Origin of the sequence: Achromobacter sp., assembly GCF_050285585.1 — a bacterium.
Lineage (GTDB): Bacteria > Pseudomonadota > Gammaproteobacteria > Burkholderiales > Burkholderiaceae_B > Achromobacter.
The window spans coordinates 1-56740 of sequence record NZ_JBLZXF010000007.1 but is presented as its reverse complement, the minus strand read 5'-3'; the positions used below and the strand labels follow the sequence as shown (position 1 = coordinate 56740).

General features: G+C 67.9%; 51 protein-coding genes and 1 pseudogene (1 of these 52 cut by a window edge). 14 read left to right on the top strand and 38 right to left on the bottom strand.

Annotated elements, in window-relative coordinates; all coding sequences use genetic code 11:
* The 9 genes from uvrC to ACN6PJ_RS12065 all read right to left on the bottom strand — a co-directional run.
* Positions 1-985, bottom strand: partial view of an excinuclease ABC subunit UvrC gene (gene uvrC / locus ACN6PJ_RS12105; RefSeq protein WP_427996112.1) — the 5' portion only. 842 nt of this gene lie to the left of the window's left edge; 985 of the gene's 1827 nt are visible here — the first part of the coding sequence; the start codon lies at positions 983-985; its stop codon lies off the left edge, out of view.
* Positions 948-2006, bottom strand: coding sequence for a beta-N-acetylhexosaminidase (gene nagZ, locus ACN6PJ_RS12100; RefSeq protein WP_427996111.1), 1059 nt, complete (start codon positions 2004-2006; stop codon positions 948-950). Before nagZ ends, uvrC begins: the two co-directional genes overlap by 38 nt.
* Before the next feature lie 58 nt (positions 2007-2064).
* Entirely contained in the window at positions 2065-2496 is a 432-nt protein-coding gene (gene acpS / locus ACN6PJ_RS12095) for a holo-ACP synthase (RefSeq protein WP_427996110.1), read from the bottom strand.
* A 44-nt stretch (positions 2497-2540) separates the two neighbouring features.
* Positions 2541-3281: a pyridoxine 5'-phosphate synthase gene (pdxJ, locus tag ACN6PJ_RS12090; RefSeq protein WP_427996109.1), complete on the bottom strand. Its 741-nt coding sequence runs from the start codon at positions 3279-3281 to the stop codon at positions 2541-2543.
* A complete protein-coding gene (locus tag ACN6PJ_RS12085; protein WP_427996108.1) occupies positions 3278-4765 on the bottom strand; it encodes an efflux transporter outer membrane subunit in 1488 nt (495 codons plus the stop codon). Before ACN6PJ_RS12085 ends, pdxJ begins: the two co-directional genes overlap by 4 nt.
* The gene (locus ACN6PJ_RS12080) at positions 4762-7989 is read right to left on the bottom strand and encodes an efflux RND transporter permease subunit (protein ID WP_427996107.1); all 3228 of its coding nucleotides are present in this window, start codon (positions 7987-7989) and stop codon (positions 4762-4764) included. Before ACN6PJ_RS12080 ends, ACN6PJ_RS12085 begins: the two co-directional genes overlap by 4 nt.
* Positions 7990-8051: 62 nt before the next feature.
* The gene (locus tag ACN6PJ_RS12075) at positions 8052-9320 is read right to left on the bottom strand and encodes an efflux RND transporter periplasmic adaptor subunit (protein ID WP_427996106.1); all 1269 of its coding nucleotides are present in this window, start codon (positions 9318-9320) and stop codon (positions 8052-8054) included.
* Between the two features lie 215 nt (positions 9321-9535).
* Positions 9536-10729, bottom strand: a complete 1194-nt coding sequence (locus tag ACN6PJ_RS12070) for a DUF3734 domain-containing protein (protein WP_427996105.1) — start codon at positions 10727-10729, stop codon at positions 9536-9538.
* 28 nt (positions 10730-10757) lie between these two features.
* Positions 10758-11357 carry a DUF4136 domain-containing protein gene (locus ACN6PJ_RS12065; RefSeq protein ID WP_427996104.1) on the bottom strand — a complete coding sequence of 200 codons (600 nt, stop codon included), beginning with the start codon at positions 11355-11357 and terminating at the stop codon, positions 10758-10760.
* 164 nt (positions 11358-11521) lie between these two features.
* Between ACN6PJ_RS12065 and ACN6PJ_RS12060 the strand changes: the two genes are divergently transcribed.
* Positions 11522-12316: a TOBE domain-containing protein gene (locus ACN6PJ_RS12060; protein WP_427996103.1), complete on the top strand. Its 795-nt coding sequence runs from the start codon at positions 11522-11524 to the stop codon at positions 12314-12316.
* 61 nt (positions 12317-12377) lie between these two features.
* On the opposite strand, the gene ACN6PJ_RS12055 is transcribed toward ACN6PJ_RS12060, so the two are convergent.
* The 8 genes from ACN6PJ_RS12055 to ACN6PJ_RS12020 all read right to left on the bottom strand — a co-directional run bounded on the left by ACN6PJ_RS12055 (position 12378) and on the right by ACN6PJ_RS12020 (position 18093).
* Complete coding sequence (locus ACN6PJ_RS12055; RefSeq protein WP_427996102.1) at positions 12378-13064, bottom strand: ATP-binding cassette domain-containing protein; 687 nt, start codon at positions 13062-13064, stop codon at positions 12378-12380.
* The gene (gene modB / locus ACN6PJ_RS12050) at positions 13061-13747 is read right to left on the bottom strand and encodes a molybdate ABC transporter permease subunit (protein WP_427996101.1); all 687 of its coding nucleotides are present in this window, start codon (positions 13745-13747) and stop codon (positions 13061-13063) included. Before modB ends, ACN6PJ_RS12055 begins: the two co-directional genes overlap by 4 nt.
* A 23-nt stretch (positions 13748-13770) precedes the next feature.
* The gene (gene modA / locus ACN6PJ_RS12045) at positions 13771-14529 is read right to left on the bottom strand and encodes a molybdate ABC transporter substrate-binding protein (RefSeq protein ID WP_427996100.1); all 759 of its coding nucleotides are present in this window, start codon (positions 14527-14529) and stop codon (positions 13771-13773) included.
* A gap of 116 nt (positions 14530-14645) precedes the next feature.
* A complete protein-coding gene (gene speD, locus ACN6PJ_RS12040) occupies positions 14646-14996 on the bottom strand; it encodes an adenosylmethionine decarboxylase (protein WP_427996099.1) in 351 nt (116 codons plus the stop codon).
* Positions 14993-15148 (bottom strand): hypothetical protein, encoded by a 156-nt coding sequence (locus ACN6PJ_RS12035; RefSeq protein WP_427996098.1) that lies wholly within the window; start codon positions 15146-15148, stop codon positions 14993-14995. The genes speD and ACN6PJ_RS12035 overlap by 4 nt, the downstream gene beginning before the upstream one ends.
* 4 nt (positions 15149-15152) lie before the next feature.
* Positions 15153-16622, bottom strand: a complete 1470-nt coding sequence (locus tag ACN6PJ_RS12030; RefSeq protein WP_427996097.1) for a DUF4178 domain-containing protein — start codon at positions 16620-16622, stop codon at positions 15153-15155.
* Between the two features lie 15 nt (positions 16623-16637).
* Positions 16638-17663: an SPFH domain-containing protein gene (locus ACN6PJ_RS12025; protein WP_427996096.1), complete on the bottom strand. Its 1026-nt coding sequence runs from the start codon at positions 17661-17663 to the stop codon at positions 16638-16640.
* A 43-nt stretch (positions 17664-17706) separates the two neighbouring features.
* On the bottom strand, positions 17707-18093 hold the full coding sequence (locus ACN6PJ_RS12020; protein WP_427996301.1) for a DUF350 domain-containing protein: 387 nt from the start codon (positions 18091-18093) through the stop codon (positions 17707-17709).
* Between the two features lie 89 nt (positions 18094-18182).
* Between ACN6PJ_RS12020 and ACN6PJ_RS12015 the strand changes: the two genes are divergently transcribed.
* From ACN6PJ_RS12015 to ACN6PJ_RS12005, 3 genes are all read left to right on the top strand, one after another.
* Complete coding sequence (locus ACN6PJ_RS12015) at positions 18183-19694, top strand: polyamine aminopropyltransferase (RefSeq protein ID WP_427996095.1); 1512 nt, start codon at positions 18183-18185, stop codon at positions 19692-19694.
* Positions 19694-21334, top strand: a complete 1641-nt coding sequence (locus tag ACN6PJ_RS12010) for an FAD-dependent oxidoreductase (protein WP_427996094.1) — start codon at positions 19694-19696, stop codon at positions 21332-21334. The genes ACN6PJ_RS12015 and ACN6PJ_RS12010 overlap by 1 nt, the downstream gene beginning before the upstream one ends.
* Before the next feature lie 81 nt (positions 21335-21415).
* Positions 21416-22663, top strand: coding sequence for an NAD(P)/FAD-dependent oxidoreductase (locus tag ACN6PJ_RS12005; RefSeq protein ID WP_427996093.1), 1248 nt, complete (start codon positions 21416-21418; stop codon positions 22661-22663).
* Between the two features lie 37 nt (positions 22664-22700).
* Here ACN6PJ_RS12005 and ACN6PJ_RS12000 read toward each other — a convergent pair whose 3' ends face one another.
* From ACN6PJ_RS12000 to ACN6PJ_RS11990, 3 genes are all read right to left on the bottom strand, one after another.
* Positions 22701-23495, bottom strand: coding sequence for an ABC transporter ATP-binding protein (locus ACN6PJ_RS12000; protein WP_427996092.1), 795 nt, complete (start codon positions 23493-23495; stop codon positions 22701-22703).
* A gap of 30 nt (positions 23496-23525) precedes the next feature.
* The gene (locus ACN6PJ_RS11995) at positions 23526-24410 is read right to left on the bottom strand and encodes an ABC transporter permease (protein ID WP_427996091.1); all 885 of its coding nucleotides are present in this window, start codon (positions 24408-24410) and stop codon (positions 23526-23528) included.
* Between the two features lie 378 nt (positions 24411-24788).
* The gene (locus tag ACN6PJ_RS11990) at positions 24789-25760 is read right to left on the bottom strand and encodes an ABC transporter substrate-binding protein (RefSeq protein WP_043547493.1); all 972 of its coding nucleotides are present in this window, start codon (positions 25758-25760) and stop codon (positions 24789-24791) included.
* 194 nt (positions 25761-25954) lie between these two features.
* On the opposite strand from ACN6PJ_RS11990, the gene ACN6PJ_RS11985 reads away from it, so the two are divergent.
* Positions 25955-26911, top strand: a complete 957-nt coding sequence (locus tag ACN6PJ_RS11985) for an aldo/keto reductase (protein WP_427996090.1) — start codon at positions 25955-25957, stop codon at positions 26909-26911.
* A gap of 15 nt (positions 26912-26926) precedes the next feature.
* Here the strand turns inward: ACN6PJ_RS11985 and ACN6PJ_RS11980 are convergent, their stop codons facing one another.
* From ACN6PJ_RS11980 to ACN6PJ_RS11915, 14 genes are all read right to left on the bottom strand, one after another.
* Positions 26927-29404 (bottom strand): TonB-dependent siderophore receptor, encoded by a 2478-nt coding sequence (locus ACN6PJ_RS11980; RefSeq protein WP_427996089.1) that lies wholly within the window; start codon positions 29402-29404, stop codon positions 26927-26929.
* Positions 29405-29519: 115 nt separating this feature from the next.
* The gene (locus ACN6PJ_RS11975) at positions 29520-30488 is read right to left on the bottom strand and encodes a FecR domain-containing protein (RefSeq protein WP_427996088.1); all 969 of its coding nucleotides are present in this window, start codon (positions 30486-30488) and stop codon (positions 29520-29522) included.
* The gene (locus tag ACN6PJ_RS11970; protein ID WP_427996087.1) at positions 30485-30985 is read right to left on the bottom strand and encodes a sigma-70 family RNA polymerase sigma factor; all 501 of its coding nucleotides are present in this window, start codon (positions 30983-30985) and stop codon (positions 30485-30487) included. The genes ACN6PJ_RS11975 and ACN6PJ_RS11970 overlap by 4 nt, the downstream gene beginning before the upstream one ends.
* Before the next feature lie 78 nt (positions 30986-31063).
* On the bottom strand, positions 31064-32035 hold the full coding sequence (locus ACN6PJ_RS11965; RefSeq protein WP_427996086.1) for a Bug family tripartite tricarboxylate transporter substrate binding protein: 972 nt from the start codon (positions 32033-32035) through the stop codon (positions 31064-31066).
* A 207-nt stretch (positions 32036-32242) separates the two neighbouring features.
* Positions 32243-33784, bottom strand: coding sequence for a malonate--CoA ligase (locus tag ACN6PJ_RS11960; RefSeq protein WP_427996085.1), 1542 nt, complete (start codon positions 33782-33784; stop codon positions 32243-32245).
* Between the two features lie 5 nt (positions 33785-33789).
* Positions 33790-34581, bottom strand: coding sequence for an enoyl-CoA hydratase/isomerase family protein (locus tag ACN6PJ_RS11955; protein ID WP_427996084.1), 792 nt, complete (start codon positions 34579-34581; stop codon positions 33790-33792).
* Positions 34582-34626: 45 nt separating this feature from the next.
* Positions 34627-35943 carry a malonyl-CoA decarboxylase domain-containing protein gene (locus ACN6PJ_RS11950; protein ID WP_427996083.1) on the bottom strand — a complete coding sequence of 439 codons (1317 nt, stop codon included), beginning with the start codon at positions 35941-35943 and terminating at the stop codon, positions 34627-34629.
* Positions 35894-36646 carry a GntR family transcriptional regulator gene (locus ACN6PJ_RS11945; protein WP_427996082.1) on the bottom strand — a complete coding sequence of 251 codons (753 nt, stop codon included), beginning with the start codon at positions 36644-36646 and terminating at the stop codon, positions 35894-35896. The genes ACN6PJ_RS11950 and ACN6PJ_RS11945 overlap by 50 nt, the downstream gene beginning before the upstream one ends.
* A 152-nt stretch (positions 36647-36798) precedes the next feature.
* Positions 36799-37569 (bottom strand): spermidine synthase, encoded by a 771-nt coding sequence (locus ACN6PJ_RS11940; RefSeq protein WP_427996081.1) that lies wholly within the window; start codon positions 37567-37569, stop codon positions 36799-36801.
* 34 nt (positions 37570-37603) lie between these two features.
* The gene (locus tag ACN6PJ_RS11935) at positions 37604-38632 is read right to left on the bottom strand and encodes an acyl-CoA dehydrogenase family protein (RefSeq protein ID WP_427996080.1); all 1029 of its coding nucleotides are present in this window, start codon (positions 38630-38632) and stop codon (positions 37604-37606) included.
* A 6-nt stretch (positions 38633-38638) separates the two neighbouring features.
* A complete protein-coding gene (locus ACN6PJ_RS11930; RefSeq protein ID WP_427996079.1) occupies positions 38639-39826 on the bottom strand; it encodes an acyl-CoA dehydrogenase family protein in 1188 nt (395 codons plus the stop codon).
* Between the two features lie 4 nt (positions 39827-39830).
* On the bottom strand, positions 39831-40799 hold the full coding sequence (locus ACN6PJ_RS11925; protein ID WP_427996078.1) for a Bug family tripartite tricarboxylate transporter substrate binding protein: 969 nt from the start codon (positions 40797-40799) through the stop codon (positions 39831-39833).
* A 36-nt stretch (positions 40800-40835) separates the two neighbouring features.
* Entirely contained in the window at positions 40836-42920 is a 2085-nt protein-coding gene (locus ACN6PJ_RS11920) for an acetate--CoA ligase family protein (protein ID WP_427996077.1), read from the bottom strand.
* Complete coding sequence (locus ACN6PJ_RS11915; RefSeq protein ID WP_427996076.1) at positions 42917-43720, bottom strand: enoyl-CoA hydratase; 804 nt, start codon at positions 43718-43720, stop codon at positions 42917-42919. The genes ACN6PJ_RS11920 and ACN6PJ_RS11915 overlap by 4 nt, the downstream gene beginning before the upstream one ends.
* Before the next feature lie 148 nt (positions 43721-43868).
* Here ACN6PJ_RS11915 and ACN6PJ_RS11910 point away from each other — a divergent pair, with 148 nt between their 5' ends.
* A complete protein-coding gene (locus ACN6PJ_RS11910) occupies positions 43869-44603 on the top strand; it encodes an IclR family transcriptional regulator (RefSeq protein ID WP_427996075.1) in 735 nt (244 codons plus the stop codon).
* Between the two features lie 92 nt (positions 44604-44695).
* Here the strand turns inward: ACN6PJ_RS11910 and bktB are convergent, their stop codons facing one another.
* From bktB to ACN6PJ_RS11895, 3 genes are read right to left on the bottom strand one after another with little or no spacing between them, the layout of a single operon-like run.
* Positions 44696-45877 carry a beta-ketothiolase BktB gene (bktB, locus tag ACN6PJ_RS11905; RefSeq protein WP_427996074.1) on the bottom strand — a complete coding sequence of 394 codons (1182 nt, stop codon included), beginning with the start codon at positions 45875-45877 and terminating at the stop codon, positions 44696-44698.
* A gap of 60 nt (positions 45878-45937) precedes the next feature.
* Positions 45938-46732, bottom strand: coding sequence for a crotonase/enoyl-CoA hydratase family protein (locus ACN6PJ_RS11900; protein WP_427996073.1), 795 nt, complete (start codon positions 46730-46732; stop codon positions 45938-45940).
* 51 nt (positions 46733-46783) lie between these two features.
* A complete protein-coding gene (locus ACN6PJ_RS11895; protein ID WP_427996072.1) occupies positions 46784-47752 on the bottom strand; it encodes a Bug family tripartite tricarboxylate transporter substrate binding protein in 969 nt (322 codons plus the stop codon).
* A gap of 246 nt (positions 47753-47998) precedes the next feature.
* Between ACN6PJ_RS11895 and ACN6PJ_RS11890 the strand changes: the two genes are divergently transcribed.
* From ACN6PJ_RS11890 to ACN6PJ_RS11870, 5 genes are all read left to right on the top strand, one after another.
* Positions 47999-49147 (top strand): acyl-CoA dehydrogenase family protein, encoded by a 1149-nt coding sequence (locus tag ACN6PJ_RS11890; protein ID WP_427996071.1) that lies wholly within the window; start codon positions 47999-48001, stop codon positions 49145-49147.
* A gap of 11 nt (positions 49148-49158) precedes the next feature.
* Entirely contained in the window at positions 49159-50163 is a 1005-nt protein-coding gene (locus tag ACN6PJ_RS11885) for an acyl-CoA dehydrogenase family protein (protein WP_427996070.1), read from the top strand.
* Positions 50160-51371, top strand: a complete 1212-nt coding sequence (locus ACN6PJ_RS11880) for a CaiB/BaiF CoA transferase family protein (protein ID WP_427996069.1) — start codon at positions 50160-50162, stop codon at positions 51369-51371. The genes ACN6PJ_RS11885 and ACN6PJ_RS11880 overlap by 4 nt, the downstream gene beginning before the upstream one ends.
* A gap of 78 nt (positions 51372-51449) precedes the next feature.
* Positions 51450-52355, top strand: a complete 906-nt coding sequence (locus tag ACN6PJ_RS11875; protein WP_427996068.1) for a LysR family transcriptional regulator — start codon at positions 51450-51452, stop codon at positions 52353-52355.
* Between the two features lie 129 nt (positions 52356-52484).
* Positions 52485-52925 carry a CBS domain-containing protein gene (locus ACN6PJ_RS11870; RefSeq protein WP_427996067.1) on the top strand — a complete coding sequence of 147 codons (441 nt, stop codon included), beginning with the start codon at positions 52485-52487 and terminating at the stop codon, positions 52923-52925.
* A gap of 45 nt (positions 52926-52970) precedes the next feature.
* On the opposite strand, the gene ACN6PJ_RS11865 is transcribed toward ACN6PJ_RS11870, so the two are convergent.
* Entirely contained in the window at positions 52971-53735 is a 765-nt protein-coding gene (locus ACN6PJ_RS11865; protein ID WP_427996066.1) for a TSUP family transporter, read from the bottom strand.
* A 237-nt stretch (positions 53736-53972) separates the two neighbouring features.
* Here ACN6PJ_RS11865 and ACN6PJ_RS11860 point away from each other — a divergent pair, with 237 nt between their 5' ends.
* The 3 genes and pseudogenes from ACN6PJ_RS11860 to ACN6PJ_RS11850 form a co-directional block, all read left to right on the top strand.
* Complete coding sequence (locus ACN6PJ_RS11860; protein WP_427996065.1) at positions 53973-54857, top strand: FxLYD domain-containing protein; 885 nt, start codon at positions 53973-53975, stop codon at positions 54855-54857.
* Positions 54847-55746, top strand: a complete 900-nt coding sequence (locus ACN6PJ_RS11855; RefSeq protein ID WP_427996064.1) for an FxLYD domain-containing protein — start codon at positions 54847-54849, stop codon at positions 55744-55746. The genes ACN6PJ_RS11860 and ACN6PJ_RS11855 overlap by 11 nt, the downstream gene beginning before the upstream one ends.
* 185 nt (positions 55747-55931) lie before the next feature.
* A pseudogene (locus ACN6PJ_RS11850) lies at positions 55932-56740 on the top strand (bifunctional aconitate hydratase 2/2-methylisocitrate dehydratase); the annotation flags it as partial.

The window sequence follows — 56740 nt, the reverse complement described above, 5'->3', positions numbered from 1 at the left end:
CCAGCAGGTCGATCAGGCCGGCGTCCGGCAAGGCGTGCGAACAGACCAGCACGGGCGGCAAGGCGTTGTCGGCATAGTGCTGGGCCACGAAGGCCTCGAGCACCTGCGCCGCCGCCTCGCCCTCGGCGTGCGACGGAAAGAACGGCTTGTCGCCCAGGTGGCGGCCGCCGCGCACCATGGCAAGGTTCACGCAGACCTTGCCGCCGGCAATCGCCACCGCGATGATGTCGGTGTCCTCGCCGCTGACGTTCTCCATGGTCTGCTGGTGCAGCACGCGCGCCAGCGAGCCCATCTGGTCGCGCAGGGCGGCGGCCTCCTCGAAGCGCAGTTCGCTGGAAGCCTGCAGCATCCTGCTCTCGATCTCGCCCATCACTTCCTTCGCTTCCCCGTTCAGGAAGCGCACCGCGCGCTGCACGTCGCGTTCGTACTCGGCGGCCTCGATGGCGCCCACGCAAGGCGCCGAGCAGCGGCCGATCTGGTGCAGCAGACAGGGCCGCGAACGGTTGGCGAAGACCGTGTCCTCGCAGGTGCGCAGGCGGAAGACCTTCTGCAGGATCTGGATGGTTTCGCGCACGGCCCAGGCGTTGGGGAACGGGCCGAAATACTGGCCGCGCTTATTGGTGGCGCCGCGGTAGTAGGCAATGCGCGGCCAGGCATGGCCGGTGATCAGCAGGTAGGGATAGGACTTGTCGTCGCGAAACAGGATGTTGTAGCGCGGCTTCAGGCTCTTGATGAGATTGTTTTCCAGGATCAGCGCTTCGGCCTCGGAGCGCGTCACCGTCACCTCCAGCCGCGCCACCTTCGCGACCATCTGGGCGATGCGGGGGCTGGACAGGTTCTTCTGGAAATACGACGAGACGCGCTTTTTCAGGTCGCGCGCCTTGCCGACATACATGACTTCCCCGGCCGCATCCAGGTGCCGGTAAACGCCCGGCAGGTGCGGCAAGTCAGCCAGGAACGATTTGAGATTGAAGTCGTCGGGCATTCTGGTAACGGGTTTCGGCCTGCAAGGTATCCCAGTCCGGCGCTGCGAAGCGCGGCATCAGGCGGCGGATCCGGGCCACGGATTCGGCTGGATGCTCGAACTCCAGGCGCGACAGCAGATCGTCGGCCAGGTCCGGGCGGTTGCATACCAGCACCATATCGCATCCGGCGCCGAGCGCGGCATTGGCGCGCGCCAGGATGTCGCCGGCCACCGAAGCCCCTTCCATCGTCAGGTCGTCCGAGAACACCACGCCGTCGTAGCCCAGGCGCTTGCGCAGGATGTCGCGCACCCAGCGCTTGGAAAAGCCGGCCGGGTGGCGGTCGACCTTGGGATAGATCACGTGCGCGGGCATCACGGACGGCAGGATGGCGTCTCCCAGCCAGCCGTACGGCGCGCCGTCTTCCTCCAGGATACGCTCGAGCGGGCGCTCGTCCACGGGAATCTCGTGGTGCGAATCCGCCTCCACGAAACCGTGGCCCGGGAAATGCTTGCCGCAAGCCGACATCCCGGCCAGCTGCAGGCCCTGGATGAGCGCGCGCGACAGCATCGCGACCACGCGCGGATCGCGGTGGAACGCGCGGTTGCCGATCACCTTGCTGACGCCGTAGTCCAGGTCCAGCACCGGCGTGAAGCTCATGTCCACCCCGCAGGCGCGCAGTTCGGCGGCCAGCACGTAGCCGGCCTCGGTCGCCAGGCGCATCGCCAAGAGCGGATCCCGCTCCCACAGCGCGCCCAGTTCGCGCATCGCGGGCAGCGGAGTGAAACCATCTTCGCGGAAGCGCTGCACGCGGCCGCCTTCGTGGTCCACCAGGATCAGCAGCGGCTCCTTGCGGGCCTTGTGGATCTGGCGCGTCAGGGCGGTAAGCTGGCGGCGGTTCTGGAAATTGCGCGCGAAAAGGATCACCCCGCCCACCAGCGGGTGGCGCAGGCGCTTCTTTTCTTCCTTCGTCAGCGCGTATCCCGCCACATCGACCATTACGGGGCCGGGCGGCAGGACCGCCCTGGATTTCTTCTTGGCCATGTCAGGCTGTCCTTCTGTCTAAGTCTGGCAAGCCGCCCGCGGACACTGGGCCCGGCGTTCAGGGCTTGCGTTCGACCACCACGTAGGCGGCGGCCATGTCGGATTCGTCGGTTATGGAAACGTGGGCCGCGCCGAAGCGCTCGGCATACCAGTCCAGCAGCTCGGGCGCGATCACCAGCACGGGCCGGCCGCCGGGCGCGTTCAACGTCTGCACGCGCCGCCAGGTCATGGGCATGCGCATCCCCAGCCCGATCGCCTTCGAGAACGCTTCCTTGGCGGCGAAGCGCGTCGCCAGGAACCGCAGGCCCCGCGCCGGATCGCGGGCGCGGCGGGCATGGAACTTCTGCAGTTCGTCCACGCCCAGGATCTTTTCGGCGAAGCGGTCGCCGTGGCGCGCCAGCGCGCGTTCGATGCGGTCGATGCGCAGCAGGTCCATGCCGATGCCGGCGATGGCCCCTGCTGGGGTAGCGGCGCGGGGAGTGTCAGACATGGGCGTGGGCGCGCGGCTCGCGGCGGAAACGGGTCGGCGGGCGGTCACAGACCGCGCAGCGCCTGCAGGCGGGCCTGCACCATCAGCGCCTTCATGTCGCGCACGGCCTTCTCCCAGCCGTCGAACACCGCCTGCGCCACGATGGCATGGCCGATATTGAGCTCGGAAATCCCGTCCAGCGCGGCCACCGGCGTGACGTTGCCGTAGTGCAGGCCATGACCGGCGTTCACGCGCAGGCCATGGCGCAACCCTTCGGCCACCGCCACGCGCAGGCGCTGCAGCTCGGCCTCGGCGGCCTCGCCTTCCGCTTCCGCGTAGGCGCCCGTGTGCAGTTCGATCACCGGCGCGCCGGCCTTGGCCGCCGCAGCGATCTGCGCCGGGTCGGGATCGATGAAGAGCGACACGCGGATGCCGGCTTCCGCCAGCAGGGCCACCGCGTCCGACACGGGGCCCATGGCGCCCGCCACTTCCAGCCCGCCTTCGGTCGTGAGCTCGGTGCGCTTTTCCGGCACCAGGCAGACGTCGTTGGGCTTGACCGCGCAGGCGATCTCCAGCATTTCCGGCGTGACCGCGCATTCGAGGTTCATGCGGGTGCGCAGCTGCGGACGGATCGCGTAGACGTCCGCGTCCTGGATGTGGCGGCGGTCTTCGCGCAGATGCAGCGTGATCAGGTCGGCGCCGGCGTCTTCCGCGCGCAACGCGGCCGCGACCGGATCCGGGTAGGCGGTGTGGCGTTGTTGCCGCAGCGTGGCGACGTGATCGATGTTTACACCAAGTTCTATCATTGCACTTTCGTTGTTTCTTCCCAGCCGCCGCCCAGGGCCTTGTAGAGCTCCACGCGGTTGATCAGCGCCGCGAGGCCGGTCTGGACCAGCGCGAGCTGGGCATTGAAAAAGTCCACCTGCGCGGTCTGCACCTGCAGGTAGCTGTCGATACCATTGGTATAACGCAGATTCGACAGCTCCAGGGTGCGCGCGGACGCGTCCTGCAGCGCGCGCTGGGCGTCAAGCTGCGCCCCGTACGTGGCTTCGCCCGCCAGCGCATCCGACACTTCCCGGAACGCCTGCTGGATGGATTGCTCATACTGCGCCACGGCGATATTGTCGCGCGCCTTGGCCAGGTTCAGCCCTTCGCGGATGCTGCCGCCGGCGAACAGCGGCGTGGTGATCGAGGGCGAGAAACTCCAGTAGCCCTGGCCACCCTTGAACAGATCGCCCAACGAGGGGCTGGCCACGCCCAGCAGGCCGGTCAGCGAGATCGTCGGGAAGAACGCCGCGCGCGCCGCGCCGATGTTGGCGTTGGCGGCCTTCAGCTGGTTCTCCGCGGCGATGATGTCCGGGCGGCGCTCCAGCAGGTCGGAGGGCAGGCCGGCCGGCACGGTGGCCAGGAGCTGGTCGCGGCCGAAAGTGGCCGGCGCGGGCAGGTCTTGCGGCAGCGGGGTGCCGACCAGCAGCACCAGGGCGTTCGTGGCCTGGGCCTGGGCGCGGGCCAGTTGCGCCAGGTCGGACGACGCCGAGTCCAGCAGCGACTTGGACTGGTTCAGATCCAGCTCGGAGGCCACGCCGCCATCGAAGCGGCGCTTGACGAGGTTGTAGGACTCCTGGCGCGAGGCCAGGGTGCGCTGCGTCAGGTCGAGCTGGACCTCGGCGGCGCGCAGATTGAAATACGACTGCGCCACCGCGCCCACCAGCGTGATGTGCACGCTTTTTTGCGCCTGCTCCGTCGACAGGTACTGCTGGTACGCCGCCTCGGACAGGTTGCGCAGGCGGCCGAACAGGTCGATCTCGAACGTGGTCAGGCCGATGCCGGCCTGATAGGAGCTGCTGATGGAGCCGGCGCCGGGCGACCGCATGTTGGCGGGCAGGTGCTGGCGCTGGCCCTGGATGCCGGCGCCGATGCTGGGCCATTGCGCGCCACGCTGGATGCCGTACTGGGCGCGCGCCTCTTCGACGCGCTGCACCGCCACCCGCAGGTCGCGGTTGTTCTCCAGCGACAGCGCGATCAGGCTCTGCAGGCGCGGATCGCGGAAGAACTCGCGCCAGCCCAGTTCGGCCGCGGGCGTGCCGTCCTGCGGCATGACGCCGGTGGAGGGCTGCATGCCCAGCGACGTGGGCTTGGCGTAGCCGCCGTACTGCACCTTCGGCTGGTCGGGCCACAAGCCCGACACCGGCGCGTCGGGACGCTTGTAATCGGGCGCCAGCGAGCAGCCGGCCAACGCCACCGCCACGAAGGCGGACAAGGCGGTCTGTCTGAACTTCAGGGCTTTCATTCCTTGCCCTCCTGGCCACCGTTGGGTTGTGCGGGATGTTGCGCGGCTTCCGGCGCCGTCTCGGCGGCGGCCTTCTTGGCGGCCTGCTCTTCCTCGAAGGCGCGCAGTTCGGCGCCCAGCAGGCGGGGCCGCGTCTTGAACAGGCCCAGCACGACGACGAAGAAGGTCGGCACGAAAATCACCGCGAACGGCGTGGCGGCCAGCATGCCGCCCAGCACGCCCAGGCCCACCGCCTTCTGGCTGGCGGCGCCCGCGCCGGTCGCCATGGCCAGCGGCACCACGCCCAGGATGAAGGCCAGCGAGGTCATCAGGATCGGCCGGAACCGCAGCCTGGCGGCCTCCACCGCGGACTCGTACAGGCCCATGCCGCGGGCGTACTGGTCCTTGGCGAATTCCACGATCAGGATGGCGTTCTTGGCCGCCAGCCCGATCACGGTCACCATGCCCACCTGGAAGTACACGTCGTTCGACATGCCCAGCGCGCTGATCAGCGCCACGGCGCCCAGCATGCCCAGCGGCACCACCAGCATCACCGAGATCGGGATCGCCCAGCTTTCATACAGGGCCGCGAGCACCAGGAACACGACCAGCAGCGACAGGCCCATCAGGATGGGAGCCTGGTTGCCGGCCTGGCGCTCCTGGTAGGAAAGGCCGTTCCATTCGTAGCCGAAACCTTGGGGCAGTTGCCCCACCAGCCGTTCCATCTCGGCCATGGCTTCGCCGGTGGTGTAGCCCGCCGCGGCGTCGCCGCTGATGCGCATGGACTCGTAGCTGTTGTAGCGCACCACCTGCACGGGGCCCTGCTTCCATTCGGCCTTCACGAAGGTGGACAGCGGCACCATGCCGCCCTGGGCATTGCGCGCGTTGAGCTGCAGCACGTCGTTGAGCTGCATGCGGTACGGCGCGTCCGCCTGCACCCAGATGTTCTGCATCCGGCCCAGGTTGGGGAACTTGCTCAGGTAGGCGGAGCCGACGGCGGTGGAGATCAGCGAGGCGGCCTCGTTGAAGTCCACACCCAGCGCGGCCGCCTTGTCGCGGTCGATCGTCAGGCTCAGCTGCGCGCCGGCGCCTAGGCCGGTGATCCGGACCTGGGACAGCACGGGGCTCTTCATGGCCATGCCCATCAGTTCGCCGGTGGCGGCCGCCAGCGCTTCGGAGCCGGCGGCGCCGCGATCCTGCAGGCGGAAGTCGAAGCCGGTGGCGTTGCCCAGCGACGAGATGGCGGGCGGCACCAGGGTGAACACCTGCGCGTCGTGGATCCCCATCAACTGCTTCTCGAAGGCGTTGAACGCGATCGCCCCCGCGGAATCCTTGCGCGCCTTGCGCTCGCTGAAGTCCTTGAGCGTCACGAAAGCGATGGCGGCGTTCAGGCCGTTGCCGTTGAAGCTGTAGCCCTGCACCGCGATGACGTTTTCGACCGCGGACACGCCCGAGAAGTACTTCTCGACCTGTTCGATGACCTCGACCGTCCTGTTCGCCGTGGCGCCCGTGGGCAATTCGATGTTGCTGACCACGTAGCCCTGGTCTTCCTCGGGCAGGAACGACGACGGCAGGCGCAGGTACAGCCAGCCCAGGAGCACGACCAGCAGCAGGAACGCCAGCATCATGCGGCCGCCCTTGTGCAGGATGCGCGACACCCAGTTCTGGTAGCCGTGGGTGGTGGCGTCGAACTTGCGGTTGAACCAGCCGAAGAAGCCTTTCTTCTCGTCGTGGTGCCCCTTGGGCACCGGCTTGAGGATGGTGGCGCACAGCGCCGGCGTGAAGGTCAGGGCCAGCAGCGCCGAGAAGAAGATCGACACGGCCATAGCCACGGAGAACTGGCGGTAGATCACGCCCACGGAACCGCTCATGAAGGCCAGCGGCAGGAACACGGTCACCAGCACCAGCGTGATACCGACGATGGCGCCGCTGATCTGCGGCATGGCCTTCTTGGTGGCCTCCTTGGGCGGCAGCCCCTCGGTCGCCATGATCCGCTCGACGTTCTCGACCACCACGATGGCGTCGTCCACCAGGATCCCGATGGCCAGCACCATGGCGAACATGGTCAGTACGTTGATGGAGAAGCCCAGCGCCAGCATGACCGCGAAGGCCCCCAGCATGGCCACCGGCACCACCAGCGCCGGGATCAGGGTGTACCGCACGTTCTGCAGGAACAGGTACATGACCAGGAACACCAGGACCATGGCCTCGACCAGGGTATGGACCACCTGCTCGATGGACACCTTCACGTAGGGAGCGGTGTCGTAGGGAATGGAATAGGTGATATTGCCCGGGAAGTACTTGGACAGCTCTTCCATCTGCTGGCGCACGCCCTGCGCGGTCGCCAGCGCGTTCGCGTCCGGCGACAGCACGATGGCGAACGCCGCCGTCGGCTTGCCGTTCAGGCGGGCCCCGAACTGGTAGTTGTCCGCGCCGACTTCGATGCGGGCCACGTCGCGCAGCAGCACCTTGGAGCCGTCGGTGTTGGCGCGCAGGACGATCTTGCCGAAGCCTTCCACCGTGCTGAGCTGGCCGTTGGCCGTGACGGTGGCGGTGATGCGCTGCGAATCCGGGTTGGGCGGCGCGCCGATGCTGCCGCCGGAAATCACCACGTTCTGGCTGGCGATCGCCTGGTTCACCTGCGACATGCTCAGGTTGAAGCCCACCAGCTTGGCCGGATCGACCCAGACGCGCATGGCGCGCGGCGCGGCGAACAGCTGGAACTGGCCCACGCCGGGCACGCGCGACACCGGGTTCTTGATGTTGCGGGTGATGTAGTCGGCCAGCGCGGTCTGGTCCAGCGTGCCGTCCGTGGACGACACCGCCGCCACCATCAGGAAGCCGGTACTGGTCTGCTCGTATTGCAGGCCCTGCTGCTGCACGGCGGTAGGCAGCTGCGCGACCACGTTGGAGACGCGGTTCTGCACGTCCACCTGCGCCAGGTCGGGATTGGTGCCCGGCGCGAAGGTCGCGGTGATGGTCGAGGTGCCGTAGGAATCGCTGACCGACTCGTAGTAGATCAGGCCCTTGGCGCCGTTGAGCTGGTCTTCGATGATACTGGTGACCTGCTCGGCCACTTCGTTGGCCGAGGCCCCGGGATAGGTAGCGGTGATCGTGATGGCGGGCGGCGCCACGTCCGGGTACTGCGAAACCGGCATGTTCGGGATGGCCAGGATCCCGGCCAGCAGGATGAACAGGGCGACTACCCAGGCGAAAATCGGTCTATCAATGAAAAATTGCGGCATGTGGGCTGACTCTGAAAGCGATGCTCACGAAAGAGGAACGCGGCGCAAGCGCCGCGTGCCGCTTAAGATTTCTGGCCTGCGGCCTTGTCCTGCTGCGCAGGCTCGGCCGGCTTGGCGCCAGGCTGCGGGGCGGGCTCCGCCGGCTTGGCGCCCGGCTGCGCCGCGGGCTGGGCGCCGGGCGCTGCCGCCCCGCCCTTCTTGGCCCATTGGCTGACCTGCACCGGCGCGCCGGGGCGGATCTTCTGGAAGCCTTCCACGACCACCACGTCGCCGGCCTTCAGGCCGCTGGTGACGACCCATTCGTTCTTGATGGCGCCGCCGGTGGTCACGGGCACCTGCTCGATCTTGTTGTCCTTGACCAGCATCAGGCTCTGCATGCCGTCCGCGGTGCGCTGCAGCGCCTGCTGCGGCACCATCAGGGCCTTGTCGTCCACGCCCTGCTCCAGGCGCACCCGCACGTACATGCCGGGCAACAGGATGCCATCGGGATTGGGCACCTCGGCGCGCAGGTTCACCTGGCCGGTGGACGGATCGACCGTGATGCCCGTGAACAGCAGCTTGCCGGGCTGGCCGTACTCGGTGCCGTCTTCCAGGACGATCGTGGCGCGCGCCGTGTCCTTGCCGACCTGCTGCAGCTGGCCGCTGGCGAACGCGCGGCGCAGGGACGCCAGTTCCGCCGTGGACTGGGTGAAGTCCACGTAGATCGGATCCAGTTGCTGCACGATGGCCATCTGCGTGGCGGAAGCGGCCTCGACCAGCGCGCCCTCGGTGACCAGCGGCTTGCCGATGCGGCCCGTGATGGGGGACGTGACGTCGGTGTAGCCCAGGTTGATCGCGGCGTTGTCCTGCGCGGCCTTGGCGGCGGCGACCGAAGCGTCCGCCTGGCGGTACGAGGCCACGGCGTTGTCGTATTCCTGCTTGCTGACGGCGTTGGCCTTGACCAGCGGCGCATAGCGGTCGGCCAGCAGCTTGGCGCTGAACAGATTGGCCTGCGCCTGCTTGAGCTGCGCCGTCGCCTGATCGTAGGCCGCCTTGTAAGGCGCCGGGTCGATCTTGAAGAGCAGCTGGTTTTCCTTGACGTCGCCGCCCTGCTCGAAGGTGATCTTCTGCACGATGCCGGTGACCCGCGAACGGATCTGGGCATCCCGGACGGCATCGACGCGGCCAGGCAATTCCGAGACGATGGGTGCGCGCTGCGGCTGGATCGTGACGACGCTGACCTGGGGCATGCCGGGGTTCATCTGCGGCTTTTCACCGCAACCCGCCAATATCAGCGCGAGGACTCCACCGGAGATAGCCAGCCCCGAAACACGTTTAGGCGAAAACCGCATTGAAACCCCCGCGTAGCGTTGTAAACCGTAGTCGCGTCAAGCAATCGCAGTATTTAACCGCGACTTTTGCCCGCGATCAAAATAAAAGCATGCGTTATCAAGGCACGTGAATAGCCCGTTAATGTAACTCAGTTATTGGGGAAATCACTGACTTTTGCGGCTTCAAACCCTGCGCGGGGGCGGATTTTGTGCATGGAATCAACAGTCGGCACGCCTCAACCGCGCGTGCCGTTGCGGTGGATGTCGTGGGTCACGAAGCAGCTGTCTTGCGTGGGGCGCGCCAGAATGCCGGGCTTGGCCAGCGTATGGCGTATGTCGGCCAGCCCGGACTCCCAGTGTTCCCGCATGGCCTCGGTGCCGAACTCGTAGTCCTTGGAATAGCGCTCGCGGTGCTTGGACTCGTAGATGAGGTTGACGATGTTGGTGGCGGGCGTGTGCGACAGCCTGCGGATGTCGGCGAGATCGGCCGCATTGCGCTCGGCCTCCGGCAGGCGCTCCAGCAGGCGCTGCAGGCCGTGCCGCAGCTTCAGCACGCGCCGCAACTGGTCGGTTACCAGACGGGTCCTGCTGGAATACTGGATGTCCTTCTGCCGCTCGGCCACCTCTTCGAGCGAGGTCGGCAAACCGCCGCGCGCCGGCCACAGGTCCACCTGGAACGCCAGCGTGTCGCGCATGTTGTCCGTGGTCAGCACCTGCGCCAGCGGCGTGTTGGACACGATGCCGCCGTCCCAGTAGTGCTCGCCGCCGATCTCGACGGACGGAAAGCCCGGCGGCAAGGCGCCCGAGGCCATGATGTGCTCGGGGCCCAGGGTATCCTTCAGGCTGTCGAAATACGCGAAGTTGCCGCTGCGCACGTTCACGACGCCAAAGCTGGCGCGCACGGCCCCGCTATTGAGCAGATCGAAATCGACGAACTGGCGCAAGGTCGAGGCCAGGGGCGTCGTGTCGTAGAAGCTGGTGGAGGCCGCCCCCCTGCCATGCACCAGGTAGGGCGGCGGAAAACGCGGTTTGAAAAAGCCCGGCTGCCCGGCAAACAGGGCCTGCAACGCCGACACCTGCCCGTTCAGCACAGGTGAACCGAAACCGAAAGGCAGGCCCGCGAACATGTCCTGCACCGTATCGCCCCAGGGCATGGGCGCGAACGCCGCCGGCCGGCAGATGCTTTCCCAGAAGCCGCGCAGCCGCTCCACGCGCTCGTCCTCGGGGGAACCGGCAATGATGGCGGCGTTGATCGAGCCGATGGAAATGCCCGAGATCCAATTGGGCCGGATGCCGGCCTCGTGCAGGCCCTGGTACACCCCGGCCTGATAGGCTCCGAGCGCGCCGCCGCCCTGTAGCACCAGGGCGACGACTTCATAGGACGGCGTATCGCCGGTATCTTGCGACGGAGCCTTGCGGCGTACGCTCATGCGACCTTCCTTCAGATATGGGCGGAACCTACGGTTTGCGCTTGTCCGGCAATTGCGGCGCGGCGACGCCCGCCCGGAACGGATACTTGGCGAAAATCCGGGCAACCACCTTCTCCGCGCGCTGTTCGGAGCCCGCGAGGTCCTGATCCTGGTCCTGGACCTCGCCCACCGCCACGCCTTCCCACACCAGCTGCTTGCGGCGCGCGTCGACCAGGTCGATGTTCAGGGTGCCCTCGGTGTATTGATAGACGTCGTCGCCCCAGCCATAGCCGGGCCAGCCGCCATAGAACCCGGCGCGGTAGCCGTAGTATGGACCCATCGGCGGCGCCGGGGTGACCTGCACCTTCTGCTGCAGCTTGGCGCCGAAATTGACCAGCAGGTCAGGATTGGAGGCGCTGTAGACATAGCCGCGCATCTCCATCTGGCCGCGCGTGGCGGTCTTCAGCCTCTCGGTCAGCAGGGTGCTGTAGCCCGCCCGGTCCGTGCCCAGGGGCGACATGAATCCAAAGCTGCGGTACTGGGCGAAGTCGGCCTGGTGGTCGTAGTCGCCCTTCACCGTGGGGCCCGACGCGCACGCCGCCAGCAACCCAGTCATGGAACCCGCCGCCAGCAGTTTCAACGCTTTCATGTTGTTTTCTCCGAGAGCCCAAGGCGTAACCATAGTGCCGCGAAGCCTGCGAAATATCAACAGAATCTCATTCTCATCATAGCGGCCGCCTCCGCCGGCGCCGCTCCCGTCCAGTAAACTTGGCCGTTGTCCCATACCCTGGCCTGACGACAGGCCCGATACCGATGTTGGAACTCGACGGCTCGATTTGGTTTCGTTCCGGCGCCCAGACCTGGGGCGGAAAAAACCGCATAGACCTGCTCGCGCAGATCGACGCCACCGGCTCGATCACGAACGCCGCGCGCGCCGTGGGCATGAGCTACAAGGGAGCGTGGGACGCCATCGACGCCATGAACAACCTGGCCGGCGAACCGCTGGTGATCCGCGCGGCAGGCGGCAAGGGCGGCGGCGGCACCCAATTGACCGACCGCGCCCGCCGCCTGATCGCGACCTTCCGCGCGCTCGAGGCCGAGCACCGCAAATTCATGGAAAACCTGACCCGCGCCGGCGTGGATCCCGGCGGCGATATCGACCTGATGAAGCGCTTCATGCTCAAAACCAGCGCGCGCAACAAACTCCTGGGCACCGTCATCCGAATCCGCGAGGGCGCCGTCAACGACGAGATCGTGCTGCGCATCGCGGGCGGCCTGGCCATTACCGCGACCATCACGCGCGAAAGCACGCAAGAGCTGGGGCTGGCCGTGGGCAAGGAGGCGATCGCGCTGGTCAAGGCCTCGGCCGTCATCGTCGGCGCGCCCGGGCCCGGCCTGCGCCTGTCGGCGCGCAACCAGTTGCCGGGCACGATCACCGCGCTGCGTCCCGGCGCCGTGAACAGCGAAATCCTGATCGGCCTGGAAGGCGGCGCCACCTTGGCCGCCATCGTGACGAACGAAAGCGCGAACGATCTCGGCCTGGACGTCGGCGCCGAAGCCGTCGCGATATTCAAGGCGTCCAGCGTGATTCTGGGGGTCCTGGAGTAGGATGGGTGCAGCGCGAGAGTCCTTGAGCAAGAACTCGAATGTCGAACGCGCGTAACCCATCCTACACCCCCACGTCCGCGTCGTAACGGCGCACCCTGCCCTCGCGCACCTCGAACACCTCGTCCGCCAGCGCATCCACGTCGGCCGGGTCATGCGTGATCACCAGCATCGGCACGTCCAGCTGCCGCTGGAGCGCGTTGAGCTCCAGGCGCATCTTGCCCCGCAGCTGCGCGTCCAGCGCCGAGAACGGTTCATCCAGCAACAGGATGTCGGGCTGCAGCATGAGCGCGCGCGCCAGGGCCACCCGCTGCTTCTGGCCGCCCGAGATTTCGCTCGGGTAGCTGCCCACGATGGCGCGCAGCTCGAAGGCGTCGACCCAGCGCTGCGCCCGGGGAGAGACCTCGCGCCGGGGCGGATTGCGCCAACCTCGGCGCAGGCCGAACGCGATGTTCTGCGCCACGGTCAGGTGGGGAAACAGGGCGTAGTCCTGGAACAGGTAGGCGACGCGGCGAGACTGCGCGGGCAGGCATATGCCCGCCTTGGAGTCGTACAGCACGCGCCCATTGATTTCGATGCGCCCCGCGTCCGGCCGCAGCAGCCCGGCCACGGCCCGCAGAGTCAGGCTCTTGCCCGCGCCGGACGGACCGAACAGCGCGATACGCTTGGCCGACGACTCGAAAGCCACGTCCAGGTCGAAGCGCTGCCCGCCCGACGTCATCTGCTTGCGCACATGGATGTTCACGCTCATCGCCGCCCTCCATCGCGCCGGCCGCCGGTGACGGGCACCAGCCTTCCGGCCAGCAGCAGGACCACGACGCAGGTCGCCGAAGTCACCAGCACCAGCAGGTTGGCCGTGGCGTCGTCGCCCGCCTGCACGGCCTCGTAGATGGCGACCGACAGGGTCTGGGTGCGCCCGGGCAGGTTGCCGGCGATCATCAGGGTGGCGCCGAATTCGCCCAGCGCCCGCGCGAAGGCGAGCAGCACGCCCGCGGCGATGCCGCGCGCGGCCAGGGGCAGCGTCACCCGGAAGAAGACCCCCGCCTCGCAGACTCCAAGCACGCGGGCCGCGCTCTCCAGTTGCGCGTCGACGTTCTCGAATGCGGCACGGGCCGACTTGAACACGAGCGGAAACGCCACCACGGACGCCGCGATCACCGCCCCCTGCCAGGTAAAGACCAGTTCGATCCCCCAGCCGGCCAGCGTCTCGCCGATGACGCCGCGGCGGCCCAGCAGCACCAGCAGGTAATACCCCAGCACGGTGGGCGGAAGCACCAGCGGCAAGGTGAGGATGGCGTCGAGCAGATCGCGGCCGGGCCAGCGCCAGCGCGAAAGCGCATAGGCCGCGGCCGTGCCGGACACGGTAGCCAACAGCGTCGCCCAGCCCGCCACTTTCAGCGAAAGCAGCAGCGGGACCCAAACCGGATCACTCATCAATGCCTACGATTCAACGGAGCTCAGGGCTTCTGGAAACCATACCGCGACAGTATCGCCTGGCCGGCGGGAGACAGCACGTAGGCAACGAAACTTTCGGCTTCCCTGGCGGCCGCCTCGCGCGTGGTCACCGCGATGGGATAGGTCACCGGCGTCTGGGACGGCACGCGCACGGCCACCTTGACCTTGTCGCCCATGATGGCCGCGTCGGTGGCGAACACAAAGCCCGCGTCCACCTCGCCGCGCGCCACGTAGTCCAGGCTCTGGCGCACGTTCTGGGCCAGCACGCTCTTGGCCTGCACCGCATCCCACAGGCCGGCGGCCTGCAAGGCGCCCTGCGTATAGCGGCCCACCGGCACGGATGCCGGATTGCCGTAGGCGATGCGTTTGACGTCGTCGCGCGTCAGGTCCTTCAGCGCGGCGATGTCCGCCTTGCTGTCCGCGGGAACGATCAGCACGACCTGGTTGGCGGCGAAGTCCACGCGGGAAGCGGGTTTGACGGCCTTCTCCTCGACGGCCTTGTCCATCGCCTTCTGGTCGGCCGACGCGAAGACGTCGGCGGGCGCGCCCTTGACGATCTGCTGCAGCAGCACGTCCGAGGCGCCGAAGTTCAGGACCACCTTGGTGCCGGCATGCTCCTGCTCGTAGCCGCGCGCCACTTCCTTGAATGCGTTGGTCAGGCTGGCGGCGGCCGAGACCACCAGGTCGCCGGCATGGGCGCCCGAGGCCCAGGTGGCGGCCAGGGCCATGGAAAGCGCCACGATCTGACGTTTGCGGAACATGATTTTCTCCCTGCGGAATGGATATGCCGGCATCGAAATATATATAAGTATATAACGCCAGTCAATCCGATCCGCCGGGGAGGATTGCGCCAGATCAAGGAAACGTGCGGCGGCCTTCAGCCGCGCGCCACCGTGGTGACGCGCACCGATTCCGGAGCGAGCCGGTCCCGCAGGTGCGAGAGCGCGAGCTCCGGGCGGGCCGCGCCGCACATGAAGATGTCCAGGGCCGCGTAGCAGTGCTCGGGCCAGGAATGGATGCTGATGTGGGATTCGCTCAGCATGACGACGCCGGTCACCCCTGCCCCGGCGCCGAAATGATGGAAATGGGCGCTCAGCACGTGCGCGCCCGCGGCTTGCGCCGCCTCGATCAGCTGGCGCTCCAGCGCCAGCGGGTCCGTCAGGAGGTCCGCCCGCACGCCGCGGAAATCCGCCAGCACGTGACGGCCGGGAGTGGCGTGCACCGTCACTTGTGGAATCCGCCCGACGACCACCCCGAACTGCCGGAGCTGCCGCCCCAGCTGCTGCCGCCGCCGCTGGTGTAGCCGCCGCCGGTCGAACTCGCGCCCGTCGTGGCCAGCACGACCACCACGGCATAGATGGCGTACAGGATCTTGCCCATCTCGCTATTCGTCCTTGCCCGAAAATTTGTCCGCCAGCGTGGCGGGAAACCAGAGGAACGCCATGCCGATCAGGATCGGGATGAAGCGTCCGCTGAAAATATTGCCCAGGTTCAGGAAACCCAGCGCGATCATCGCCGTCCAGGCCCACTTGCGGTAGCCCCCGCCCCCGCCGCTGCGGGGCATGGCCTTCTGCTTGGCGAGTTCGGGATCGCCGAACCATTCGGCCAGCTGCGCGGGCGCCACGGGGCCGGAGGCGGACCAGCCCAGTTCCGACTCGCTCAATTCGCGCGTCAGCTTCAGGTTGCCGGCCTTGTAGTCCGTGATCCTGGTGCTGTCGCCCACCTTCACCCGCCAGTTGAAGGCGCCCAGCGCCAATTCGACCCGCGAGGTGTAGTCGTACAGCTTGTGGTACAGCTTGGAACGCCAGCGCACGCTGGTCGCGTTGTTGTGGCTGGGCCAGGTATCGCAGACCTGCGCGCGCTCCCAGCCCTCGTCGGTTTCCACCAGCCAGATGAAACCCTTGGCCGGGTTGAACAACAGGTACTCGATCCAGTCCGAGGGCTCATCGGGATCCGGGTCGGCGCATTTCATCAGCCCGATGAGGGTGTAGGCGGCCCCGTCGATCCTGGCCTGCGCGCCCAGCGGCAGCGTGGTCTTGATCGCCTTGACCTTGCGGGCCTTTTCGATCACTTCGGCGGTGGGGCCCGAACAATCGACCGCGGCCGCGCACGAAGGGCAGACCACCTGAGTGGCCATGGCGGCCACGAAACTTATCGGGCCGCCGCAATTCGGGCAGTCCAGCGCCTTGATCTGGCCTCGGAAACGGCCGGCCGTTTCCTCGACCTGTTCGTTGGTGCGCAGCGAGCCGGCCTGCATGGCGGACAGGTCGAAGGCCTTGCCGATGTAGAGCTCCGGATCGGGGCCATCGGAAAAATCCAGCGTCAGGAACGCGTCCAGGCTGCGGAAGTCCGCTACCTTCGCCTGCCAGCCCTCGCCCGGCACGAACGGCAGTTCGCCTTGCGCGCCGCCCGCCTGGCAGGCCCGCACGTCGGAGGCCGTGAAGCGCTGGCCGTCCAGCTTCATTTCGTCGCCCGGCGCGATGTCCTCGAACGCCGGCATGCCCTGCGCGCCCTTCACCTTGCGCCGCCGGGTCACGGCGTACTGGCCCGACGCGTCCGACAGCCAGCCGTCGGAGCCATCCTCGAACCACAGGTACCACTCGTTCCAGAAACCTTCCCCGTACCGCAGCTGAATGCGGCCGATCACGTCGAAGCGCTTGCCATCGTGCTTGCCCGCCGCGCCCAGGCACAGGGGCGAGTAGTCTTCCAGGACGTCCGCCATCTCGCCGATGCGCTTGACCGACTCGGCATCCTTCAGCAACGTGCTGCGGCAGGCGCCGCAAACGGCCATCACGGAGGCGGTGGACGTGAACTTGACGGGGGCGCCGCACTGCGGGCACAGAACCTGTTGCATTGGGGCCTGCTGGCGCTAGTTGGTCAGTTTCTTCAGCACTTCGGCCTTGGCCGAATCGTAGTCCGCCGCGGTGATCAGCCCCTTGTCCAGCAGATCCTTGAGCTGCTGCAGGCGCTGCACCGGATCCGCATTCGCCGCGGCGGCCGGCGCCTGCTGCGGCGCCTGTTGCGGCGGCTGCCCCTGGGCCGCGCCCAGGCCCTGCGCCATGGTCTGGCCCAGCGCGGCGCCCGCCGCCAGGCCCGCGCCGATGCCGGCGATGCCGCCCTCGTTCTGCGCCGCCAGCGGGATCGATGTCGCGGTCTGGTACTGGGTGAACTTGCCCAGGTCGCCGGCCATGCCCATGGAGATCCGGGTATCCAGCGCCTTTTGCAGTTCTTCCGGCAGCGAGACGTTTTCCACCGTGAAGTTGTCCAGCCTGACGCCGTAGCGGTCGAACACCGGCGCCAGCTGCTCGCCGATGCTTTGCGACATCAGCCCCTGGTTGCCGGCGATGTCGAGGAACGGCACCTTCGAGCCGCCCAGCGCCGTGGTCATGGCCGCGACCACCATGTTGCGCAGCTGCGCCTCCAGGTCGTCCACGGTGTATTCGTCGCGCGTGCCGCTGATCTCGCGGTAGAACTTGCCGGGATCGGAGATCTGGTACGAATACACGCCGAACGCGCGCAGGCGCACCATGCCGAACTCGCTGTCGCGCAACGTGACCGGCTGCGCCGTGCCCCAGCGCCGGCCCAGCTGCAGGCGCGTGCTGAAGAAGATCACGTCCGATTTGAAGGGAGACTCGAACAGCTTGTCCCAGTTCTTCAGGTAGGTCAGGATCGGCAGGGTCTGCGTCGTCAGTTTGTACATGCCGGGGCCGAACACGTCAGCCACCTTGCCCTCGTTGACGAAAACCGCCATCTGCGATTCGCGCACCGTCAGGCTGGCGCCGTACTGGATTTCGAAGTCCTGCATCGGATGGCGCCAGGCGAGCACGCCGTCGCGATCCTCGTTCCATTGCAGGATGTCGATGAACTGCTTGCGGATGAATGAACCGAGACTCATGGAATGTCCTCCTGTAGGGTCGGAGTCGGCGCGCCTGGCGGGATCAGGTCAGGCAGGCGGCGTTGACGATGCCGGCGGCGATCGAGATCGAACCGATCAGTCCGCCCATGGCGATATTGTTTTCCTCGATCGCGTCGTTCATGCCGCGGATGCACCGCGCCACCACCACGTACACGACAATCTGGACCAGCATGGCGGCGACGCCCCAGACCAGGAACATGACGAAGCTCGCATGCACCGCGATGCTGGAGCAAAGCGTGAAGCTGAAGCCCACCAGCGCGCCGCCGTACGAGAGCACGGCGGCGATATTGCCTTCGCGGATGAGTTCGAATTCCCGATAGCGCGTGACGGCCGTATAGACCGCGGTGAAGATGCCCAGCATGGCGAGCGCCGATGCCATATAAATCAGATAGGTCACCGCCGGATGCATTGCTTCTCCCATTGCCAGCCTCCCAATTGCGCGCAGTATATACGCGGGCTTCGATATACTGCGAACGCATTTTTCGTGTCGGACACCTCATGCGCGACCGCGTTCTCATCCTCTCGGTACTGATCGTCGCCTCCTGCGGCCTGGGCTATGAGCTCATCAGCAGCGCGCTCGCCAGCTATTTGCTTGGGGATTCGATACTCCAATTCTCTTCCGTCATCGGTTGCTACCTCTTCGCCATGGGCATCGGCTCATGGTTGTCAAAATATGTAAGAGACGAAGACGTTTTGAATCGGTTTATCGACGTGGAGCTGCTGGTCGCGCTGCTGGGCGGCGTTTCCGCGGCGGTGCTGTTCCTCGTCTTCGCCTGGCTGTCCGCGCCGTTTCGCGCCGCCCTGTACGTCGGCGTCTTCATCATCGGCCTGATGGTCGGCATGGAGATTCCGCTGGTGATGCGCGTGTTCAACCAGCGCAAGACCGAATTCCGGGAAATCGTCAGCCGCGTGCTGACCTTCGACTACCTGGGCGCGCTCGCCGTCTCGCTGGTGTTTCCCCTGCTGCTCGCGCCCAAGCTGGGGCTGCTGCGCACCGGTTTCCTGTTCGGCATGCTGAATGCGAGCGTGGCGCTGTGGACCACCTGGCTGTTCCGCGCCGAGGTCCGCCGGCCTGGCGAGCGGGCCGTCCGGGCCTGCGTGGTGATCGGGCTGCTGGGCCTGGGCTTCCTGTATTCCGGCAGCATGACGGCGTGGGCCGAGAAAGGCCTGTACGGCGATGAAGTCGTGCATGCCGAGACCACGCCGTACCAGCGCCTGGTCGTCACGCGCTGGCACGACGACCTGCGCCTGTACATCAATGGCAACCTGCAATTCTCGTCGCGCGACGAGCACCGCTACCACGAGTCCCTGGTGCACCCCGGCCTGCAGGCCCTGCCCTGGGCGCGCAACGTGCTGGTGCTTGGCGGCGGCGACGGACTGGCCGTGCGCGAGATCCTCAAGTACAGGCACGTCGAGCGCGTGACGCTGGTGGACCTGGACCCCGCCATGACGGGCCTGTTCTCGCGCTCCGAGCCGCTGACCCGGCTGAACGGAGGATCCCTGAAGGACCCGCGGGTCACGGTCATCAACGACGACGCCGGCCGCTGGCTGGAGACGCACGCCGAGGTCTACGATTTCATCGTGGTGGACTTTCCCGACCCGTCCAATTTCGGCCTGGGCCGCCTGTACTCGGTGCCCGTCTACCACCTGATGGCGCGCCACCTGGCCGAGAACGGCTACCTCGTCGTCCAGTCCACCTCGCCCTATTTCGCGCCGCGTTCGTTCTGGAGCGTGGACGCCACCCTGAAGGAGGCCGGCCTGAACACCTGGCCGTATCACGTCTACGTGCCCTCCTTCGGCGACTGGGGCTTCATCCTGGCCGGCAAGCGCAAGGACTACACGCCTCCCGAGAAGATCACGGTGGCCGCGCGCTACCTGGATCCCGTCACGACGCGCGAGCTATTCCATTTCCCCGCCGACATGCCGGCCCTCGCGATGCCGCCCAACCGCTTGAATGAGCAGTCGCTCGTGCGCTACTTCGACGAGGACTGGCGCCAGGTCATCCGCTGATGCGCCGCCGCAGCTTCCTGTTGGGCGCGGCCACGGCCGCGGCCGCCGGCGCCGCCGGCTACTGGCGTTCGCGCATCGTCGAGACCACGGCCGACATCCATTACCCCGGCATGCAGGCCGGCCACGCCCTGCGCGACGGCGCGTCGTTGCCGCAGCCCGCGGCAAGCCGCCGGCATGGCGTGGCTATCCTGGGCGCGGGGATCGCGGGCCTGTCCTGCGCCTGGAAGCTGGCGCGCGAAGGACATACGGACTTCGTCGTGGTGCAAGGCCCGGAGTTCGCCGGCAACGCGGCCGCCGGCCGGCGCGACGGCCTGGACTACCCGCTGGGCGCCCACTACCTGCCCCTGCCGTCCCTGGCGTCCTCGCACGTGCGCGAGATGCTGTCCGACTTCGGCATCATCGAAAGTGGCGCGGGCGAGGTCCGCCCGTACTACGACGAGGCCGTGATCGCGCATTCGCCCCAGGAGCGGCTGCTGCGCGACGGCCGCTGGGAAGACGGCCTGCTGCCCATGGCCGGCCTGCCCGAGGCGCATGTCGCCCAGCACCGCCGCTTTCTCGCGTGGGTCGAGCGCCTGCGCGCCGAAACCGGCAGCGACGGCCGCAAGGTCTTCAGCATCCCGCTGGCGCTGTCGTCCCGCGATCCGGCCTGGCGCGCGCTGGACGCCATCACGTTCAAGCATTGGCTGGAGCGCGAAGGCTATTCCTCGCCGGCGCTGCACTGGTACCTGGACTACTGCTGCCGCGACGACTACGGCGCGCGCTACGACGTGGTTTCGGCCTGGGCCGGCCTGCACTATTTCGCCAGCCGCGACGGACACGCCGCCAATGCCGGGGAAGGCGCCGTGCTGACCTGGCCCGGCGGCCTTTCCGTGCTGGCCGACCGCATGCGCGGCGCCATCACGCGCAAGCTGGGCCACGCCGACTGGCTGATCGCCGGCACCGCCGTCCGCATCCAGGAAACTCGCGCCGGCCCCCTGGTTACCTGTCTTGCTCCCGGCCCCGTTGCGGCCGCCTACACCGTGCAGACCCGCCGCACGGTTTGCGCGATGCCGCTGTTCGTCGCGCAGCGCATCCTGCCCGACATCCGCGACTATGGCTACGATCCGGCCGTGCACACGTCTGCGCACGCGCCCTGGATGGTGTCGAACTTCCTCATGGACGGCTATCCGACGGAAGCCCCCGGCGAGCCGCTGTCCTGGGACAACGTGGTCTATGGCGGACAGGGTTTGGGTTATGTCGTGTCGACGCACCAGCTGCTGCGCGTGGCCCCGTCGCCGCGCAGCGTCTTCACGGCCTATCACGCGCTCAGCGCGCAGACGCCGCAAGCCGCGCGGGAATGGCTGGCGGCGGCCAGCCCCGAAGCGCTGCGCGCGCAAGCCGCCGCGGACCTGATCGCCGCGTACGGCAAGGAATTCTGGCGGCACGCGCGCGCGCTGGAGATCACGGTGCGCGGCCACGCCATGGCCACGCCGCTGTGCGGCTACCTGTCCAACGCCGGCCTGGCCGCCCTGCGCGTAGCGGATGGCCCGGTGCTGTTCGCGCATGCCGACCTGTCCGGCTATTCCGTGTTCGAGGAAGCCGCGTGGTGGGGCGTCGTGGCGGCGGGCAGGATCCTCGGCCAGGCTCCGCCGCAAGCCTGACGCGAAGGCGCGCCGCTGCAATACAATTCGGCGTCCCCGCCGGCGACACGGCGGCTTTTGGCGGAATTCGGGTGGAAGCCTATGGGAAAGCAGGTCATCGTCCTCGGCGCGGGCATCGTGGGAGTATGCAGCGCGCTTGAGCTGTTGCGCCGGGGCATGACGGTCACCCTGGTCGACCGGCAGGAACCCGGACGCGAGACCTCGCTGGGCAATGCGGGCGTGATCGCCCGCAGCTCGCTCATGCCCTTCAACCACCCCGGCCTGTGGGCCCAGTTGCCCAAGCTCCTGAAAAACGACACGGTCCAGTTCCGCTACCGCTGGAACTACCTGGCGAAGAATGCGGGCTGGGCGGCGCGCTTTCTCCTCAACGCGCGGGCTCCGGTCTTCAAGGAAACCGTGGCGGCCCTGGACGGGCTGATCCGCCTGTCCGCGCCCGAGCACCTGCGTTTGCTGGGCGAGGCCGGCGCCCTGCGCCGGCTGCGCGATACGGGCTGGATGCTGCTGTACCGGTCGGAACAGGCGTGGAACGGCAGCGAGTTGGCCCGCAGAACGTATGCGCAATACCAGGTGCCGACCCAGGCCCTGAACGCGGCGGAGCTCGCCGAGCTCGAACCCGCCCTCTCGCCCATCTTCCCCCGGGCGCTGTGGATCCAGGGCTCGTATTCCGTCGATGATCCGCATGAAGTCACCGCGGCCTATGCCGATCTGTTCCGCCGCCGTGGCGGCGCCTTCACGCAAATGACTGCCCGCGCCATCCGCCGCGACGGCCAGCGCTGGACGGTCCTCGGAGCGGACGGTTGCGCGTCGCTGTCCGCGGACAGGCTGGTCGTGGCCCTGGGCCCCTGGTCCAAAGACATCCTGAAAACCGCAGGCATCGGCTTGCCCCTGGCATTCGAGAGGGGCTATCACATGCATTACAGCGGCTTGGAAGGCGCAAACCTGTCGCGCCCCGTCCACGATACGGGCGGCGGCTACGTGCTCTCGCCCATGGCCCGGGGCCTGCGCCTGACCACCGGCGTGGAGCTGGATGCGTGCGAGGCGCCAGCCCGCCCGGAGCAGCTCGACCTGGCGGAGGCCCGCGCCCGCGAGGCCTTCCCGCTGGACCGGCGCCTGGATCGGAACGCCTGGCTGGGCCGCCGGCCGACCCTGCCCGACAGCCGCCCGATGATAGGCGAGGCGCCGCGGCATCCGGGCCTGTGGCTGGCGCTGGGCCACCAGCACATCGGCTTCAGCACCGCGCCGGGCACCGCCCGGATCCTGGGCGAACTCATGAGCGAGGAAGGCGCCGCGGCGCGGTACCGCGCGTTCCGGCCCGGGCGTTATCTCTGACGGCGCGCCTCGCGCAGATTACCTGCGGGAGAGCGCGCTAGCCCAGCAGCAATGCGTCATCGGAAATCTTCTCGCCGCGGACGCGCTCGAACATGGCGAGCAGGTCGGGCACGTCCATGCCGCGGCGCTCGTCGCCCGAGACGTCCAGCACCACCTGCCCCTGGTGCAGCATGACCGTGCGGTCGCCCACGTCCAGGGCCTGGCGCATGCTGTGGGTCACCATCATGGTGGTGAGCTTGCTTTCCGACACGATGCGGGCCGTCAATTGCAGCACGAAATCCGCCGTGCGCGGATCCAGCGCCGCCGTGTGCTCGTCCAGCAACAGAATGCGCGACGGCTGCAAGGCCGCCATCAGCAGGCTGACCGCCTGCCGCTGGCCGCCCGACAGCAGGCCGATACGGTCCGCGAGGCGGTTCTCCAGGCCCAGGCCCAGCGTGGCCAGGCGTTCGCGGAACCCTTCCCGCATCGACGCCTTGACGGCGCGGCTATAGCCGCGGCTGGCGCCGCGCATCTGCGCCAGCGCCATGTTTTCCTCGATGGTCAGGTCTTCGCAGGTGCCGGCCATCGGATCCTGGAACACCCGGGCCACGCTGCCCGCGCGCGCCCAGACGGGCTGGCGCGTGACGTCCACGCCGTTGATGTCGATGCGGCCGGAGTCGACCGACAGGTCGCCCGACACCGCGTTGAGGAACGTGGACTTGCCGGCGCCGTTGGAACCGATGACGGTCACGAACTGGCCCGACGGAATTTCCAGCGACAGGCCGCGCAGGGCCCGCGTCTCGATGGGCGTCCCCGCGTTGAAGGTGATTTTCAAATCTTTGGCAGACAACATTTCAGTACTCCATTGTGCGGTCGCGGGGCCTTACCTTTTGCCAACCAGGCGGCGCTTGAGCATGGGGATGACGAGCGCGATCGTGACCAGCACGGCGGTGACCAGGTTCAGGTCCTGGGCCTTCAGGCCGATGAAGTCGCTGTTGAGGGCCAGAGCGATGAAAAAGCGGTAGACGATGGCGCCGATGATGACGGCCAGCGTCGCCAGCACCAGCTTGCGCGACGGCAGAATGCTTTCGCCCACGATCACGGCGGCCAGGCCGATCACGATGGTGCCGATGCCCATGGAAATATCCGAGCCGCCCTGCGTCTGCGCGAACAGCGCGCCCGCCAGGGCCACCAGCGCGTTGGACAGCGCCATGCCGCCGAGGATCATACGGCCGGTGTTCACGCCCTGGGCGCGCGCCATGCGGCCGTTGGAGCCGGTGGCGCGCACGGCCAGCCCGGTCTGCGTGGCGAAGAACCAATCCAGCGCGAGCTTGGCCAGCACGACGATGACGGCGAGGATCAGCGGACGGGCGACGTAGTCCGACAGCCACTCCGGCTGCAGGATGGTAAAGACGGTGGGTTCGGTGATCAACGGGACGTTGGGCTTGCCCATGATGCGCAGGTTGACCGAATACAGGGCGATCATCATCAGGATACTGGCCAGCAGATCCATGATCTTCAGCTTCACGTTCAGCCAGCCGGTGACCAGGCCGGCGGCGGCTCCGGCGAACGTGGCGATGACGGTCGCCACGAATGGGTCGGTGCCCGAGGCGATCAAAGTCGCACAGACGGCCCCGCCCAGCGGAAAACTGCCGTCAACGGTCAGGTCCGGGAAGCGCAGCAGGCGGAAGGAAATGAACACGCCCAAGGCCACCAGGCTGAAGATCAGGCCGATCTCCAGCGCGCCCAACAACGAAAACAATGACATGGGTCAAATCCAGATAAGGTAAGAAACGAGCATATTAAAGAGTTGAAACGTCCGATTTCTTGCGTTTAGGGGTCAGTTTTACCCCAGCTTTCGCAATAAACGTTTCCCAACCCGTGATTTTCTCTCGTTTCCTGCCAAAGCCTTCCCGCGCCGGGCGGCAAAAGCGCCGGCGGGAGTCCGCAGGACCGTTCAGGGAGCAAAAACGCCGGGCGCCGCGCCGCTCTGGGCGGGCCGCCAGGCCATTCAAGACCAGCACATCGCGCCGGGCCGCGGGCATCTTGTGAACGCTGCCGCCCTGGAGGACCTTGGGTAAGGCAAAAACTCAAGAAAAACCCCGCTCACGCCGGGTAGGCATGGCGGGGCGGGTACGGTACCGAGTTACTTCACGACCACCGCGGCGGACTTGATCACCGCGTCGGGCAGCGTCACGCCCTGCTTGGCGGCGGCGCCCGGGTTCACGTAGAGCTCAAGCTTGGAGCTGGTTTCCGAGGGGATGGCGCCGGGCTTCTCGCCCTTGAGGATGCGCACCACGATCTTGCCCGTCTGCACGCCCAGGTCGCGGTAGTTGATGCCCAGGGCGGCGATGCCGCCGCGCTTGACACTGTCGGTGTCGGACGCGATCAGCGGGATCTTGGCGTCGTTGCCGACCTTGACCAGCGACTCATACGCCGACACGACGTTGTTGTCCGTGTTGGTGTAGATGACGTCGACCTTGCCGATCAGGCTGCGGGCCGCGGAGGCCACGTCCACGGAGCGCGGCGCGGCGGCTTCGACCAGGCTCATGCCCGATTTGGGCAGGATTTCCTGCAGCTTCTTCACGACCACGACCGAGTTGGCCTCGCCCGGGTTGTAGACCATGCCCACGCGCTTGGCGTTGGGAACGATTTTCTTGATGAGCTCCACCTGCTTGTCCAGCGCCAGCAGGTCCGACACGCCGGTCACGTTGGTGCCCGAGGCGTCCATGCTGGAGACCAGCTGGGCGGCGACCGGATCGGTGACGGCGGAATAGACCACCGGCACGTCCTTGGTGGCGGCAACCACCGCCTGCGCCGACGGCGTGGCGATCGCGACGATGGCGTCGGGCCTGTCGCCCACGAACTTGCGGGCGATCTGCGCGGCGGTGCCGTTGTTGCCCTGGGCGCTCTGGTATTGCCACTTCAGGTTCTTGCCCGGCTCGTAGCCGGCTTGCTTGAGGGCGTCTTGCACCCCGTCACGCACGGCGTCCAGCGCCGGGTGCTCGACGATGGCGGTGACCGCCACCGACTTCTGCTGCGCGGCCACGGGCGCGGCGATAGCCATCGCCAATGCCATGGCGCCAACCGTCAGAAAATGTTTTTTTCCGATCAGCATAGGTAAGCTCCTTGAACCCTTGGTTTTTGTCCATTGATTATGGCGCTGCCGGCGGCTCCCTGCCGGCCGGCCAGGCCATAAAGCCGTATAGTCTAACTTGCCGCCCGACAAAATGACTTGGGGGGAATCCCTGTGACGGCGCATGCCGTCCGCCCCCCTTCTCGCAGCCCCACGCAGCTTCCAGAGGCCTCATTATGATCAAACGCGCATTGGGCCGTTCCGGCCTGCAGGTTCCCCCGCTCACCTTCGGCGGCAATGTCTTCGGCTGGACCGTCGACGAAGCCGGCACGTATTCCCTGCTGGACGCCCTGGTGGACGCGGGCCTGAATTTCATCGACACCGCCGACGTGTATTCCCGGTGGGTGAAGGGCAACCAGGGAGGCGAGTCCGAGACGCTGATCGGCAAATGGCTGAAGCGTTCCGGCAAGCGCGACCAAGTGCTCATCGCCACCAAGGTCGGCATGGAGATGGGCCCCGACGCCAAGGGGCTGGCGCCCGCCTATATCCGGCGGTCCCTGGAAGCATCGCTCGCCCGCCTCCAGACCGACTACGTGGACCTGTACCAATCGCACCAGGACGATCCCGACACGCCGCTGACCGACACCCTGGCCGAATACGCCAAGCACATCGAATCCGGCAAGGTGCGCGCCATCGGCGCCTCCAACTACACCGCGGTGCGGCTGTCCGAGGCGCTGATCACGAGCGAGCGGCACAGCCTGCCGCGCTACGAGAGCATCCAGCCCGAATACAACCTGTACCGCCGCGAGCCCTTCGAATCCGGGCTGCAAAGCCTGGTGAAGACCCAGCAGATGGGCACGATCAACTATTACGCGCTGGCCAGCGGCTTTCTCAGCGGCAAATACCGCAGCCCCGCCGACGCGGGCAAGAGCCCGCGCGGACGCAAGATCGTCGAAACCTATCTCGACGACCGCGGCCACCGCATCCTGAAGGCGCTGGACGAAGTCTCCGAGGAAGCCGGGTGCACGCCCGCCCAGGCCGCCCTGGCCTGGGAGATCGCGCAACCCGGCATCACCTCGCCGATCGTGAGCGCCACCTCGCTGGCGCAACTGGACGAACTGGTCAAGGCGGCCAGCCTGACGCTGACTCACGACCAGCTGGCCAAGCTCAGCCTGGCCAGCGACTGGCGCTGAGGCGCGGCGCCCGCCCTAGAAGCGCTGTGTCAACGTGAGCAGCGCCGTCCGGCCTTCGCCGTAATAGACCGAGTTGTAGAACCCCATCGCCCGGTAGTAGCGCTTGTCCGCGAGGTTGCGCACATTGAGCTGTAACTGGGTCTGCTTGCCGATGTCGTACTGGGCCATCAGGTCGAACAACGCGTAAGGCTTCTGCTCCACCGAGGCCGACTGTTCTCCGTAGTACCCCTGGGCGCGCGTGCGGCTTTGCCACCGCACGCCGCCGCCCACCACCAATCCGTTAAAGGCGCCGGGCAGCCTGTAGGCCGTGCTCGCCTTCAGCATTTGCTCGGGTTGCGTGGTCTGGACCTTCCTGCCCTCATCATTCTTCGAAACGCGGTACGTATAGCCCAGGAACAGATTCCAGCCTGGAGACACTTCGCCGGCCAATTCCAGCTCGAATCCCCGCGTGCGAGTGCCGTCCAGCATTTCGTACCACGACTCGTTGCGGGCGGCATCGAAGCCCCCGTATTCCGCCACGTCCTTCTGGTTGGTCAGGAACACTGCAAATGAGCCGTTCAGGCGGCCGTCCAGGTATGACGCCTTGATGCCCGCTTCGTAGTTGTGTCCATAGGCGGGGCCAGTCATCTCCCAGTCGCGAGTCTTGTACATCTGGGGCTGAAAAATGTTGGTGTAGCTGGCGTAGGCCGTATACGTGTCGTCCAGATCGTAGGTAACGCCCAGGTACGGCGTGACCTCGGAATAACGCTGTTTCTGCGACAGTACGATCGGGACGGCATCGGGAGACCACTGGTTCCAGCGGTACTCGTCGGCCTCCCAGCGCGTCCAGCGCGCGCCTGCCAATAGGTGCAGACGGCTGCCGAGGTTGAATCGCGCCGTGCCGAAAATGCCGGTTTGCGTCGTGCGCAACTGTTGGTCCGAGACGTGCTGGTCCCACACCGGTTCGGGCCAGTCGCCGCTCCAGTCGTGGATATTGGGAATGGGATAGGTAACCTGGTCCGACGAGTTCCAGCCCTTGGTCTGGCTCCGAGTCTTGGAATGCGAGAACCCGAGGTTGAACTCGTGCATGGCGCCAAGCAACCCGAAGTCGCCGTTCAGCGAGCCGCCATAGACATCCTGCTTGCTGTCGCCCCGGTACTTGCGCAGCGTGGGAGTGCCTGACAGATAGCCGGTGCCCGCATCGACCGGGAAATCGGCGGCGAACAGCAGCGAGGCATCGAAATCATTGTCCAGCCGCGAATAGGACAAGCGCGCATTCCAGCCATTCGCAAAGCCATGCTCCAACTGCGCGAAGTACTCGGTCGAGTCGGTGTCCCAGGTAGTCCATTTGGCGCCGGCGGTCTGCCCCTTCTTCCAGTCGACTTGCTCGCCATTGGTATCGAAGATAGGCAGGCCGCCCCACATCACGCCCTTGGGGCGGGAGCGCTGCGTCGACGCGCCGACGCTCAGCGTGGTCGATTCGGCAATGTCCGCCTCGACGATGCCGTAAGCCACGTCGCGCTTCTTGCTGTACAGGTCCAGGGTATCGCCGCGCCGCTCCTTGGCGCCGACCACGCGCGCGCGGACCGCTCCCGATCCGCTCAGCGGCGACGACAGATCCACCTCCCCACGATAGGTGTCATAGCTGCCGGCCATGGCTCGCAGGCTGCCCTGGAATTCATGGGTCGGCCGCTTACGAATGAAGTTCACCGATCCCCCTGGGTTGCCCGTGCCGCTCATCAGGCCCGTCGCGCCGCGGATGATCTCCACATGGTCGTAAATGACCGGATCGAGATTGCCTTCGCCGAACTGGTAGGTGCTGTCCAGCGGCTTGACCACACCGTCGAACTGCATGGTGTCCATCTGGAAGCCGCGCGAGTAATAGCTCAGCCGGTCGGTCTCGCTTTGCTGGACATTCATGCCTGTGGCGTTCTCCATGACGTCGCGCACGCTGCCCATGGCCTGGTCTTCCAGTTGCTGACGCGTGACGATGCTGGTGGATTGGGGCGTATCGCGCTGCGTCAGCACCAGGCCGTTGGCCGAGCGCATCCAGTCCGCGGTATAGGAGCCGGTGCCTTCGGTGGTCGCCCCCGCCCCCAGCACCACCACCGCGTCGAGCTGGGCCGCCTGCTGGCCGCTGACGCGCTGCAACAGGTAATCGCCATCTCCGCCGCGCACGGCCTCAAGCCCGGTGCCCGCCAGCAGCGCCGCAAAGCCCTGGTCCACGCCGTATTCGCCCCGCAGTCCCGCGGTTTCCCGGCCGGCTGTCAGCGACGGATCGAAGGACAACAGCACCCGGGCCTGCTGGGCGAAGGCGGAAAGCGCCGCGCCCAGCGGGCCGGCCGGCACATTCACGGAGCGGCGTACGGTGGAGGCCGCCTCGGAAGCATGAGCCATGACCCGGGCGGGTGACAACGCGGCGCCGGTCATCACGGCCAGCGCAAGCGCGGCCAAAGCCTTCATGCGCAGATCCGTCGGCGCGGCATGGCGGAAGGAGAAAAAGGACAGGGACATATCGTTGGGGTCCAGGCAAAGTGAATCGGAGCTTCACCTGTATGCCAATCGAGAACGCGAAAGTGACAATGCGCCCCGCCGCTTGCGTGCCACTGGCGCTCTCGGCGCCAAGTCATCAATCCCTGGCGCGCAGCACCACCCAGTACCGCGTATAGCGGTCGGCGCGCACCGGGAGCGCGCGTTCGACGGCCGCGAGGGCGCGGTCGGTATCGCCAAGCGGGAACGATCCCGAAATGCGCAACCCCGCCACCGACGGATCGCAGGCCAGCCTGCCTTTGCGATAGCGGCCGAGTTCCTCGATGAAGGCGTCCAGCCGCATCCCGTCGGCGAACAGGGAGCCCTGCACCCAATCGTCGGCGTGCAAGGCGGGCCTTGCCTCCCGCAAAGCGCGTTCGTCGAAGTACGCGCCCGATCCCGCTTCGATAATGCGCGTCGCGCCCTCGCCCTCTTCCGCCGGCTCTATCCTGACGGCGCCCTCCATCACGGCGACCCAGGCTCCGCCGTCCAACAGCCTGACCACGAAACGGGTCCCCAATGCAATGATCCGGCCGGATGGAGTCGCCACGACCAAAGGCCTGGACGGCGCCTGCGGGTCGCGATGCGACGCGATATGCAATTCCCCGCGGCGCAATACGATCAGCCGTTGCGTGGCGTCGAACCTCAGGTCGGCCGCACTGTCGGTATTGAGGGTGAGCGCGCTGCCGTCGGGCAGCGTGGCGTTGCGCCGTTCGCCGACGGCCGTGCCGACATCCGATGTCCAGGATCTCCAGGGCAGGCCCGCCGCGGCCAGCCCCCCCGTGCCCAGAATCAGCGCGAAAGCTTTCAGCGCTCGGCGCCGGCCGCGCAGTGGGGCGCGATCGAGTGCCGCCAGGCCCGCCCGCGGTTCGACCTGGCCGAATTGACGGTTAAGCGATTCCACGCGTTCCCAGGCCAGCCGGTGCAAGGGATCGGCGTCGATCCAGTGGCGGCAGGCGAGCCCGTCCTCCTCCGTCGCCTCTTCGGCGCCCAGGCGTACGAACCAGGCGCTGGCCTCGCGGATGACCGACGGCGGCAGCCCGGAGCGGGCGGAGGCGCGCCGGCTCACCAGGCCGCCAGGCAGTGCTGCATGGCGCGCGCCAGATACTGACGCACCGAACTGACCGACACGTGCATGCGTTCGGCGATCTCGCCATGGCGCAGGCCTTCCAGTTGCGCCAGCAAAAACGCCTTGCGCACCTTGGCGGGCAGGCCGTCGAGCAACCGGTCGATCTCCAGCAGCGCCTCCAGCGCCAGCGCGCGCCGCTCCGGCGAAGGCGCGGCGCCGTCTTCGAGCAGAGCCAGGCTGTCCAGGTACGCCCGCTCGATGTCGCGGCGGCGGAACAAATTGACCATCAACCCATGCGCGATCGTCGTCAGATAGGCGCGCGGTTCCCGCAAGATGCGCACATCGTCCTCGCGCACCAGCACTTTCAGATAGGTATCGTGGGTCAGGTCGGCCGCGTCGAACGGGCACCCAGTCTTCCTGCGCAGCCAATCGCGCAGCCACGATTGATGCTCGACGTAGAGCCCCTCGACGGGCGCTGGGGAACCGCTCTGATTCATGACGTTCGACGGACCGGACTGCAGATTTGACAATGATAACGATTATCAATGTTAATCGAAATCCGGTCCGCCGGTACGTCACTCCAGCGTGACGCCGGAATCCTTCACGACCTTGGCCCAGCGCGCGACCTCGCTGTCGACGAACTTGCCGAACTCGGCGCCCGTCAGCGTGGGCACCGCCGAACCGTTGCCGGCCCAGGTTTCCTTGATCTTCGGCGCGTTCAAGGCTTTGGTGATCTCGGCGCTCATCCTGTCGACCGCCTCCTTGGGCGTTCCGGCGGGCGCCCAGATCGCGTACCACGTCGACACCACGTAGTTCGGCACGCCCGCCTCGGCGGCGGTGGGCACGTCCGGCAGCGACGGCGAGCGCTCGGTGGCGGCCACCGCCAACGGCTTGATCGAGCCCGCGCGGATGTGGCCGGCCGACGAACCCAGGCCGTCGAACGCCAGATCAACCTGCCCGCCGATCAGGGCCGACAGCATCGGCCCGGCGCCCTGGTAGGGAACGTCCACCAGCTTGATGCCGGTCTGCATTGCGAACAGCTCGCCGGCCAGATGGTGCGTGCTGCCCTTGCCGGCGGTGCCGAAGTTGATCTCCCCCGGACGCTTCTTGACGTAGGCGATCAGCTCCTCGACGGTCTTCACCGGCAGCTTGCCCTGGTTGATGACGATGACCTGGGGCGGCTGAGCCACGAGCGCCACCGGCACGAAGTCCTTCTGGATGTCGTAGTTCAGGTTCTTGTACAGCGACGGGGCCAGCGCATGGTGCGCGCCGCCCATGAAGAAGGTGTAGCCGTCGGGCCTGGCCTTGGCGGCCACGCCGGCGCCCACGGTTCCGCCCGCGCCGCCCTTGTTGTCGATGACCACCGTCTGGCCCAGCTGCGTGGTCAGCTGCTGGGCGAGCGGGCGGGCGAAGGTGTCCGTGCCGCCACCGGCGGGGAAAGGAACGATCAGCGTGATCGGGCGCTCGGGCCATTGGGCGGCGGCGACGCCGCTTGCGCCCACGGCGACCACGGCGAACACGGCCGCGGCGGTAGTGCGATATTTCATATTGTCTCCTCTTGCTGCAGCATGGGGACGGCGCGATTCTAGTGCGTCTCGTCTCTCGGATTTTTTATTGGATGAAGCTGCTCGGTCTTGGGTGGCACTGTTTGGCGGTGGGCTCCTGATGCTGGGGTTGCCCCGCGGCTGGCGGGGGGGCGCGCCAGGCCGGTCCGCGGCCGCCTCCCTGCGAGGGCGGGCGGCCGCGGACACGGCTCAGAGCGTCTGGTAGGTTTCTCGCAGCACGTTCTTCTGGACCTTGCCCATGGTGTTGCGCGGCAGCTGGTCGATGATGTGCACGCGCTTGGGCACCTTGAAATTGGCGATGCGCGCCTTCAGTTCGGCCTGCATGGCCGCCGCGTCCAGCGCGGCCCCGTCCTTCGGCACCACCACGGCCACGACGGCTTCGCCGAAATCGGCATGCGGCACGCCAATGACGGCGGACTCGGCCACCCCGGGCATGTCGTCGATCAGCGTTTCGATTTCCTTGGGGTAGACGTTGTATCCGCCCGAGATGATCAGGTCCTTGCTGCGGCCCACGATGGACAGATAGTCGGCAGGCACGTCGCGGCCCGCGGATTCGCCGCCCCAGCGGCCCACGTCCCCGGTCTTGAACCAGCCGTCGTCGGTGAATTCCTCGCGCGTCTTTTCCGGCATGCGCCAGTAGCCCGAGAATACATTGGGCCCGCGCACCTGCACGTTGCCGATCTCGCCCGGCGCCAGCGCAATGCCGGCGTCGTCCACCACGCGCACCTGCACTCCCGGCAGGGCGCGGCCCACGGTGCCCGCCAGGCGCTCGCCCTGCTTCGGGTCGTAGGGATTGGAGGTGAGCATGACGGTCTCGCTCATGCCGTAGCGCTCCAGGATGGCGTGGCCGCTGCGTTTCTGGAAATCCGAGAAGGTTTCGGCCAGCAAGGGGGCCGAACCTGAAATGAACAGGCGCATGCGCGCGCAGACATCGCGATCAAAGCGCGGATCCGCCAGCAGGCGCACGTAGTAGGTCGGCACGCCCATCATCACCGTACTCTGCGGCAGGTAGCGCAGGGCCAGGTCCGCGTCCAGCTTGGGCAGCCAGATCATCTTCGCGCCGGCCAGCAGCGCGCCGTGGGAGGCCACGAACAGGCCGTGCACGTGGAAGATGGGCAGCATGTGCAACAACACATCGTCCTTGCGCCAGCCCCAGTAGTCGTTGAGCACGCGCGCGTTGGCGGCCAGGTTGCCGTGCGACAGCATCGCGCCCTTGCTGCGGCCGGTGGTGCCGGAGGTGTAGAGGATGGCGGCCAGGTCGTCAGGCTGGCGGACCACGGTCTTGAAGCGCTGCGACAGGCCGCCGGCGGCATCCAGCAGCGTGCCGCTGCGGTCCTCGTCCAGCGTGTAGACGTGCGCGCAGCCCGCCTTGTCGGCGGCGCGGCGCACCCATTCCAGGTTCTTGCTGGCGCACACCACCACGGCCGGCTCGGCGTTGCCGAGGAAGTACTCGATCTCCGATTCGCGATAGGCCGTGTTCAGCGGCAGGTACACCAGGCCGGCGCGCAGCGTGGCGAGGTACAGCAGCAGGGCTTCCGGCGACTTTTCCACCTGCACCGCCACGCGCGAGCCGGCCGGAAGGTCCAGCGAAGCCAGCAGGTTGGCCATGCACGCGGTGGCCCGGTCGATGTCGTCCCAGGTGTATTTCAGGTCGGGCGTTTCCAGCGCGACTTTGCTGCGGTCTTTGGGAAAGCCGCCTTGCAGCACAGCATATAGATTAGCGTTGCTCACCTTGTCTAGTCTCCGGAAAAGGAAGGGTCCACGCCGGCCAGGAAAGCGCGCACGCCCTCTTTGTGGTCCCGGCTTTCGGCGTAAGAGAAATAATCCTGGTATTCGTCCTCGGTCAAGGCTCCGCCTGCGGCGAGCCTGCGCGAGAGGCGTTTGTTGATGCGGGCGGCAAGCGGCGCGCCCCGCGCGATGCGGGCGGCGCTCTGCAAGGCGGCATCGGCCACCTCGGCATCGGGCACGATGCGGGTCAGCAGGCCCAGTTCGCGCGCCTCGTCCGCGCCGAACACGCGCCCTTCCAGCAGGATGGCCAGCGTGGCGGCGCGCCCGGCCAGCGCAAGCAGGCCGCTCATTTCGTCGGGTGCCATCGGAAACCCCAGCCGGTTGATCGGCACGCCGAAACGCGCCGAGCGGCCGGCGATGCGCAGGTCGCACTGGCTGGCGACTTCCAGCCCGCCCCCCACGCAGACGCCCTCGATCTGGGCTACCACGGGCTGCGGGCACAGGGCGATCGCGCGCAAGGCGGGCGCCAGCACCTCGCGGTGGTAGCGCTGCACGCCGGCCATGTCGGCGCGTTGGGCCGGAAATTCCCGGATGTCGGCGCCCGCCGCGAAATTGCCGCCTTCGCCGCGCACGATCACGCAGCGCACGCCATCGTCCTGCGCGATGCGTTCGAAGACCTCGCGCAATGCATGCCACATGCCTACCGTGATCGCGTTCAGGCGCCCCGGGTGCGATAGCGTCACCCAGGCCAGATGCCCCTCGCGCTCCAGCAGCACGCGGCCAGCCACCTCTTCCGTCATGTCCCCCGCCCTTTTTTCGTTTTGTTGCCTGGTTTTCCGCCAGCCCTAGGCCACGCGTCCCACGCCCCGGCTGACCTGCGGCTTGCCCTCGCCCAGCCGGGCGAGGTTGGCGTCCAGTTCGTCCAGGTCGTACAGGTAATTGACCATCATGGCGCAAGATTGCTTGAGCCCCTTGGGCGAGGTGTCCGCCGCCCAGTTGAGCCGTTCGATCCGCGCGCCGTTGCCCAGGTGGAACCGCGCCACCGGATCCAGCGGCAGTCCATTCTTCATGGATTGGAGATAGCTGGCCGCCAGGCGGAAGCCCGCCCGCTTCACCACGTCCGGCGCCTTGCCCTGGGCCGCCTTCGACAGACGCGCCACCCAGCGCTGGCCGTCGGGCACGCCCTCGCGCTTGCGCGCCTTGGCGCGGACCTTGTCCTCGCGCACGATGCCCTCGACCGCCTCCGCATCCAGCTTGCCCAGCCAGTCCGCGAACCCCGGGATCGGCGACAGCGTGGCGAAGGATTTCAGCTTGGGCAGTTCGTCCAGCAGTTGCTCGACCACGCGCTTGAGCAGGAAATTGCCGAAACTGATGCCTTTCAAACCCGGCTGCGTGTTGGAGATCGAATAGAAGATGGCCCAGCGCGCCTTGTCCAGGTCCTGCGGCGGCAGCGTACTGTCCAGCAACACCTGCACGTCGTCGGCCATGTGGCTGGCGAACGCCACTTCCACGAAGATGAGCGGCACGCCCGGCATCTGCGGATGGAAATACGCATAGCAGCGGCGGTCCGGCGATACGCGGCGGCGCAGATCGTCCCAGGACTTGATCTCGTGCACGGCTTCGTACAGGATCAGCTTTTCCAGCAGCGAGGCCGGCGAATCCCAGGTCAGCGGGCGCAGTTCCAGCAAGCCCACGTCGAACCAGGCGGACAGCAGGCCTTCAAGGTCCTTGTCCAGCGCCTGGATGCCCGCCACCTGCTTGCGCCAGCGCTGCATGTCGGCGCGCAGCTCCACCAGGAAACGCAGCCCGTGGGGCTGGGCGTTGAAGCGCTTGAAGAGGCGCACGCCTTCGCCGCCGCCTTCGGCGAACGACCCGCGCGCCTGCGCCAGCGCGGCCAGCATCAGGCGGCGGTCCTTGCCGTCGGCGGCGGCGTATTGCTCGCACCAGCGGCGCGCGAGCTTGTTAGCGGCTACGTCGGTCAGGCGCGCCTCGAACAGGCGGCGGACTTCGGATTCGCTCGGCAGGCGGCCGCGTTCCCACAGGCGGCCCAGGCGGGTGATCAGGCCGGCGCTTTCCGCCGCGGCGGCCGCGTCGACGGTATCGGTCTCGGGCTCAGGCGTGCGCGCGCCGCGCGCGGGGGCGAGATTGGCGGGTCCGGACATGGGCGGGCTCCTCGATGACGATGGGTTCTGACGACGCCGGATCGCCGGCGTCCGCATGGCTCAATATGCGCAGCGCTTCCAGCTGCCGCATCAGGTGGGTGTGCGCGAGCGCTTGCGCGGCTTCGCAGTCGCGCGCCTTCAGCGCCTTGAAGATGGCCAGGTGCTCGGCGCAGGATTGCTGGATCCGGCCGGGCTGCGACAGGCTGCGGTGGCGCGACAGGCTCAGGACCTTGCGCAGGTTGCCGACCATGTCCGACAGCCACTGGTTGCCGGCCAGGGCCTGCACCGCTTCGTGGATCAGGTAGTTGGTCTTGTAGTAGGCGTCGATGCGCCCCGCCGCGGCGTGGCCGGCCAGCTCGGCATGCAGCGGTTCCAGCGCGGCCAGTTGCTCGTCGCTGGCCTTGCGCGCGGCCTCGAAGGCGCAACGCCCCTCCAGCATGGCCATCAGGGGAAAAATATCTTCCAGGTCTTGCGCCGACAACTCATTGACGAAGCAGCCGCGCCGGGGCTCCAGCCGCACCAGCCCTTCGGTGGCCAGCACCTTCAGCGCCTCGCGCAAGGGCGTGCGGGAAATGCCCAGCTCGCCCGCCAGGCGCAATTCGTCGATCCATTCGCCGTTGCGCAGCGAGCGCGCGTGAATCATGCCGCGCAGGCGGTCGGCGACTTCCAGGTAAAGGGCTTGCCGGACGATGGGTAGGGTCATGGGCGCGGGCCGAAGGGCATGCCGCAAGCCCTTCGTAATTCATAATTATGAATAAGCCCATGATAGGTCCGGACTGACCGAAAGGTAAAGCCCTCCTTCCCCCCGTACCTACCCTAATGGTCCGGATCGCCGCCTGCGCTGGCGGCGGCGTCCTAGAAATGCAGCACGCCGTCGACGGCGTGACGGGTCAGCGAGCGCGCCCAGCGGCGCGCCGGCAGGCCGTAGCGGGCCTCGACGATCTCGGCCCGTCCGAGCAGCTGGGCCGGCGAGATGGCCAGGCGCGGGCCGGAAAACGCCAGCACGATCTGGTTGCCCGCGTCGATCTCCGGCAGCAGCACCACGCGGTCATCGAACGCCTTGGACAGGTTGTCGATGTTGCGGCCGAAGCTCTCGTGGCGGCCGAACAGATTCACTGCCAGCACCCCCACCTCGCCCAGCACGCGGCGGCAGTCGCGGTAAAACTTCACGCTGTCGCGCACCGGCCCTTCGGCCGAAGCGTCGTAGAGGTCGACCATCAGCACCGGGCACCGGCCCGCGTTGAGGGGATCGGCTGCCCAGGCGCCGGCGTCGGCGTGCTCGACCTCGAGCCGGTTCGAGCCCGGCAGCCGGAAGAACATATGGCAGGCCGCCGTCACGCGCGGATTCCACTCCACCGCCAGCAGCGGGCTGCGGGTGTGCTTCACGCAGAACCGCGCCAGCGACCCGGCGCCCAGGCCGAGCATGCCGATGGGCTCATCCTTGGGAGGTTCCAGGAACAGCAGCCAGGCCATCATCTGGCTGGTGTATTCCAGCACCAGTTCCGACGGGTTCTTGATGCGCATCGCGCCCTGTACCCATTCGGTGTTGAAGTGCAGATAGCGGACGCCGTCCACTTCGGAGAGGGTCGGCTGGTCGAGTTCGGAAGGAAAGGTGGATGTAGACATGGCGGGATTGTAGGTCGGACGCCGTCCGTCCGCCCTAGGCCCCGTCTGCCCCGCTTTCCCAGATTCGCTCCAGCAGGTCCGGGACGGACGTCTCGGCCTGCAGGCTGGCCGCCAGCCTCAGCACCCGTTTCAGGTAGAGATGCACGTCGCATTCCCAGGTCACGCCCAGCGCCCCATGGACCTGGATGGCGTTCTGGGCGGCGCGCCGCCCGGCCTCGGCCGCGAGCAGAGGCGCGAACAGGCTGTCGCGGCTTGCGGATTCCGCGCCGGCGTCATGCGCGGCGGCGGCCGCGACCCCGGCCAGTCTTGCGTCGTCCAGGGCCATCCAGTCGTCGGCCAGGCGGTGCTTGACCGCCTGGTTCGCGCCGATCGCCCGATCGAATTGGCGGCGTTCCCGCGCGTGGGCCGCCGCGGCGTCCAGCGCTGCCGAGGCCGCTCCCAGCAGTTCGGCCGACCGCAGCAGAATCAGCCGGGTACGCAGCCGCGCCCATGTCTGCGGCGCCACTTCCAGCTCGACGCTCTCCAGCACCTCCGGAGAACGGACCTGCGCCACCGGCATGGTCGGATCCAGCCCCGCCCCGCCCGGCACGGCCGCATGCAGCTCCGCCCGCAAGGTGGACTCGCCCGTCCGGCGCAGCGCCAGCGCCCGCACGCCCGCGCCCTCGACGAAAGCGGAACCGTCGGGCCGCAGCGCGGCATCGGCGAAATAGCCATCGCCCGCCATCACGGCGGCGGCCCATTGCGCGGCGGGCCCGGCCGCGCCCGCCGCGCACAGCGTGGGCAGGACCGTCATGTTGGCCACCAGGGGCAGGCTCAGAAGGTGGCGCCCCGCGGCCTCGGCCACGATCCACGCTTCGCGCAGGCCCAGCCCCAGCCCTTCCCGCGAGGCGGGCGCCAGCAGGGCCGGCCAGCCCTGCGCGGCGATCTCCCGCCATTGCTCCAGGCGCGCTTCCACGGGCCGGGCGGCGGCGGCGCGGGCCACCGCGGGCGGATGACGTTCGGCCAGGTAGCGCTGGGCCGCGTCTTGCAGCATGCGCTGGTCTTCGGTCGGATGCAGGTCCATGGGAATTCAAGCCTTGGGCAGGCCGAGCATCTGCTCGGCGATGATGTTGCGCTGGATCTCCGAGGTGCCAGCCAGGATGGTTTCGGCGCGCGACCACAGATAGGCGTGCACCAGGCCGGCCGCGCGCGCATCGGCCGCCCCGTCCGCCAGGCTGGCCTCGTCGCCCAGCAATTGCAGCGACAGTTCGAGCAGGCGCTGGTGCGCTTCGCTCCAATGGATCTTGGTGGACGACCCCTCCGGCCCCGGCGGATCGCCGCGCATGGCGCCGGCCAGGGCGCGCTGCGATTTCAACGCCAGCACGTGGCTATCGGCGGCCAGCCGCGCCCACTGGTGGCGCACCGCGGCCGAGGACGCCGGCACGCGGCCATAGGCATCGGCGCGCAACGCGAGTTCGCGCACCTGCCGCAGCTCCTGCGCGAACCGCACCAGCCGCGGGATGAAGTAGGTGCCGCGCTCGAAACTGGCCGCGGCCATGGCGATCTTCCAGCCCTGGTTCTCCTCGCCCAGCAGGTCCTCGGCCGGCACATGCACGTTCTCGAAGAAGACTTCGCAGAATTCGGCCTCGCCGGTGAGCTGGCGAATGGGCTCCACGCGCACGCCGGGGCTGCGCATGTCGACGAGCAGGAAGCTCAGCCCCTTGTGCCGGGATGCCTGCGGGTCCGTGCGCGCCAGCACGAAGCATCGTTGCGCCCGATCCGCGAACGAGGTCCAGATCTTGTGTCCGTTGAGCCGGTAGCCGCCGGGCGCCGGCTCCGCCCGCGTGCGCACCGAGGCGAGGTCCGAACCGGCGCCAGGCTCGGAATAGCCCTGGCACCAGACGTCGCGGTTGGACAGGATGCCGGGCAGGAAGCGGCGCTTCTGCGCCTCGCTGCCGAAATGCAGCAGCGTCGGCGCGAGAATGCCGTGCCCGATCAGATTCACGCCCAGCGGCGCCCCGCAACGCGCGTGCTCCTCATGGAAGACCGCCTGCCGCGACAGCGGCAGGGCGCGTCCGCCGTACTCCGTGGGCCAGCCCAGCCCGGACCACCCGTTGGCGCACAGGGTGTCTTCCCAGGCGCGCCGGAAATCCAGGCTGCGCGGATCGGGCCCGCCCGGCCAGCCGCGTGCGAACGCGGCGTAGGCCGATTCCAGCCAGGCCCGCAGGTCGCGGCGGAAAACCTCGTCGTCCGCGCAGGCGGTTTCCCTCTGCGTCATGCCGTCACTCCAGGCGGATGTTCGAATCGCGCGCCACCTTGGCCCAGGTCGCCACGTCCTGGCGGATGAAGGCCCCGAAGGTCTTGGGATCGCTGCCGATGATGTCCAGCCCCAGCCCCACGAACTGCGCCTTGACGTCGGGCTGCTCCAGGATCTGCGCGAGATTCTTGTAGAGCTTGTCCACGACCGGCTGCGGCGTGCCCGCGGGCGCGACCAGGCCCAGCCAGGGCATGGCGGAATAGCCAGGCAGGCCCGATGCCGCCACCGTCGGCAGGTCCGGGACGGACGCCGAGGGCTGCGCCGTGGTCACCGCCAGCACGCGCAGCTTGCCGTCCTTCACGAACGGCCCGGACGAGGCCCAGGCGTCGAACATGACCTGCAGGCGGCCCGCCACCAGATCGTTCAGGGCCGGCGCGCTGCCCTTGTACGGGATGTGCGCCATCTGCACGCCCGCCATGCTGTTGAACAGCTCGGCCTCCAGGTGGGTGGAGCTGCCGGTGCCCACCGAGCCGTAGCTGACCTTGCCCGGATTCGCCTTGAGGTAGGCGATGAGCTCGCCCACGTTCTTGGCGGGAACCGACGGATGCACTTCCAGCACGTGCACCACCGAGGCCACCTGGCTGACGGGAGTGAAATCCTTGATGGGGTCGTAATTGACCTTGGCATAGATGCTGGGCGCGATGCCCAGCGAGGACGCCGCCATCAGCAAGGTATAGCCGTCGGGCTCGGCGCGCGACACGTAGTCCGACGCGATCATCGTGCCGCCGCCCGGCTTGTTCTCCACGATGACCGGCTGGCCCAGCCGGGTGCCGAGCTTCTCCGCCAGCAGGCGGCTCATGATGTCGGTCGCGCCGCCCGGCGAGAACGGCACCACGATGCGCACGGGGCGATTCGGGTAGTTGTCCTGGGCTTGCGCCGGACCGACGGCGCCGATGCAGGCCAGCGCCACGCCGGCCAATAGTCTCTTCATCATGCTTGTCTCCTCCTGGGATGGCATTGCGCTCGCGCGCTACGGGGTTGCGGGCAGGATCAAGGCGTCCAGCACCGCGACGCCCTGTCCCGCCTCTTTGATCAGCAATGGATTGACTTCGATTTCCGCGACGGCCCCGGGCGCGGCCAGCAAGGCGTTGCCCACGGCCACGATGCTCCGGCACGCCGCCTCCACGTCGGCCCGGGGCTTGCCCCGGTACCCGTCCAGCAGCGCGAACGCCTTGAGTTCGCGCAGCATTTGCAGGGCGATGCCTTCGTCGACCGGCAGCAAGCGGTGGCTGGTGTCCTGGTAGAGCTCGGTCAGCACGCCGCCCAGGCCCACGGTCAGCACGGGGCCGAAGACCGGGTCGCGGGTGGCGCCGACGATGATTTCCGCGACGCCCCGCTCCATCTTCTGCACCATCACGCCGTCGATGCGGGCGTCCGGCAGCGTCCCCGCCGCGGCCTGCGTCACCGCGCGGAACGCGCCGCGCACGGCCTCATCGTCGGCCAGGTTCAGCGCCACGCCGCCCGCCTCCGTCTTGTGGGCGATATCGGGGCTGAGGATTTTCAAGGCCACCGGATAACCCGCGGCCCGCGCGTCCGCCACGGCCTCATCGGCGCTGCGGGCCGCGCCGGCCCGCGCTTGAGGCAGGCCGAAATCCGCCACATAGGCGCGGGCATCCGCTTCGTTGCACGGCAGCGCAGGCATCGCGGGGGCCGCCAGTTCCGGCGCCGGGGCGATGCGCCTGGCGTTGCGCGCGTCGCACCACAGCAGGTAGGGGGCCAGGGCCGAGACCGCCTGGCCCAGGTCCTCGAACACCGCCACCTCGGCGTCACGCAGCGCGGCGCGGCTCTGCGCGAGCCCCGTATCGATCGCGACGAACAGCCGCGGGTGCCGGCGCGACACGTCCGCGAGCGCATCGGCCATGCGGTCGAGCATGTAGCCCGGCGCGTACACGACCACCGCATCGATGGCGGCGCTGGTGGCCAGGGCTTGCAGGACGGTACGCACGAAGTCGGGATTGTTGACGACGTTGCCCGTCACGTCCACCGGATTGCCCACCATGCCGTAATCGGGAATGCCTCCGCGCAGCACGGCCTGCAGGTCCGGCGGCAGGTCGGGCAGCTCCAGGCCGGCGCCGATGAACTTGTCCGCGAGGATGGCGCCCAGCGCGCCCGACATGGTCAGCACCGCGACGCGCTTGCCCGCGCCGCGGTGACGCAGCGTGGCCAGGCTCGCCAGGTGCGCCATCTGCGCGAAGTCCGTGGCCTCGATCACGTTCAGCTGCCGGAAGGCCGCCCCGTACACGCGGCGGTCCCCGGCCAGCGCCGAAGTGTGCGACTGCACCGCCTGCGCGCCCTTGTCGGTCGTGCCCGCCTTCAGCGCGATCAGCAGCTTGCCCTGGCGCTCCAGTTCACGGCAGGCGCGGATGAAGCGTTGGCCGTCGCGCAGCTGCTCGATATAGCCGAGCACGATTTCCGTTTGCGGGTCGGCGGCCAGGTACTCGAGGTATTGCGAAAAATCCAGGCAGGCTTCGTTGCCCGTATTGATGAAGTGCGAAAACGGCAGGCCCAGCCTGCGCGCGATGGCGTATACGGCGGCGCACACGTTGCCGCTCTGCGTCAGCAGGCTGACGCTTCCCGATCCGCTCTGGGCGGGCGCGGTCTTGAACACGGAGGCGAATGCCGTATAGGCCTGGGTGTTCAGGTTGGCGAAGCCCATGCAGTTGGGACCGGCCACGGCCATGCCGCTTTCCGCCGCGAAGGCTTCCAGCTCGTCCTGCAGGCGCGCGCCCTCCCCGCCCGCCTCGGCGAAGCCCGCCGCATAGACGATGGCCGCGCGCACGCCCTTGGCGTGGCAGCGGCGCAGCATGGGCGTCACGTCCGCGGCGGCGATCGCCAGCACCGCCAGATCCACCGCTACGGGCACCGACTCGATATCGGGCCAGCAACGCTGGCCGAACACTTCCTGGTACTTCGGGTTCACGGGGTAGATGCCCCCGGCATAGCCGAAGCGCGTCAGCAGGTCCAGGGGCATGCCGCCGATGCGTCCGGCGTCGGCGCTGGCGCCGATCATCGCGATGGATCGCGGATCGAGCAAGGGATCCAGGGAGGGGGTCATGCGGTCTTGCCCTCCTTGTTGCGCTGGATCGCCTGGGCCAGCCCGCGCTCGCGCACCGCCTGGAATTCCTCGCTCATGTGCGACAGCTGGTGCGTGTCGAAATGCGCCGACAAGGCGGTGCGAAAGCCTTGCGCGTCGGCGGTGCGGTTCAGCGAGCGCTTGATCAGGCGCAGGCCGAACGGCGGCGCCTGCGCGATACGCTGCGCCAGCGCCAGGGTCGCGGCATCCAGCTCGGCTTCGGGCACCACTCGGTTCACCATGCCGATCCGCAGCGCTTCCTGGGCATCGACCTTTTCGCCGGTGTAGAGCATTTCCTTCGCCTTGCGCAGCCCCATCACCCAAGGATGGATCAGCACTTCGGTGGCCGCGGCCGCCAGCGTATGGCCCACCGGATCCGAGAAGTACGCAGTGTCGGCGCACACCACCAGATCGCACATATTGGCGATCATGAACCCGCCCGCCACGCAGGCGCCCTGGACCTGGGCCACGGTCGGCTTGGGAAAGTCCCAGATGCGCAGGCAATAGCCGTAGTAGCGGCGCGACTCGTACTCCCAGCGTTCCTCCACGGTGAAGTCGGCGCGCTTGGCCTGGGCTTCCTTCAGATCGTGCCCGGCGGAAAAATGGGCGCCGCGGCCCGCCAGCACCACGACCCGCACGGCGTCGTCCTGCTCGGCCCGGGTCAGGGCATCGTCCAGCTCGTCCAGCATCTGCTGGCTCTGGGCATTGCGCGCGGATTCGCGCGCCAGGCTGATGCGGCATACGGAGTCGTGCCGTTCGACGGCCAGGGTGGCGTATTCCATGGTCTCCTCGTCTTTGTATGGCCGCGCCCGGGAAGGCGGCGCGGTCCGTTGGATTGAATTAACGCACTCACAATCCTAAAATACAAAATATTCATCAACTATTTCCCACATTATGAGCAACACGGCTTCAACAGGCGGCACCCAGAGCATGCGGCGCGCCCTCGCCCTGCTGCGCGTGCTGGCGCAGCACCAGGAAGAAGGCATCGATCTGCAGGGGGTCATGGCCGCCACCGGGCTGGAGCGCTCCACCGCCCACCGGCTGCTCAGCAGCCTGCTGGAGGAACAATTCGCAGAACGCGACGCCCGCACGCGGCGCTACCGGCTGGGCGTGGATTCCATGCAGCTGGGGTTCGCCGCGCTGCGGCGCACGCCGCTGCTGGATGCCCTGCGGCCATTCGCGCAGAAGCTGGCGCGACTATCGGGCGATACGGTGTTCCTGGTCATCCGCCAGGGCGACTACGCTTTATGCCTGTTGCGCGAGGCGGGTTCGTTTCCCGTGAAGGTGTTCACCATCGATCAGGGCGAACGGCGCCTGCTGGGGGTGGGAGCGGGCGGGCTTGCGCTGATGGCCGCCCTGCCGGACGAGGAGATCGCGGCGCTGTATGCGCGGCACGCGGCCGGGTACGCGCAGATCGGCGCATCCAGCGCGGCCCTGATGAAGGCCGTGAAACAGACCCGCGCGGCGGGGTACTCGGAGATCGTGGATACCATCACGCCGGGCGTCTCGGGCGTGGGAGCGGCGTTCCGGGTGTCGGAGCTGACGTGGGTGGCTTTCAGCTTCGGCGCGATCAGCAGCCGGCTGGACGCGCCACGGCGGGCGCAGATGGGCGCCCTGCTGCGCGCCGAATGTCAGGCCTGGGCGCAGGATTATCTCGGAGTCTGACACCGGGTTTCGTTCCCGGCCCGCCAGCCGCGCGGAGGCCGGGAATGCGCGGCGTGCTTGCCGCCCCTTTTAGAGGGGCGGCTCCAAGAGCGTCAGATGCGCTCGAAGATCGCGGCGATGCCCTGGCCGCCGCCAATGCACATGGTCACCAGCGCGTAGCGGCCGCCCACGCGTTGCAGTTCGTGCAGCGCCTTGACGGTGATGATCGCGCCGGTGGCGCCGATGGGGTGGCCCAGGCCGATGCCGCTGCCGTTGGGGTTCACCTTGGCCGGGTCGAGCTTCAGTTCGCGCGTCACCGCGCATGCCTGCGCCGCGAACGCCTCGTTGGCTTCGATCACGTCCAATTGGTCCACGGTCAGGCCGGCGCGCTTGAGCGCGGCCTGGGTCGCGGGCACCGGGCCAATGCCCATGATGTCCGGGTCCACGCCGGCGTGAGCGTAGGCGACCAGGCGGGCCAGCGGCTTGATGCCGCGCTTGGCCGCCACCGAGGCATTCATCAGCACCACAGCACCCGCGCCGTCGTTCAGACCCGAGGCGTTGCCGGCCGTGACCGTGCCGTTTTCCTTCTGGAACACCGGCTTGAGCGTCGCCAGGCTGTCGGCCGAGACGTCGCGGCGCACGTGCTCGTCGGTATCGAACACGACTTCGCCCTTGCGCGACTTCATCACCACCGGAACGATCTGGTCACGGAAGTAGCCAGCGTCGATCGCGGCCGCGGCGCGGCGGTGCGATTCGGCGGCCACGGCGTCCTGGTCCTGGCGGCTGATGCCGAACTTGGCCGCCACGTTCTCGGCGGTGACGCCCATGTGCATGCGGCCGAAGGGATCGGACAGCGCGCCGGTCATCATGTCCAGCATGACGCTGTCGCCCATGCGGGCGCCCCAGCGCTGGGCCGGCGCGATGTAGGGCGCGCGGCTCATGCTTTCGGCGCCGGCGCCGATCGCGATGTCGGCATCGCCCAGCATGATGGTCTGCGCCGCGGACACGATGGCCTGCAACCCCGAGCCGCACAGGCGGTTGACGTTGAAGGCCGGCGTTTCCTTGGCGATGCCGGCGTTCATGGCGGCCACCCGCGACAGGTACATGTCGCGCGGTTCCGTGTTGATGACATGGCCGACCGCGACGTGGCCGACTTCGTCGCCCTTGACCGCGGCGCGCTCCAGCGCGGCCTTGATGACGGTCGCGCCCAGGTCGCACGGCGGCACGTCTTTCAGCGCGCCCCCGAAATCGCCGATGGCGGTACGGACGGCGGACGCGACGATGACTTCATTCATGGTGTTTCCTCCTTGTGATGCATTCCATCATACCGCCGCCCCCTGCCCCCCGCTCCATTCTCAAACCTTGCGCGCGGCGCGCCGCGCGACGAAATCCTGCACCGCCTTCGCATGGGCCGGCGTCTTGTGCGCCAGCGCCTGGTAGGCCGCCGACAGTTCCAGCAGCGTATCCAGGCGCGCATGCTGGCTTTCGCGCAGCAAGCGCTTGGTGAGGCGCACCGCGTCCGGGGAATTCGCGGCGATGCGGCCGGCCAGCGCATGCGCGGCGGGCAGCAATTCGGCCGCGGGAACCACGCGTGAGACCAGGCCCCACTCGGCCGCCGTGCGCGCGTCGATAGCGTCGCCCGTGAACGACATTTCCGCCGCCCGCGCCATGCCGACCAGCCGCGGCAGGAACCAGGCGCCGCCGTCGCCGGGCACGATGCCCAGTTTCACGAAGCTCTCCGCAAAAGACGCCTCTTCCGCCGCGATCCGGACGTCGCACATGCAGGCCAGGTCGCAGCCCGCGCCGATGGCCGGCCCGTTGACCGCGGCGATGGTCGGCACTTCCAGCGCGTGCAGCGCCAGCGGCAGCCGCTGTATGCCGTGGCGGTACTCCTGGCGCAGCGCGGCGCCGCCCACTTCCGGACCTATCTGCCGCTGCATGTCGTTCACGTTGCCGCCCGACGAAAACACCGTGCCGACCGCGGTAATGACCAGCACGCGCGCCTGGGGGTCGCGCTCGACGCGGGCGAACGCAGCGAGCAGTTCGTCGACCATCGTGCTGCCGGTCAGGGCGTTGCGGGTTTTCGGATCGTCCAGGGTCAACGTGACCACGCCGTCCGCGCTCTGTTCGTACTGCACCAGATCCGCCATGGATCCCTCCTGTTCAATAAAAGGCGCGGGCCCGCCGGCCCGCTGGTCGGTTTATTGCTTGGGAATGCCGGCCCGTTGCGCGGCCTGGTCCCACTTGCGTATTTCTTCGCGCTGGAATTCGCCGAGCGCCTTCGGCCCCACCGGGAATACCTCCCAGTTCGTGCGCGCCAGGAAGTCGGCGGCGTCCCGGGTACCGTAGATCGACAGCAGGGTGTCGGACAGCGTTTCGATCACGGCGGGCGGCGTGCGGGCGGGCGCGAAGGCGGCGGTCCAGTTCACCATGTAGTAGCCCGGGAAGCCGGACTCCTGCAAGGTCGGGGTGTCCGGGGCGCTTTTTAGGCGCGTATCTCCCGTGACCGCGAGCAGGCGCATGCGGCCGCTTTGCACGAAGGGAATCACGGCGCCGTAGTCCGCGAACACGAAATCGACCTGGCCGCCGGCCAGGTCCGTCAGCGCCGGCGCGGCGCCGCGGTAGGGCACGTGGTTGGCTTTGATGCCGCCCATGGACAGGAACAGTTCGGTGGCGATCTGATAGGAGGCGCTGCCGCTTCCGAAGTTCAGTTCGCCGGGTCGCTTGCGCGCGGCGTCCACCAGGTCCGCCACCGTCTTGTACGGCGCGTCGGCCTTCACCGCCAGGGCCATCGCGCCATAGCCCAGGCGCGCCACGGGCGCGAAGTCCTTGACCGGATCGTAGGGCAGATGCTTGAACATTGCGGCATTCGTCGCCACCGGGGAATTGCTGGCCAGGAGCAAGGTATAGCCGTCGGGCTCGGCCGTGGCCACCGCCTGCGCAGCGATGAAGCTGTTGCCGCCCGGCCGGTTCTCCACGGTGACCGCCACGCCCAGCTTCTCTTCCATCTTTTTGGCCACGTACCGGGCATTGCTGTCGGTGCCGCTGCCCGGCGGAAACGATACGATCAGCCGGATGGGTTTGTCGGGATAGGCGGCGTAGACCGCCGCCGCGGGTTGCGCCAGCCATGCGGCGCACACCAGCGCCAATAGGCGCATTGCCTTCTTCATGCTTGTCTCCTGTTGTTGTCGCTCGTCGCGTCGGACGCGGAGCCAGGATCAGGGTAGGCATGCAGGAAGGTGCCGTCTAATATTAATTTTTGCGCTTCCGATACCAAACGCATATTGCCGTGCGCCTGGATTCGATATGAATATCGTATCGAAAATCAAAAAAATAATATTGGACAGCTTTCAGGGCGTTCACGGATAGTGAGCTTCGGCGCCCTGCGCGGCGCCCTGTCCGCATCGGAGCGCCCCATGATAGATACGCTGGAACTTACCGCCATCCCTCCCGAAGACGAAGCCTTGCGCGCCGAGGTCCGGGATTTCCTGGCGCAAACCCTGGACGGCCTCGAGCCCGACGAACGGGCCAGGTCGTGGATGGGCTTCGACGCCGGCTTCAGCCGCCAGCTGGCCGAACGGGGATGGCTGGGCCTGACCCTGCCTCGCGAACACGGCGGATCGGCGCGCGGCCACTTCGCGCGCTTCGTCCTGTCCGAGGAGCTGCTGGGCGCGGGCGCTCCCGTGTCGGCCCACTGGATCGCCGACCGCCAAAGCGCGCCGCTGATCCTCAAGTACGGCACGCCCGCGCAGCAGGCGTTCTACCTGCCCCGCATCTGCCGCGCGGAGGCATTCTTCTGCATCGGCATGAGCGAACCCGGCTCGGGATCCGACCTCGCCAGCATCCGCACCCGCGCCGTTCCTTCCGCCGGCGGCTGGCGCCTGAACGGCAGCAAGATCTGGACGACCAACGCGCACCGCTCGCACTACATGATCGCGCTGGTCCGCACGTCCGGCACGGCCGAGGACCGCCACCAGGGCCTGTCGCAATTCATCGTGGACCTGTCGTTGCCGGGCATCTCGATCCGCCCCATCGAAGACCTGGCGGGCGATGCGCATTTCTCCGAGGTGTTCTTCGACAACGTGGAGCTGGCCGAGGATGCCCTGATCGGCGCCGAGGGCGCCGGCTGGGCGCAAGTGAACGCCGAGCTGGCGTTCGAGCGCAGCGGCCCCGAGCGCCTGTATTCCAGCATCGCGCTGCTGGAGTGCTGGCTGGCGCATTGCCGCGGCCAGGCTGAAGACGCCGGCAGCCGCGCCGTACTCGGCAGCATCCTGTCCCAGATGGCGGTGCTGCGCGCCATGTCGCTGTCGATCGCGGGCAAGCTCGCCGCCGGGCTCAGCCCCGCGACCGAAGCCGCGCTCGTGAAAGACCTGGGCACCGAACTGGAGCAGGCCATCCCCCGCCTGATCGGCGATACGCTGGCGCGCCGCCCCGATATGCCGCCTCCCCTGCCGCTGCTGCGCACGCTCGCCTACCTGGAACAGGTGGCGCCCACATTCTCGCTGCGCGGCGGCACCCGCGAGATCCTGCGCGGCATCATCGCGCGCGGACTTGGCCTTCGATAAGGACGACTGTCATGGACAACATTTTTGGCGATGCCGCCGAACGCCTGTTCGCGCAAACCTGCACGGCCGACGTCATCCGCCGCGCCGAACAGGGGCAGCGGCCCGCGCAGGCCTGGCAGGCCTGCGAAGAAGCCGGCTTCGGCGACGCGCTGGTGCCACAAGAGGACGGCGGCGCGGGGCTGGACCTGGCCGAGGCGCTGCCCATCGTACTGGCGGCGGGCCGCCATCTCTGCCCCTACCCCATCGCCCATACCCTGCTGGCGCGCGCCTGGCTCTGCCGCGCGCAACGTCCGCAGCCCGCGGGCTCCATCGCGCTGGCGCCGCAAGGCCTCGCGCTTCACGAAGGACGCCTGCACGGGACGAACGTGCCCTGGGCGCAGACCGCGGACTACGTGCTGGCCGAGGCCGGCGGACAGGCGTGGCTGCTGCCCACCCAAGCCGCCTGCATCCGCCCCAATGGCGTGCACGGCAGCCTGGCCGCCGAGGCCTCGTGGGCGCTTGCCGACGCCGAACGCGTGAAGGCCGTCGCGCCCCTGGACGTGCTGGCCGCCACCGCCGACGCAGGCCTCATCGCGGGCGCGCTGGAGCGGGTGCTGGCCATGACGCTGGACTACGCCAACCAGCGTTCGCAGTTCGGCAAGCCCATCGGCCGGTTCCAGGCGGTGCAGCAACAGATCAGTGTGATGGCCGAACAGGTGTGGGCCGCCCGCATGGCGGCGCAGCTCGCGTTCCAGGGCAGCGACGGTCAGCCCGCCCCGCTGCTGGCCGCGACCGGCAAGGCGCGCGCCAGCCTGGCCGCGCCCCTGGTGGCCGACATCGCGCACGCGGTGCACGGCGCGATCGGAATCACCGAGGAATACGACCTGCAGCGCTATACCCGGCGCCTGCGCGAATGGCGGCTGGCCGGCGGGTCGGAAACCCATTGGCACGAACGCATCGGCGCGCATGCCCTGGCCAGCGGCGACGACGCGCTGTCGTACCTGCGCGGCGCTCTGCAGCGCAAGGAAGCGGCATGAACGCAGGGCCTCGCAACGAGCTGCCGCTGGCCGGCATCCGCGTGCTCGACCTGAGCCGCGTGCTGGCCGGCCCCTGGTGCACGCAGACCCTGGCCGACCTGGGCGCCGAAGTCTGGAAGATCGAAGCGCCCGGACAGGGCGACGATACCCGCAGCTGGTCCCCGCCCGACGTCGGCGGCGAGTCCACCTATTTCCTGTGCGCCAACCGCAGCAAGGAATCCGTCGCCATCAACCTGAAGCATCCGGAAGGCCAGCGCATCGTGCGGGACCTGGCCCGGCAGGCCGACGTGCTGGTCGAAAACTACCGGCTGGGCGCGCTGGACGCCTTCGGACTCGGCTACGAAGACCTGGCCGCCATCAACCCCGGCCTGGTCTATTGCTCCATCAGTGGCTACGGGCGCAGCGGGCCGCGCGCGGCCGAGCCAGGCTACGACTTCGTGATCCAGGCCGAAAGCGGGCTGATGTCCATCACGGGCGAACCCGATGGCGCGCCGATGAAGCTGGGAGTGGCGATCACCGACCTCGTCACCGGCATGAACGGCGTGCAGGCGATCCTGGCCGCGCTGCTGGCGCGCGCGCGCAACGGCCGCGGCCAGCAGATCGACCTGGCGCTGCTGGACGGGGCCGTGAGCGTGCTGGCCAACGTCGGCTCCGGCTATCTCGCCGCGGGCAAGGCGCCCGCGCGCCTGGGCAACGGGCATCCCACCGTGGTGCCTTATCAAATATTCGGCACGCGCGACGGCTCCTTCGCCCTGGCGGTGGGCAACGACGGGCAGTTCGCCCGTCTCTGCGCCCTGCTCGGGCATCCTGAATGGAGCGCCGACCCGGACTACGCGACCAACCGGGCCCGGGTACTGAACCGCGGCCGCCTCATCCCGCTGTTGGAAACCCTGTTCGCCGCCGAAGACACCGCGCACTGGCTGGCCCGCGTGCGCGCCGCGGGCATCCCCGCGGGCGCGGTACGCCGCGTCGACGAGGCCCTGGACGCTCCCGAGATCGCGGCGCGGGGAATGATCGCCGACACGGCCGACGCCCGGCACGGCTCGCTGCGCCTGCTGCGCTCGCCTTTGCATCTGCGCGGCACGCCGCCGCGCGAACCCGCCGCCCCCCCGCGCCTGGGCGAACACACCGACGCCGTGCTGGCGCGCGCGCTGGCGCTGGACGAGCCTGCGCTGGCCGCCCTGCGCGGCCAGGGCGCGATCGCCTGATAGCGAAGGGATAGCACCAATGCGGGAGGCGATATGCGCACCGTATCATGTGAGGCCCGCTCCATCCGGACCGCCTTCATGGATTTCCGTCACCTGCAGCAGTTCCTCGTCCTCGCCGAAACGCTGAACTTCCATCGCGCGGCCGAAAAGCTGCACATGTCGCAGCCGCCGCTGTCCGTCTCGATCCGCAAGCTCGAAGAGATGGTGGGCGTGCCGCTGTTCATCCGCGGACGCCAGGGAGTCAGGCTGACCGAAGCCGGCCTGGCGGCGCTGGACGAAGCGCGGCGCGCCCTGTTCCATGCCGAGCAGTTCCGGCAGGCGGCGCGCGCGGGCGCCGTCGGCGAAGGCGGCACGGTGCGCATCGGTTTCGTGGGGTCGGCGACCCACGGCGTGCTGCCGCGCATCCTGCCGCCGTTCCGCCAACGCTATCCGGGCGTCACCGTGGTGCTGCGCGAAGCCACGTCGATACGCATCATGCAGGAGCTCGAAGAAGACACGCTGGAGGTAGGCATCGTCCGCGTGCCGGTGGCGATGGGATCGAACGTGCGGCTGGCGCCGCTCACGACCGAGAACTTCGCGCTGGCCATACCCAAGACCCATCCCCTGGCGCGGCGGGGCCGCATCCGGCTCAAGGACCTGGCGGACGAAGCCTTCATCATGTACACCGCCACCGAGGCGGCCGGCCTGCGCATGGCCGCGATCAACGCCTGCCAGCTGCGCGGCTTCACGCCCCGCATCACGCAGGAAGCGGTCCAGGTGCAAACGCTGTTGAGCCTGGTCGAAAGCGGGCTGGGGGTGGCCCTGGTGCCCGCCGGCGGCCGCCGCCATCCCGGCACCAACGTCGTCTACAAAACGCTGTCCGACTTTCCCGCCGATGCCTCGATCGGCATTTCGCTGGCGTGGAATCCCGCCACGGAACGCAGCGCCACCCGCAATCTGCGCGAAATGGCCAGCCAGGCCTTCCGGGACAAGGCCGCGAAATAAGCCCAGGCCTTGCGGCAACCGGGCCGCCAGGCTTAGGATGGAGCATGGCCACGCCGCAACGGTGCCCCCCAGGCTCGCGCTGCGGCGCCGGACCGAGGTTCGACTTCACCAGCGATTCGGGAGCACATCGTGAAGACAGTTGCTGAGCTTCTCAGGGAAAAGGCCAACCATTCCGTCGTGACGGTCTCGCCGGACGCGTCGGTCTTCGACGCCATCAGTATCATGGCGGAACGCAGCATCGGCGCGGTCGTGGTCGTCCAGGGCGACTCCGTGCTGGGCATGCTGACCGAACGCGACTATGCCCGCAAGATCGTCCTGCAGGACCGCTCGTCGCGAACCACGAAAGTCCGCGACATCATGACCGACTCGGTCTATTACGTCAGCCGCACGGACACCCGCGAGCACTGCATGGCCATGATGACCGAACGGCACTTCCGACATCTGCCTGTCATAGAAGACGGCAAGCTGGTCGGGCTGCTGTCCATCGGCGACCTGGTCAAGGACGTCATGAGCGAACAGAAGTTCATCATCCACGAACTCGAACGCTACATCACGGGCGAGCGCGGCTGACGCCGCCGCCAAGGCGTGTAGCCCGTCCGGCCGGCGGGCTCGCCGCTAGCCCGCCGCCAGCGCCTTGAACGCCGGCACGATCAAGCCCAGCCCGGCTGCCAGCAGCAGCACGAACACCATGCGCTTGACCGTCTTCATCGAGTCGGCGGTGGCATAGCGGCGCGCCACCCAGGTCACGCCGATCACGATCGGCAGCGCCAGCACGCTCAGCCAGAACGACGAGGCCATGAATGCGCCCTGCCCCGTCACCAGGGCCAGGCGCACGAGGGCATTGAGCGAAAAAAGAATCAGCAGGCTGTTGCGGATGGCCGCCAGCGGCAAGGGCTGGCGGTACAGGTGATAGACCATGGGAGGCCCCGCGCTGGAGAACAGTCCGCCCAATACGCCGGACACGGCGCCGAAGAACAGGAAGGACTTGCGCGACGAGACGCGCGCCAGCGGTTGGGCGCGCGCCACCAGCAGGACGGCGCAGGCCAGGATGGTGACGCCCAGCAGCAGCTGCAACAGGACCGTCATCGAACCGCTGATCCACGCCAGGGCGGAAACGCCCACCCCGACGCCCACCAGGCTGCTGATCATGGCGGGCCGGATCAGCGACCAGTTCACCTGGGGCTTGGCGCGCGCCAGCGTCACCGCGGCGTTCACCAGCGACAGCACGCTGACCACGTTGGCCACTTCGGATACCGACGCCAACTGGAAAACGCCCGACAGGCCCAGCAGCACCAGGCCGAATGCGAAACCCGTCATCGTCTGCGCATAGGTGGCGAGCGCCACGCAGGCGAGAAACAGCAAGTGTTGGGAAATACTCATGCTTGGGGGAAGAGCCTGACCTGCCTCGGCTCTGCCCGAAGCCGCGCAAGAGGCGCGGCATGGGAGCGGATCGACGGGGAACGGCGTGCTAGGGGTCTACGTTTTCTCGCCGGCGATCATAGCATCGGGCGCTGCGGCACATACTTTGTCACAAATAGATGCGCTCATGCACCCCGCCCATAGCGGGGGACCGCTATCCTTGCCGCCCTGCCACCCGCTGCGCCCCGCCCCGCGCCAATGACGCCCCGACAGACCACGATCAATACGGTGACCCTGACCTGCTCCACCTGCGGCAGCGCCCAGTTCACCAAGCTGGACACCAATGAATACCGCTGCAGCCACTGCCATGCGGTGACGCTGGTCGAAGACAACGTCGCCCAGCGCCTTGAGAAGATCCTGCGCGGCATGCAGCAGCCGGCTCCGCCGGCGCGGCCGGGTCCCGGCGTCCTGGCGGCGATCGCCATCACCGTCGCGGCCGCCATCGCGGTGCCGGTGGTGATCTCGCTGCTGGGTTCGGACAGCCGCGGCACCTCGCGCCAACCGCCGCCCCCTCCCCCCATCGACGCCTCGCTGGTCAAGCTGACCGACGTGCGGGAGGTCCAGACGCGGAGCCGCCGCCAGCTCGTCCTGATCGTGCGCAACGAAACCGGCAAGAAAATCGACATGCCGCGGGTCACGGCCTCCTTCTTCCAGGGCGAGCTCTCGCTGTCGTCCTCTTCCGGATCCGCGCCGGCGCGCTCGCTGCAGCCGGGCGAGTACTCGCCCATGACGATCTCCGTCCCGGACAAGGCCTATACGCGCTACGCGCTGCAGGTATCGCAGCCCACCCTGGCGCGCGGCAAGAACAACGACATCATCGCCAGCAAGGTCCAGTTGGTGCGCAACGACGGCACCTACCGCCTGGTGGGCCTGCTGAAGAACAACGGCGCCGGCGAGGCCAGCAGCAGCCAGGTCACGGTGATGCTCTACGGCGACGATGGCGCGCTGATCGGCATCGGCAACGGCTACGGCTCCGCCAGCACGCTGGCGCCGGGCGCGCTCACCGCCTTCGACGTGCGGTGCGACATGCTGGCCGAGGGCGCCGTCGCCTCCTACGATTACATGGTGCAAAGTGAACGCTAACCGCTCCGACAACTCGAAGCGCCTGTCGCGGCCGGCCGCCGCCGGGCTGGGGCTGATCATGCTCGCCGCCGGCGGCTACGCCTTGTGGAAGCACACCAACGTCCTGCCCTGGAGCGCGCGCTCCCCCGCCCAGGCCGCGCCCGCGGCCGTGGCCGCGCCTCCCAAGGACGACACCCCGCCCAGCCGCATCGTGCGCGTCAGCCCCGCCAATGTGCGCGTGATCGATCACGTGCGCCTGAGCACGGAGGAACTGCTGGATCCGGAATTCGCCCTGTTCGACCCGGCGGCGCTCAAGCTGTCGGCCCCTCGCCGGCTGCTCGACGAAATCGAGCGCCCGGTGCTGTACGCGGAACTGGTCAATACCAGCGACCGGTACGTCGCCCTCTCGCCGAAGGCGGCAATCACGGTATTCGATGGTTCCCGCGCGCTGGACCTGAGGCAGGATTGGAGCCTGCCCTCCCATCTGTACCCCGGCGAGCGGGTGCCGGTGGCGCTGACGGGACGCGTCGACCGCTACACCGAAGTCAAGACCGACTGGCTGCCGGCCAAACGCGCCGCCCTGCCCGGCCCGCGCCCCAAGCTCGCCGTTTCTGTCGAGAATACCGAGGCCAACGTCGGCACCGGCACCCTGAATTTCACCTACCGCTACCGCTATAAGTACGTCACCGTCCACGGGCGCGTGCGCAACGACAGCGCCGTGGAAGTCGAAGGCGTCAGGGCCTGGGTCAGCCTGTACGACGCCCAGGACAAATTGTCCGGCGCGGCCTTCCAGGAGCTCCGGCTTCCCAGGCTCAAGCCCGGCGAAAGCGCTCCCTTCCAAGTCAACGTGAAACAGCACGGCGGGAATTTCGCCCGGGTGGAAATCATCTACGACGCGAACGCGCGCTAGTCTCCGCCAGCCTGTCCGGACGCCGGCCCCTCCCTCTTGCGGGGCGGCCCGGACGGCGTCGCCCTTAAGCAACAGCGAGGCACTCAGGTCTTATATAAGATATAAGACATTTGCTTGGGTCCCCCTCTTCCCTCTACAATTCGGGCCACAACCCTTCTTCCAACCCGACTTTGAGCAGGCCTCACATGCTGGATAACTACCGCCAACACGTTGCCGAACGCGCGGCCCTGGGAATTCCCCCGCTGCCCCTTACGGCCAAACAAACCGCCGAACTGATCGAACTGCTGAAGAATCCGCCCGCAGGCGAAGAGCAGAACCTGGTCGAACTGCTGACCCATCGCGTGCCGGCCGGCGTGGACGATGCCGCCAAGGTCAAGGCTTCGTACCTGGCCGCCGTGGCGCTGGGCAAGGAAGCTTGTGCGCTGATCAGCCGCGCCAAGGCGACCGAGCTGCTCGGCACGATGCTGGGCGGCTACAACATTGGCCCGCTGATCGAACTGCTGGACGACGCTGAAATCGGCACCATCGCCGCCGATGCGCTGAAGAAGACCCTGCTGATGTTCGACGCCTTCCACGACGTGAAGGAAAAGGCCGACAAGGGCAACGCCAACGCGAAGGCCGTCCTGCAAAGCTGGGCCGACGCCGAATGGTTCACCAGCCGTCCGGAACTGCCGGAAAGCCTGACGATCACCGTTTTCAAGGTGCCGGGCGAAACCAACACCGACGACCTGTCGCCCGCTCCCGACGCCACCACCCGCCCCGACATCCCGATGCACGCCCTGGCGATGCTCAAGAACAAGCGCGAAGGCGCCGCGTTCCAGCCGGAGGAAGACGGCAAGCGCGGCCCCGTGAAGTTCATCGAGTCGTTGAAGGAAAAGGGCCACCTGGTCGCCTACGTCGGCGATGTGGTCGGCACGGGCTCCTCGCGCAAGTCGGCCACCAACTCGGTGCTGTGGTTCACCGGCGAAGACATCCCCTTCGTGCCGAACAAGCG

Coding starts and splice junctions, on each gene's coding strand:
- nagZ (WP_427996111.1), bottom strand. CDS start 2,006: ATGGCCAAGAAGAAATCCAGGGCGGTCCTGCCGCCCGGCCCCGTAATG.
- acpS (WP_427996110.1), bottom strand. CDS start 2,496: ATGTCTGACACTCCCCGCGCCGCTACCCCAGCAGGGGCCATCGCCGGC.
- pdxJ (WP_427996109.1), bottom strand. CDS start 3,281: ATGATAGAACTTGGTGTAAACATCGATCACGTCGCCACGCTGCGGCAA.
- ACN6PJ_RS12085 (WP_427996108.1), bottom strand. CDS start 4,765: ATGAAAGCCCTGAAGTTCAGACAGACCGCCTTGTCCGCCTTCGTGGCG.
- ACN6PJ_RS12080 (WP_427996107.1), bottom strand. CDS start 7,989: ATGCCGCAATTTTTCATTGATAGACCGATTTTCGCCTGGGTAGTCGCC.
- ACN6PJ_RS12075 (WP_427996106.1), bottom strand. CDS start 9,320: ATGCGGTTTTCGCCTAAACGTGTTTCGGGGCTGGCTATCTCCGGTGGA.
- ACN6PJ_RS12070 (WP_427996105.1), bottom strand. CDS start 10,729: ATGAGCGTACGCCGCAAGGCTCCGTCGCAAGATACCGGCGATACGCCG.
- ACN6PJ_RS12065 (WP_427996104.1), bottom strand. CDS start 11,357: ATGAAAGCGTTGAAACTGCTGGCGGCGGGTTCCATGACTGGGTTGCTG.
- ACN6PJ_RS12060 (WP_427996103.1), top strand. CDS start 11,522: ATGTTGGAACTCGACGGCTCGATTTGGTTTCGTTCCGGCGCCCAGACC.
- ACN6PJ_RS12055 (WP_427996102.1), bottom strand. CDS start 13,064: ATGAGCGTGAACATCCATGTGCGCAAGCAGATGACGTCGGGCGGGCAG.
- modB (WP_427996101.1), bottom strand. CDS start 13,747: ATGAGTGATCCGGTTTGGGTCCCGCTGCTGCTTTCGCTGAAAGTGGCG.
- modA (WP_427996100.1), bottom strand. CDS start 14,529: ATGTTCCGCAAACGTCAGATCGTGGCGCTTTCCATGGCCCTGGCCGCC.
- ACN6PJ_RS12035 (WP_427996098.1), bottom strand. CDS start 15,148: ATGGGCAAGATCCTGTACGCCATCTATGCCGTGGTGGTCGTGCTGGCC.
- ACN6PJ_RS12030 (WP_427996097.1), bottom strand. CDS start 16,622: ATGCAACAGGTTCTGTGCCCGCAGTGCGGCGCCCCCGTCAAGTTCACG.
- ACN6PJ_RS12025 (WP_427996096.1), bottom strand. CDS start 17,663: ATGAGTCTCGGTTCATTCATCCGCAAGCAGTTCATCGACATCCTGCAA.
- ACN6PJ_RS12020 (WP_427996301.1), bottom strand. CDS start 18,093: ATGCATCCGGCGGTGACCTATCTGATTTATATGGCATCGGCGCTCGCC.
- ACN6PJ_RS12015 (WP_427996095.1), top strand. CDS start 18,183: ATGCGCGACCGCGTTCTCATCCTCTCGGTACTGATCGTCGCCTCCTGC.
- ACN6PJ_RS12010 (WP_427996094.1), top strand. CDS start 19,694: ATGCGCCGCCGCAGCTTCCTGTTGGGCGCGGCCACGGCCGCGGCCGCC.
- ACN6PJ_RS12005 (WP_427996093.1), top strand. CDS start 21,416: ATGGGAAAGCAGGTCATCGTCCTCGGCGCGGGCATCGTGGGAGTATGC.
- ACN6PJ_RS12000 (WP_427996092.1), bottom strand. CDS start 23,495: ATGTTGTCTGCCAAAGATTTGAAAATCACCTTCAACGCGGGGACGCCC.
- ACN6PJ_RS11995 (WP_427996091.1), bottom strand. CDS start 24,410: ATGTCATTGTTTTCGTTGTTGGGCGCGCTGGAGATCGGCCTGATCTTC.
- ACN6PJ_RS11990 (WP_043547493.1), bottom strand. CDS start 25,760: ATGCTGATCGGAAAAAAACATTTTCTGACGGTTGGCGCCATGGCATTG.
- ACN6PJ_RS11985 (WP_427996090.1), top strand. CDS start 25,955: ATGATCAAACGCGCATTGGGCCGTTCCGGCCTGCAGGTTCCCCCGCTC.
- ACN6PJ_RS11980 (WP_427996089.1), bottom strand. CDS start 29,404: ATGTCCCTGTCCTTTTTCTCCTTCCGCCATGCCGCGCCGACGGATCTG.
- ACN6PJ_RS11970 (WP_427996087.1), bottom strand. CDS start 30,985: ATGAATCAGAGCGGTTCCCCAGCGCCCGTCGAGGGGCTCTACGTCGAG.
- ACN6PJ_RS11965 (WP_427996086.1), bottom strand. CDS start 32,035: ATGAAATATCGCACTACCGCCGCGGCCGTGTTCGCCGTGGTCGCCGTG.
- ACN6PJ_RS11955 (WP_427996084.1), bottom strand. CDS start 34,581: ATGACGGAAGAGGTGGCTGGCCGCGTGCTGCTGGAGCGCGAGGGGCAT.
- ACN6PJ_RS11950 (WP_427996083.1), bottom strand. CDS start 35,943: ATGTCCGGACCCGCCAATCTCGCCCCCGCGCGCGGCGCGCGCACGCCT.
- ACN6PJ_RS11945 (WP_427996082.1), bottom strand. CDS start 36,646: ATGACCCTACCCATCGTCCGGCAAGCCCTTTACCTGGAAGTCGCCGAC.
- ACN6PJ_RS11940 (WP_427996081.1), bottom strand. CDS start 37,569: ATGTCTACATCCACCTTTCCTTCCGAACTCGACCAGCCGACCCTCTCC.
- ACN6PJ_RS11935 (WP_427996080.1), bottom strand. CDS start 38,632: ATGGACCTGCATCCGACCGAAGACCAGCGCATGCTGCAAGACGCGGCC.
- ACN6PJ_RS11930 (WP_427996079.1), bottom strand. CDS start 39,826: ATGACGCAGAGGGAAACCGCCTGCGCGGACGACGAGGTTTTCCGCCGC.
- ACN6PJ_RS11925 (WP_427996078.1), bottom strand. CDS start 40,799: ATGATGAAGAGACTATTGGCCGGCGTGGCGCTGGCCTGCATCGGCGCC.
- ACN6PJ_RS11920 (WP_427996077.1), bottom strand. CDS start 42,920: ATGACCCCCTCCCTGGATCCCTTGCTCGATCCGCGATCCATCGCGATG.
- ACN6PJ_RS11915 (WP_427996076.1), bottom strand. CDS start 43,720: ATGGAATACGCCACCCTGGCCGTCGAACGGCACGACTCCGTATGCCGC.
- ACN6PJ_RS11910 (WP_427996075.1), top strand. CDS start 43,869: ATGCGGCGCGCCCTCGCCCTGCTGCGCGTGCTGGCGCAGCACCAGGAA.
- bktB (WP_427996074.1), bottom strand. CDS start 45,877: ATGAATGAAGTCATCGTCGCGTCCGCCGTCCGTACCGCCATCGGCGAT.
- ACN6PJ_RS11900 (WP_427996073.1), bottom strand. CDS start 46,732: ATGGCGGATCTGGTGCAGTACGAACAGAGCGCGGACGGCGTGGTCACG.
- ACN6PJ_RS11895 (WP_427996072.1), bottom strand. CDS start 47,752: ATGAAGAAGGCAATGCGCCTATTGGCGCTGGTGTGCGCCGCATGGCTG.
- ACN6PJ_RS11890 (WP_427996071.1), top strand. CDS start 47,999: ATGATAGATACGCTGGAACTTACCGCCATCCCTCCCGAAGACGAAGCC.
- ACN6PJ_RS11885 (WP_427996070.1), top strand. CDS start 49,159: ATGGACAACATTTTTGGCGATGCCGCCGAACGCCTGTTCGCGCAAACC.
- ACN6PJ_RS11880 (WP_427996069.1), top strand. CDS start 50,160: ATGAACGCAGGGCCTCGCAACGAGCTGCCGCTGGCCGGCATCCGCGTG.
- ACN6PJ_RS11875 (WP_427996068.1), top strand. CDS start 51,450: ATGGATTTCCGTCACCTGCAGCAGTTCCTCGTCCTCGCCGAAACGCTG.
- ACN6PJ_RS11865 (WP_427996066.1), bottom strand. CDS start 53,735: ATGAGTATTTCCCAACACTTGCTGTTTCTCGCCTGCGTGGCGCTCGCC.
- ACN6PJ_RS11860 (WP_427996065.1), top strand. CDS start 53,973: ATGACGCCCCGACAGACCACGATCAATACGGTGACCCTGACCTGCTCC.